Annotated in this window: 60 protein-coding genes and 8 pseudogenes (1 of these 68 cut by a window edge); 50 read left to right on the top strand and 18 right to left on the bottom strand. The window is 61.7% G+C overall.

The genetic code is table 11. The annotated features are described in order from the left end of the window. Window positions 1-194 precede the first annotated feature (194 nt). The 21 genes and pseudogenes from CXY73_RS08050 (at window position 195) to CXY73_RS21935 (ending at window position 17,677) form a co-directional block, all read left to right on the top strand. Window positions 195-1,127, top strand: a complete 933-nt coding sequence (locus tag CXY73_RS08050) for a cyclase family protein (protein ID WP_104137048.1) — start codon at window positions 195-197, stop codon at window positions 1,125-1,127. 33 nt (window positions 1,128-1,160) lie between these two features. Beyond that, the gene (locus tag CXY73_RS08055; protein ID WP_104177404.1) at window positions 1,161-2,387 is read left to right on the top strand and encodes an ABC transporter substrate-binding protein; all 1,227 of its coding nucleotides are present in this window, start codon (window positions 1,161-1,163) and stop codon (window positions 2,385-2,387) included. A 2-nt stretch (window positions 2,388-2,389) separates the two neighbouring features. Further along, window positions 2,390-3,271 carry a branched-chain amino acid ABC transporter permease gene (locus CXY73_RS08060; protein ID WP_158254068.1) on the top strand — a complete coding sequence of 294 codons (882 nt, stop codon included), beginning with the start codon at window positions 2,390-2,392 and terminating at the stop codon, window positions 3,269-3,271. Between the two features lie 143 nt (window positions 3,272-3,414). Beyond that, the gene (locus tag CXY73_RS08065) at window positions 3,415-4,293 is read left to right on the top strand and encodes a branched-chain amino acid ABC transporter permease (protein ID WP_233198223.1); all 879 of its coding nucleotides are present in this window, start codon (window positions 3,415-3,417) and stop codon (window positions 4,291-4,293) included. Beyond that, window positions 4,290-5,048: an ABC transporter ATP-binding protein gene (locus CXY73_RS08070; protein ID WP_104177407.1), complete on the top strand. Its 759-nt coding sequence runs from the start codon at window positions 4,290-4,292 to the stop codon at window positions 5,046-5,048. Before CXY73_RS08065 ends, CXY73_RS08070 begins: the two co-directional genes overlap by 4 nt. Continuing rightward, window positions 5,045-5,761, top strand: coding sequence for an ABC transporter ATP-binding protein (locus tag CXY73_RS08075; protein WP_104177408.1), 717 nt, complete (start codon window positions 5,045-5,047; stop codon window positions 5,759-5,761). Before CXY73_RS08070 ends, CXY73_RS08075 begins: the two co-directional genes overlap by 4 nt. Before the next feature lie 8 nt (window positions 5,762-5,769). Further along, window positions 5,770-6,360: a TetR/AcrR family transcriptional regulator gene (locus tag CXY73_RS08080; RefSeq protein WP_104137025.1), complete on the top strand. Its 591-nt coding sequence runs from the start codon at window positions 5,770-5,772 to the stop codon at window positions 6,358-6,360. Between the two features lie 56 nt (window positions 6,361-6,416). After that, entirely contained in the window at window positions 6,417-7,541 is a 1,125-nt protein-coding gene (locus CXY73_RS08085; protein ID WP_104177409.1) for an acyl-CoA dehydrogenase family protein, read from the top strand. A gap of 2 nt (window positions 7,542-7,543) precedes the next feature. After that, the gene (locus CXY73_RS08090; protein WP_104177410.1) at window positions 7,544-8,377 is read left to right on the top strand and encodes an acyl-CoA dehydrogenase family protein; all 834 of its coding nucleotides are present in this window, start codon (window positions 7,544-7,546) and stop codon (window positions 8,375-8,377) included. Then, window positions 8,374-9,156, top strand: coding sequence for an enoyl-CoA hydratase/isomerase family protein (locus CXY73_RS08095; protein ID WP_104177411.1), 783 nt, complete (start codon window positions 8,374-8,376; stop codon window positions 9,154-9,156). The genes CXY73_RS08090 and CXY73_RS08095 overlap by 4 nt, the downstream gene beginning before the upstream one ends. Beyond that, window positions 9,041-9,970, top strand: coding sequence for an enoyl-CoA hydratase-related protein (locus CXY73_RS08100; RefSeq protein WP_158254070.1), 930 nt, complete (start codon window positions 9,041-9,043; stop codon window positions 9,968-9,970). The genes CXY73_RS08095 and CXY73_RS08100 overlap by 116 nt, the downstream gene beginning before the upstream one ends. Further along, complete coding sequence (locus CXY73_RS23210; protein WP_158254071.1) at window positions 9,967-10,575, top strand: class I adenylate-forming enzyme family protein; 609 nt, start codon at window positions 9,967-9,969, stop codon at window positions 10,573-10,575. Before CXY73_RS08100 ends, CXY73_RS23210 begins: the two co-directional genes overlap by 4 nt. Then, entirely contained in the window at window positions 10,572-11,423 is an 852-nt protein-coding gene (locus CXY73_RS23215; RefSeq protein WP_104177414.1) for a class I adenylate-forming enzyme family protein, read from the top strand. Before CXY73_RS23210 ends, CXY73_RS23215 begins: the two co-directional genes overlap by 4 nt. 1 nt (window position 11,424) lies before the next feature. Beyond that, a complete protein-coding gene (locus CXY73_RS08115; RefSeq protein WP_104137007.1) occupies window positions 11,425-11,877 on the top strand; it encodes a MaoC family dehydratase in 453 nt (150 codons plus the stop codon). 58 nt (window positions 11,878-11,935) lie between these two features. Then, complete coding sequence (gene fabG, locus CXY73_RS08120) at window positions 11,936-12,679, top strand: 3-oxoacyl-ACP reductase FabG (RefSeq protein WP_104177415.1); 744 nt, start codon at window positions 11,936-11,938, stop codon at window positions 12,677-12,679. A gap of 11 nt (window positions 12,680-12,690) precedes the next feature. Further along, a complete protein-coding gene (locus tag CXY73_RS08125; RefSeq protein ID WP_158253115.1) occupies window positions 12,691-13,566 on the top strand; it encodes an acyl-CoA thioesterase II in 876 nt (291 codons plus the stop codon). Next, the gene (locus CXY73_RS08130; protein WP_104136999.1) at window positions 13,563-14,339 is read left to right on the top strand and encodes an enoyl-CoA hydratase-related protein; all 777 of its coding nucleotides are present in this window, start codon (window positions 13,563-13,565) and stop codon (window positions 14,337-14,339) included. The genes CXY73_RS08125 and CXY73_RS08130 overlap by 4 nt, the downstream gene beginning before the upstream one ends. 118 nt (window positions 14,340-14,457) lie before the next feature. Beyond that, the gene (locus CXY73_RS08135) at window positions 14,458-15,057 is read left to right on the top strand and encodes a TetR/AcrR family transcriptional regulator (protein WP_158253114.1); all 600 of its coding nucleotides are present in this window, start codon (window positions 14,458-14,460) and stop codon (window positions 15,055-15,057) included. Between the two features lie 598 nt (window positions 15,058-15,655). Further along, window positions 15,656-16,297: an isochorismatase family protein gene (locus tag CXY73_RS08140; RefSeq protein WP_233198211.1), complete on the top strand. Its 642-nt coding sequence runs from the start codon at window positions 15,656-15,658 to the stop codon at window positions 16,295-16,297. Window positions 16,298-16,347: 50 nt separating this feature from the next. After that, window positions 16,348-17,013, top strand: a pseudogene (locus tag CXY73_RS08145) (flavodoxin family protein). A gap of 61 nt (window positions 17,014-17,074) precedes the next feature. Next, window positions 17,075-17,677, top strand: a complete 603-nt coding sequence (locus CXY73_RS21935) for a DUF1684 domain-containing protein (RefSeq protein WP_199184325.1) — start codon at window positions 17,075-17,077, stop codon at window positions 17,675-17,677. A 100-nt stretch (window positions 17,678-17,777) separates the two neighbouring features. On the opposite strand, the gene CXY73_RS08155 is transcribed toward CXY73_RS21935, so the two are convergent. From CXY73_RS08155 to CXY73_RS08165, 3 genes are all read right to left on the bottom strand, one after another. Then, on the bottom strand, window positions 17,778-18,107 hold the full coding sequence (locus CXY73_RS08155) for a DUF427 domain-containing protein (RefSeq protein ID WP_104177417.1): 330 nt from the start codon (window positions 18,105-18,107) through the stop codon (window positions 17,778-17,780). Window positions 18,108-18,250: 143 nt separating this feature from the next. Beyond that, window positions 18,251-18,544, bottom strand: a complete 294-nt coding sequence (locus tag CXY73_RS08160) for a putative quinol monooxygenase (RefSeq protein ID WP_104136990.1) — start codon at window positions 18,542-18,544, stop codon at window positions 18,251-18,253. A 34-nt stretch (window positions 18,545-18,578) separates the two neighbouring features. After that, complete coding sequence (locus tag CXY73_RS08165; protein ID WP_104136987.1) at window positions 18,579-18,935, bottom strand: DsrE family protein; 357 nt, start codon at window positions 18,933-18,935, stop codon at window positions 18,579-18,581. Window positions 18,936-19,006: 71 nt separating this feature from the next. Here CXY73_RS08165 and CXY73_RS08170 point away from each other — a divergent pair, with 71 nt between their 5' ends. Next, window positions 19,007-19,567 carry a TetR/AcrR family transcriptional regulator gene (locus CXY73_RS08170; RefSeq protein ID WP_104177418.1) on the top strand — a complete coding sequence of 187 codons (561 nt, stop codon included), beginning with the start codon at window positions 19,007-19,009 and terminating at the stop codon, window positions 19,565-19,567. Between the two features lie 160 nt (window positions 19,568-19,727). On the opposite strand, the gene CXY73_RS22285 is transcribed toward CXY73_RS08170, so the two are convergent. The 3 genes from CXY73_RS22285 to CXY73_RS08185 all read right to left on the bottom strand — a co-directional run bounded on the left by CXY73_RS22285 (window position 19,728) and on the right by CXY73_RS08185 (window position 22,759). After that, window positions 19,728-20,927 carry a hypothetical protein gene (locus CXY73_RS22285; protein WP_199185310.1) on the bottom strand — a complete coding sequence of 400 codons (1,200 nt, stop codon included), beginning with the start codon at window positions 20,925-20,927 and terminating at the stop codon, window positions 19,728-19,730. 174 nt (window positions 20,928-21,101) lie between these two features. Beyond that, window positions 21,102-22,463 carry an NAD(P)/FAD-dependent oxidoreductase gene (locus tag CXY73_RS08180; protein ID WP_104136982.1) on the bottom strand — a complete coding sequence of 454 codons (1,362 nt, stop codon included), beginning with the start codon at window positions 22,461-22,463 and terminating at the stop codon, window positions 21,102-21,104. Further along, window positions 22,460-22,759: a thioredoxin family protein gene (locus CXY73_RS08185; protein WP_104136979.1), complete on the bottom strand. Its 300-nt coding sequence runs from the start codon at window positions 22,757-22,759 to the stop codon at window positions 22,460-22,462. The genes CXY73_RS08180 and CXY73_RS08185 overlap by 4 nt, the downstream gene beginning before the upstream one ends. 54 nt (window positions 22,760-22,813) lie before the next feature. On the opposite strand from CXY73_RS08185, the gene CXY73_RS08190 reads away from it, so the two are divergent. After that, a complete protein-coding gene (locus CXY73_RS08190; protein WP_104177419.1) occupies window positions 22,814-23,218 on the top strand; it encodes a MerR family transcriptional regulator in 405 nt (134 codons plus the stop codon). Window positions 23,219-23,254: 36 nt separating this feature from the next. On the opposite strand, the pseudogene CXY73_RS08195 reads toward CXY73_RS08190, so the two are convergent. From CXY73_RS08195 to CXY73_RS08215, 4 genes and pseudogenes are all read right to left on the bottom strand, one after another. Continuing rightward, window positions 23,255-24,307, bottom strand: a pseudogene (locus CXY73_RS08195) (ABC transporter ATP-binding protein). Beyond that, a complete protein-coding gene (locus tag CXY73_RS23525) occupies window positions 24,304-24,486 on the bottom strand; it encodes a hypothetical protein (RefSeq protein WP_369831228.1) in 183 nt (60 codons plus the stop codon). The pseudogene CXY73_RS08195 and the gene CXY73_RS23525 overlap by 4 nt, the downstream one beginning before the upstream one ends. Before the next feature lie 410 nt (window positions 24,487-24,896). Continuing rightward, window positions 24,897-25,655: pseudogene (locus CXY73_RS23530) on the bottom strand (ABC transporter permease subunit); the annotation flags it as partial. Beyond that, a complete protein-coding gene (locus CXY73_RS08215; protein WP_199185312.1) occupies window positions 25,618-26,898 on the bottom strand; it encodes an ABC transporter substrate-binding protein in 1,281 nt (426 codons plus the stop codon). The gene CXY73_RS08215 and the pseudogene CXY73_RS23530, both read right to left, overlap by 38 nt. A 213-nt stretch (window positions 26,899-27,111) precedes the next feature. On the opposite strand from CXY73_RS08215, the gene CXY73_RS08220 reads away from it, so the two are divergent. After that, window positions 27,112-27,780, top strand: a complete 669-nt coding sequence (locus CXY73_RS08220; RefSeq protein ID WP_104177422.1) for a TVP38/TMEM64 family protein — start codon at window positions 27,112-27,114, stop codon at window positions 27,778-27,780. Continuing rightward, window positions 27,773-28,396, top strand: coding sequence for a CDP-alcohol phosphatidyltransferase family protein (locus CXY73_RS08225; protein WP_104177423.1), 624 nt, complete (start codon window positions 27,773-27,775; stop codon window positions 28,394-28,396). Before CXY73_RS08220 ends, CXY73_RS08225 begins: the two co-directional genes overlap by 8 nt. Before the next feature lie 34 nt (window positions 28,397-28,430). Here the strand turns inward: CXY73_RS08225 and CXY73_RS08230 are convergent, their stop codons facing one another. Further along, entirely contained in the window at window positions 28,431-29,864 is a 1,434-nt protein-coding gene (locus CXY73_RS08230; RefSeq protein ID WP_104177424.1) for an NAD(P)/FAD-dependent oxidoreductase, read from the bottom strand. An 88-nt stretch (window positions 29,865-29,952) separates the two neighbouring features. Here CXY73_RS08230 and CXY73_RS08235 point away from each other — a divergent pair, with 88 nt between their 5' ends. The 8 genes and pseudogenes from CXY73_RS08235 to CXY73_RS23540 all read left to right on the top strand — a co-directional run. After that, window positions 29,953-30,588 carry a class I SAM-dependent methyltransferase gene (locus CXY73_RS08235; RefSeq protein ID WP_104177425.1) on the top strand — a complete coding sequence of 212 codons (636 nt, stop codon included), beginning with the start codon at window positions 29,953-29,955 and terminating at the stop codon, window positions 30,586-30,588. A 99-nt stretch (window positions 30,589-30,687) separates the two neighbouring features. Next, complete coding sequence (locus CXY73_RS08240; RefSeq protein WP_104134614.1) at window positions 30,688-30,990, top strand: DUF427 domain-containing protein; 303 nt, start codon at window positions 30,688-30,690, stop codon at window positions 30,988-30,990. Window positions 30,991-31,166: 176 nt separating this feature from the next. Continuing rightward, a complete protein-coding gene (locus tag CXY73_RS08245; protein ID WP_233198212.1) occupies window positions 31,167-31,628 on the top strand; it encodes a hypothetical protein in 462 nt (153 codons plus the stop codon). Next, the gene (locus CXY73_RS22695; protein WP_233198213.1) at window positions 31,621-31,824 is read left to right on the top strand and encodes a hypothetical protein; all 204 of its coding nucleotides are present in this window, start codon (window positions 31,621-31,623) and stop codon (window positions 31,822-31,824) included. Before CXY73_RS08245 ends, CXY73_RS22695 begins: the two co-directional genes overlap by 8 nt. A gap of 12 nt (window positions 31,825-31,836) precedes the next feature. After that, window positions 31,837-32,061, top strand: a pseudogene (locus CXY73_RS23220) (Crp/Fnr family transcriptional regulator); the annotation flags it as partial. 114 nt (window positions 32,062-32,175) lie between these two features. Further along, window positions 32,176-32,409 carry a helix-turn-helix domain-containing protein gene (locus tag CXY73_RS23225; RefSeq protein ID WP_255411373.1) on the top strand — a complete coding sequence of 78 codons (234 nt, stop codon included), beginning with the start codon at window positions 32,176-32,178 and terminating at the stop codon, window positions 32,407-32,409. A 168-nt stretch (window positions 32,410-32,577) separates the two neighbouring features. Continuing rightward, window positions 32,578-32,706 (top strand): annotated as a pseudogene (locus CXY73_RS23535) (hypothetical protein); the annotation flags it as partial. Window positions 32,707-32,886: 180 nt separating this feature from the next. Then, a pseudogene (locus CXY73_RS23540) lies at window positions 32,887-33,087 on the top strand (carboxymuconolactone decarboxylase family protein); the annotation flags it as partial. Between the two features lie 20 nt (window positions 33,088-33,107). Here the strand turns inward: CXY73_RS23540 and CXY73_RS08260 are convergent. From CXY73_RS08260 to CXY73_RS08275, 4 genes and pseudogenes are all read right to left on the bottom strand, one after another. Continuing rightward, window positions 33,108-33,688, bottom strand: a pseudogene (locus CXY73_RS08260) (hypothetical protein). Between the two features lie 8 nt (window positions 33,689-33,696). Next, complete coding sequence (locus CXY73_RS08265) at window positions 33,697-33,897, bottom strand: hypothetical protein (protein ID WP_104134612.1); 201 nt, start codon at window positions 33,895-33,897, stop codon at window positions 33,697-33,699. A gap of 212 nt (window positions 33,898-34,109) precedes the next feature. Further along, complete coding sequence (locus tag CXY73_RS08270) at window positions 34,110-34,349, bottom strand: hypothetical protein (RefSeq protein ID WP_104134611.1); 240 nt, start codon at window positions 34,347-34,349, stop codon at window positions 34,110-34,112. A gap of 4 nt (window positions 34,350-34,353) precedes the next feature. Further along, on the bottom strand, window positions 34,354-34,947 hold the full coding sequence (locus CXY73_RS08275) for a DNA-processing protein DprA (RefSeq protein WP_104177426.1): 594 nt from the start codon (window positions 34,945-34,947) through the stop codon (window positions 34,354-34,356). Between the two features lie 353 nt (window positions 34,948-35,300). Between CXY73_RS08275 and CXY73_RS08280 the strand changes: the two genes are divergently transcribed. Next, window positions 35,301-36,323 (top strand): arsenic resistance protein, encoded by a 1,023-nt coding sequence (locus CXY73_RS08280; protein ID WP_104134609.1) that lies wholly within the window; start codon window positions 35,301-35,303, stop codon window positions 36,321-36,323. Between the two features lie 450 nt (window positions 36,324-36,773). Here CXY73_RS08280 and CXY73_RS22700 read toward each other — a convergent pair. Both CXY73_RS22700 and CXY73_RS08295 read right to left on the bottom strand, forming a co-directional pair. Further along, a pseudogene (locus CXY73_RS22700) lies at window positions 36,774-37,876 on the bottom strand (hypothetical protein). After that, on the bottom strand, window positions 37,780-38,103 hold the full coding sequence (locus tag CXY73_RS08295; RefSeq protein ID WP_104177428.1) for a hypothetical protein: 324 nt from the start codon (window positions 38,101-38,103) through the stop codon (window positions 37,780-37,782). Before CXY73_RS08295 ends, CXY73_RS22700 begins: the two are co-directional and overlap by 97 nt. Before the next feature lie 237 nt (window positions 38,104-38,340). Between CXY73_RS08295 and CXY73_RS08300 the strand changes: the two genes are divergently transcribed. Together CXY73_RS08300 and CXY73_RS08305 are read left to right on the top strand one after the other, a co-directional pair. Next, window positions 38,341-38,694, top strand: coding sequence for a helix-turn-helix transcriptional regulator (locus tag CXY73_RS08300; RefSeq protein ID WP_104134606.1), 354 nt, complete (start codon window positions 38,341-38,343; stop codon window positions 38,692-38,694). Beyond that, window positions 38,691-39,377 (top strand): cation transporter, encoded by a 687-nt coding sequence (locus tag CXY73_RS08305; protein ID WP_104177429.1) that lies wholly within the window; start codon window positions 38,691-38,693, stop codon window positions 39,375-39,377. The genes CXY73_RS08300 and CXY73_RS08305 overlap by 4 nt, the downstream gene beginning before the upstream one ends. Window positions 39,378-40,009: 632 nt before the next feature. Here the strand turns inward: CXY73_RS08305 and CXY73_RS08310 are convergent. Beyond that, entirely contained in the window at window positions 40,010-40,225 is a 216-nt protein-coding gene (locus CXY73_RS08310; RefSeq protein ID WP_104177430.1) for a DUF2945 domain-containing protein, read from the bottom strand. Window positions 40,226-40,429: 204 nt separating this feature from the next. On the opposite strand from CXY73_RS08310, the gene CXY73_RS08315 reads away from it, so the two are divergent. The 14 genes from CXY73_RS08315 to CXY73_RS08380 all read left to right on the top strand — a co-directional run. Further along, window positions 40,430-40,777: a DUF3140 domain-containing protein gene (locus CXY73_RS08315; RefSeq protein ID WP_104134604.1), complete on the top strand. Its 348-nt coding sequence runs from the start codon at window positions 40,430-40,432 to the stop codon at window positions 40,775-40,777. Between the two features lie 49 nt (window positions 40,778-40,826). Further along, complete coding sequence (locus CXY73_RS08320) at window positions 40,827-41,093, top strand: hypothetical protein (protein WP_104177431.1); 267 nt, start codon at window positions 40,827-40,829, stop codon at window positions 41,091-41,093. A 202-nt stretch (window positions 41,094-41,295) separates the two neighbouring features. Then, window positions 41,296-41,532 (top strand): hypothetical protein, encoded by a 237-nt coding sequence (locus CXY73_RS21505; protein ID WP_146071691.1) that lies wholly within the window; start codon window positions 41,296-41,298, stop codon window positions 41,530-41,532. 669 nt (window positions 41,533-42,201) lie between these two features. Further along, window positions 42,202-43,272: a substrate-binding domain-containing protein gene (locus CXY73_RS08330; protein WP_233198215.1), complete on the top strand. Its 1,071-nt coding sequence runs from the start codon at window positions 42,202-42,204 to the stop codon at window positions 43,270-43,272. 79 nt (window positions 43,273-43,351) lie between these two features. After that, on the top strand, window positions 43,352-44,962 hold the full coding sequence (locus tag CXY73_RS08335; RefSeq protein ID WP_104134602.1) for a sugar ABC transporter ATP-binding protein: 1,611 nt from the start codon (window positions 43,352-43,354) through the stop codon (window positions 44,960-44,962). 117 nt (window positions 44,963-45,079) lie between these two features. Beyond that, the gene (locus CXY73_RS08340; RefSeq protein ID WP_233198217.1) at window positions 45,080-46,003 is read left to right on the top strand and encodes an ABC transporter permease; all 924 of its coding nucleotides are present in this window, start codon (window positions 45,080-45,082) and stop codon (window positions 46,001-46,003) included. Continuing rightward, a complete protein-coding gene (locus tag CXY73_RS08345; RefSeq protein WP_104177434.1) occupies window positions 46,000-47,442 on the top strand; it encodes an iron-containing alcohol dehydrogenase in 1,443 nt (480 codons plus the stop codon). Before CXY73_RS08340 ends, CXY73_RS08345 begins: the two co-directional genes overlap by 4 nt. Continuing rightward, entirely contained in the window at window positions 47,439-48,944 is a 1,506-nt protein-coding gene (locus CXY73_RS08350; RefSeq protein WP_104177435.1) for an FGGY-family carbohydrate kinase, read from the top strand. The genes CXY73_RS08345 and CXY73_RS08350 overlap by 4 nt, the downstream gene beginning before the upstream one ends. Continuing rightward, a complete protein-coding gene (locus CXY73_RS08355; RefSeq protein ID WP_233198218.1) occupies window positions 48,941-49,870 on the top strand; it encodes an HAD-IIA family hydrolase in 930 nt (309 codons plus the stop codon). The genes CXY73_RS08350 and CXY73_RS08355 overlap by 4 nt, the downstream gene beginning before the upstream one ends. 74 nt (window positions 49,871-49,944) lie before the next feature. Further along, window positions 49,945-50,928 (top strand): thiamine pyrophosphate-dependent dehydrogenase E1 component subunit alpha, encoded by a 984-nt coding sequence (locus CXY73_RS08360; protein WP_199184216.1) that lies wholly within the window; start codon window positions 49,945-49,947, stop codon window positions 50,926-50,928. Continuing rightward, window positions 50,925-51,953 (top strand): alpha-ketoacid dehydrogenase subunit beta, encoded by a 1,029-nt coding sequence (locus CXY73_RS08365; RefSeq protein WP_104134598.1) that lies wholly within the window; start codon window positions 50,925-50,927, stop codon window positions 51,951-51,953. Before CXY73_RS08360 ends, CXY73_RS08365 begins: the two co-directional genes overlap by 4 nt. 18 nt (window positions 51,954-51,971) lie before the next feature. Beyond that, window positions 51,972-52,214: a biotin/lipoyl-containing protein gene (locus CXY73_RS08370; RefSeq protein ID WP_092341282.1), complete on the top strand. Its 243-nt coding sequence runs from the start codon at window positions 51,972-51,974 to the stop codon at window positions 52,212-52,214. Window positions 52,215-52,252: 38 nt separating this feature from the next. Next, complete coding sequence (gene glpD, locus CXY73_RS08375; RefSeq protein WP_104134597.1) at window positions 52,253-53,980, top strand: glycerol-3-phosphate dehydrogenase; 1,728 nt, start codon at window positions 52,253-52,255, stop codon at window positions 53,978-53,980. Continuing rightward, a protein-coding gene (locus tag CXY73_RS08380; protein WP_104177436.1) for a glycerol kinase GlpK crosses the window boundary here: on the top strand, window positions 53,977-55,009 show its 5' portion. 527 nt of this gene lie beyond the right edge of the window; only the first 1,033 of its 1,560 coding nucleotides appear in the window; it begins with the start codon at window positions 53,977-53,979; the stop codon falls past the right edge of the window. The genes glpD and CXY73_RS08380 overlap by 4 nt, the downstream gene beginning before the upstream one ends.

Below are 55,009 nucleotides of genomic sequence, written 5' to 3' on the forward strand. Positions count from 1 at the left end.
GGGGCAACAATCATGCCGGACCCGACAGGCCAACTCCCTCAGATACTCACACCATCCGAGGTTACAAACAAGGTAACGGGGTAAGACGTGACTGACGAGAGGTGATGGAGTCCCGTCCACTTTGAACAACCAACTATTTCTGTCCCCAGTATTGACTAACGAACGGTTGTCAGTCAATACTGTGGATCGTGAACATGAATAAAGTCGTTCCTCAATATGACGAGCTGCCGCTCATCCCAAAATTGGGTTTGCCGCATTCGTGGGCGTTTTTTGGGCCCGGTGATCAGTTCGGTACCCTGAACTTTCTCACCCCAGAAATCGTTGCGAATGCCGCGCACGCGGTAGTCTCGGGCGTTGTGGTGCCGCTCAGTCTGCCGGCAGATCAACCGAACCCCCCTCTCTTCGGACGAGAGCCGATGAACCACGTGCAGTTCGACGCCGATCGCAACACCCGAGACGACCGCGTCGACAACTATTTCCCACAAGGATCCAGTCAGTGGGACGGCTTTTATCACGTACGTGCTCGCGAATTTGGATATTTCGGGGGAGTCGAAGCGCAGGAGGACCCAGCCGAAACATGGCTCGGCATAGATACCTGGGCGGAACGCGGCATCGTTGGCCGTGGCGTTCTCCTCGACGTTGAGGCCTATCTGATTGCCGCGGGTGCGTCGGAGATTCCGGTCGACGAGCAATTCATTATCGATGCGTCCCTGCTGCAAGAGGTCGTTGCTGCGCAAGGCGTTCGGATTAAGCAGGGTGACATCTTGGTCATCCGAACAGGCTGGCCCGCAAAGTACTCGCGCCGGGGACCGGGTGCAGTTCCTGTAACGCAGATTCCCGGGCTTCACGCCGGCGAAGCTACGGCGCGACTTCTCTGGAACTGGCATGTTGCGGCCGTCGTGACGGATCTGCCCGCCGTAGAGCCGGTTCCCGGCGATCCCGCGATCGGATCACTTCACCGGAGACTTCTGCCGCTACTCGGAATCCCAATTGCGGAGTTGTTCGATCTCGAAGCACTCTCCGTCGAGTGCGCACAGGCGCAACGGTTCAATTTTCTTTTCACGGCAGCACCACTCAACCTCCACGGTGCCGCCGGTTCACCTGGAAACGCGCTCGCGATTTTCTAACCGGTTCACCATCACCAAGCGAAGGAAAATTCAATGAAGAATTTTGCACAACGTACGGCTGCACTGGCACTTGTCTTCAGCACGGTTGGCGTTCTGGCGGCTTGCTCTCAGACCCCCGCCGGAAGCGAAAGTACCGAGCCGATCTCGATCGGCGTGGTCGGGCCGCAAACCGGTCCGCTCGCCGAAATCGGTGAAAACCAGGTCGCCGGCGCCGAGGTGGCCATCGAACAGATAAATGCCGCTGGCGGAATCCTCGGTCGACAGGTGAAGCTTGCCAACGCGGACGAGCAGACGACCCCGGAGACATCGACGGCAGCGGTTCGCAATCTCTCCAACAGCGGCGTGAACCTCATCGTCGGCATGCTCTCCAGCGCTGGTTGTCTCGCGCTGGCACCGCAGCTCGCCAGCATGGATGTCGCACTCGTCGGGACGGGGTGCACGAACGATGGGCTCACCGGGCAAAACGGAGAAGCCGCGCCATATCCAAACTTTTTTCGCACGTCGAACAATGACTCAGCGCTGATCGGTCCACTCGCGCAAACCATTGCCGAGAAATTTCCTGAAGCGACTGACTACTCGGCCTTCGGATATGACTACGTCACCGGCACAACTCAGTGGTCGCTGTTCCAGGGTGACCTTCAGGACGACGGCGTGGACCTAAATGTGCAGAGCGAGACATTCGTTCCCATCGGCGAGCAAAACTTCGGACTGCAGGTACAGCAACTTGTTAATGGCGCAACTGACCCGGAGAAAAGCGCGCTCTACCTCGGCACATTCAGCTCGGGCACGGGCAGCTTCCTGCAACAGGCAGCCTCCTACGACCTCTCCTCGAAGTTCGCCGTCATCGTGAACCCCGGGGGCTATTACCCAATTGCACGCACGCTAAACGGCCTGGCGCCGAATGTGTGGAACTCCTACGACTACAACTACGCAGCCTTTGATAATGACGAGAACACTCAGTTTGTCGACGATTTCAAGGCGAAGACCGGCAAAATGCCTGTTGACTGGAGCTACGACGCATACGTCGGCGTTCTTGCGATGAAAGCAGCGATTGAAAAGGCTGGAACAACTGACACCGCCGCAATTCTCGAAGCCCTCGCCGGGCTGAAGTTCAATACTCCCGGCGGAGAGCTGACCATGGACGCAACGACCCACCAGGCGAACCCTCCCGTTGTCATAACCAACACCGTTGGTGACACCTCCGCGGAGGAAGGCGTCAAGGTGCTGGAAACGGTTGTCGTCCCTCGAGACGAGGACTGAACTTGACTCTGTTATCGACGCTAATCAGCGGCGTCGCCTATGGAGTACCGCTCTTTCTTGTGGCGAGTGGGCTAACTCTGATCTATGGAGTTATTGGAGTACTCAACTTCGCTCACGGCTCTTTTTTCGTCGTCGGTGCACTGTTGGTAACCACAATCATCGGGTCCACGGTACCTACGGTACCCACGTTCATCATTGCCGTCCTCGCGGGAGCGGCCGTCGTCGCTGCAGTGGGAATGTTGACGGAAACCACAGTGGTGCGCCATCTGTATCGACGAGATCACATCACTATGTTGCTCGCCACCTTCGCGATCCTATTGATTGTGGAGGGGGCGGCAGAGGGGATCTGGGGCAATTCATCTCGCGCGATCAACAAGCCCGAAATTTTGTCGGGCAGTACACAGATCCTGGGCACGACAATTCCGCTTTACGACATCTTGCTGGTCTTTGTCGGTGCGGTAGTCGCGATCGGGCTTTTCCTACTCATCAATAAGAGCACCTTCGGGCGGTCAGTTCGGGCGATCGCTCAGGACCAGGTGATGGGTGAGGCTGTGGGGCTCAACACCAAACGAGTCATGCTGCTCGTGTTTGGCCTGGGTTCCGCCCTGGCCGGGCTCGCCGGCGCGTTGATCGCGCCGAATGTCTCCGTTTCGCCCAGTCTCGGGCATGCGTTTATTTTGCAAAGCTTCGCCATCGTCATAATTGGCGGTCTTGGATCGGTGACCGGTTCCCTCGTGGCGGCACTCCTAGTTGGTGTCTCCGAGGCTTTCGCGGTCGCCTACGCTACCTACCTAACCGGATTCACGTTCTACATCCTGGTGGCCGTCATTCTGCTGGTGCGGCCTCGTGGACTTCTCGGCAGCGCCAAGTTGGGGAGGGCCTGATGAGTGTATCCGTGCGCAATCCAGCGCCCCCCATCAACGCAGGTCCGCCTTTCGTAACGGCGTCGTCGCGTTCGCGGTTCGATCTTCGGCCTATCTACGAGCCGCTCATCTTCCTATTAGTGACAACTGCGGCATATTTCGTGATGCCACCAAACATGCAGTACGTGCTGGGTATCGCCGTGATCTACGCACTGCTCGCTACAAGCCTCGGCGTGTTGTTTGGCTGGACCGGCATATATACCTTCGGTCACGCGGCCTTTTTCGGGATCGGAGCCTACGCCACGGCACTCCTAAAGGAACAGGCTTGGGGACCACTCGCATTCCTCGGGATGTCTGCCTTGATCGCGGTGATCGCGGCTGTGCTGATCGGCTTGATCGGGCAGCGCCTCGCCAAGGTGGAATTCGCCATGCTTACGATGATCGTTGGCCAGATCGCCTATCTTCTCACCTTCCGTGTACCGGTTTTGCAAGGCGACAACGGAATTTACAGTATCCCACGCGGTGACGTCTTCGGCATCGACCTCACGCCTCCCGTCTCGTTCTGGTGGTATTCAATCATCGTCGTCGCGATCGTCATGGGTGTACTTCGCCGCATTCACCTGTCACCATTCGGGGAAAGCCTCAACGCTATTCGTGACGACGCGGTCAAAGCCGCAGCCATCGGAATCCCCGTGAAGTCGCTCCGGCTCGCGGCCTTCGCACTGGCTGGCGGAGTGGCAGGACTAGCCGGCGGGCTATTCGCCCAACAGGGATCCATCGTCACACCCAGCACCCTGTCGTTCACTTTCAGCGGCCAGATCATCATCATGGCGTTGCTCGGGGGAATGATGGGTTTCTGGGGACCGGCATTGGGTGCCATCCTTTTTCAATTCATAAACGCGCTAGTATTCGGCAATTCCACACACGGAACCCTCGTACTCGGCATCATTTTGCTCGCTGTTGTGATGCTGTTTCCCAGTGGCGTGCTTGGAGTCTTCGCGCGACTGCGCGACCTCCTGATGAGATCACGGAGTAGACAATGAACGTTCTTGAGTTGCATAACGTTCATAAGAACTACGGCGGTCCTCCCGTCGTGCAAGACGTGTCGCTGTCGATCGCTGCAGGTCAAACCGTGGCCATTATCGGTCCCAACGGTGCGGGTAAGACCACGCTCTTTGGTGTGATGGCGGGAGAACACCGAGCAACCAAGGGGTCAATATCGCTCTTCGGGAAAGACGCCACCCGGGCGGGAGCGCAAAGACTATCCCACCTTGGCGTCGCACGGACATTTCCAGTTGCGCGATACTTTCTCGCAAAGACCGTAGAGCAAAACTTGGTGATCGCCCGTGATGCCCATCAATCCAAATATCGAAATCCGGTGTCGCGCACGCCTCGCTCCGACGAGGGTATTCGCACAGCTCTAAGGGCGGTCGGCCTGGACGAGCTTCGCCACCAGCCGTCCAACACGCTCTCGCACGGGGACCGCAAGAGCCTTGAAATTGCCATGGCGCTCACACAAAATCCGGCCGTTCTACTGCTTGACGAACCAACAGCAGGTATGGGGGCAGAAGATATTCCACGAACCATCCGCCTACTCAAAGGACTCCGGGAGTCTCGACCCGACCTGACGATTATCATCACCGCGCACGATATGGAGGTTGTCTTTGCCTTGGCCGATCGGGTCGTGCTCATGGCTAACGGGCGCGTCGCTCTCGAAGGGAACCCATCGGCTATTCGAGATGACCCTCTGACGCGCGAAATCTACCTAGGCAATTCCTACGAAGGGGACAAACAATGACTGAGCTGGTCGTGACCTCTCTTTCAGCGTCGTACGGACTCGCCGTGGCACTGACAGACGTATCGATCACCCTTCGAAAGGGCGAGACTGTTGGTCTTCTCGGCAGAAATGGAGCAGGTAAGACCACTCTATTGAAGGCGATCATCAACAGCACCGAGCTGAGTTCGACCGGCGAGGTAACGGCGGGAGGAAAATCCATCCGCAAAGCATCGACCTTTAAGGTCGCGCGAAGTGGGGTCGCGTGGGTCCCGGACAACCGCCGAATCGTCGCGGCGCTCAGCGTGGCCGAAAACCTCGATCTGGCCAAATCCAAACGGGCGTCGAAGGATCAGCTCGACCGTGTTCTGGCAAATATTCCACTCGTCGAGACGTTGCTTAAACGCCGCGGGTTTGAACTCAGCGGTGGTGAACAACAGGCCGTCACTATTGCCCGGGCACTGATGGGTGCACCCGATTTTCTCCTGCTCGATGAACCCACAGAAGGGCTCGCCCCGCTGATCGTCGAACAATTGCAAGCGTCGATAGCCCGGCTGCCCGACTTGTTCGACTTGGGCGTTCTGATTACTGAGCAAAACTTTTGCTTTGTAACTGAACTCGCCGACCGCGTTTACATACTGGAAACCGGCCAGGCGGTTTGGAACGGAACGTCTGATGAACTCATCGGTAGACCCGACCTTATCGACAGACACCTTTCCGTTGGAGAAAAGTTGTGAGTACTCCTATGAACGACACAGAAAGCCGCATCTTCGAATCGGCCCGAGTCCTTTTCAATGAGTGGGGCTACACGGCGATGACCCTACGACAGATTGCAAAAAACGTCGGGATCGAGGTGCAAAGCATCTACAACTACACATCGTCGAAGCAGGCACTCGTTGAAAAGCTCGTGCGAGCCGGAACTGCGGAACTGCACAGTTCAGTTGTCGCCGCGGTTGCTTCGGCGGCACCAACACCACCTGCACGGCTGAAAGCGGCAATGCAGGCACACGTCCTGCATTACCTGAGCTCAAGGAGTGTCGTTGTCTTCTTTCGCGACAGCCTCGTTCATTTCGACAGTGATACGCGCACCTCCCTGCTCCTGATGCTCAAAGCATACGAACACGTCTTCAAAGACATCCTCCGAGAAGGAATTGCCTCTGGGGAGTTTCGTGAATTGGATGTCACTCCAACCACCTATGCGATCCTCGGCATGGGCGACTCCGTGACCAACTGGTGGCGCGCAGACGGCCGCCTCGGTGCCACTGAGGTCGGCGAACTCTATGGCGCACTTGCCGTACAGATGGTGTCGCGCACCCCGCCGGTGCTGACCGCCTAGCGCAGCCAGTCACCTACCCCAGCCTTGTATCCAGAATCTAAGGAGCACGACAGCGCATGACTATCACACGATTCGACGACCCGGCCGCAGCGAAATTTCGAGAGGACGTCAGTACTTGGGTTCACGAAGCCCTGCCAACGAAATGGCGCACCGACCGGGCCGCTCTCACCCCGGATGAAGTGCAGCAAGCTCAGCGTGAGTGGGACGCGGCCCTCCACGAGGGGGGATATGCCGGACTGGCCTGGCCCGCCGAATACGGCGGACGCGGCTTCGGTCCAATTGAAGAGCTCATCTACTACGAAGAATCCTCTCGAGCGAATGCCCCCGATGGATTCGGGAGGATCGGGCGGGTGCTCGCGGGCCCCACGATTATCGTTGCCGGTACCGAAGCACAAAAAGTCAAATATTTACCGCGCATTCTCGACGCCAGCGAAATCTGGTGCCAAGGCTTTTCCGAACCTGGTGCAGGATCTGACCTGGCTTCGGTGCGCACAACGGCTCGAAAAGTCGACGGCGGCTACCTGGTTAATGGTCAGAAGACTTGGACCAGCTTTGCCCAATACGCGAAGCGCTGTCTGATGCTCGCCAGGAGCTCGACCGAGCTAGGACGCCACCACAACCTCAGCTTTCTCCTCCTAGACATGGAGCAGGATGGCGTTGATGTGCGCCCAATCCGCCAGATCAGCGGGGAGGAAGAATTCAGTGAGGTGTTCTTTACCGACGTGTTCGTGGCCGATGAAGATCTCGTTGGCCCCGAACACGAGGGGTGGGGCATAGCCATGACCGTGCTGAGCAATGAACGGGGTACAACGGAGGCCGCGACGCGGCTCGTAGAGGCGACGGCCCAAATTGACCTGCTGAACCGCTGCTGCGCTCGTCATGAGGGACTTGACGCCCCCCGGCTTCGTGACCGGTGCGAGTTGCTGCGATGGCAAATTCTCCGGACTACTGAGGAGAAGGCCGCAGAGCTCGATTGGTTCACCGCGGGATCGATTCTTAAAGTGCAATGGAGCGAACTCATCCAAGACTCGACGCGATTGGGCGTGGACAGCGGATGCCCGGAACACCGAGACTACTGGCGCCACCACTATCTCGCCTCAAAGGCAATGTCGATCTACTCCGGAACCAACGAGATTCAACGCAACATCATCACCGACCGTGTTCTGAAAGTATCGAGGTAACCATGTCGACAATAGTTCAAGAAATTGGCACCATGGCCGCTTCAAGCGTCCGTGAAATCCTGGACAGTGGGCGAGGATCACCCGCCGAACCCAATGCACACCTCTGGTCGATTCTCTCTGATGGCGGCTGGGGATCCATCTCTAGCGATCCCGAGAATAAAGTGGAATTGCGCGACATTCTCGAAGTTGCTCGCGTGTCGGGTCGGTTCCCATATTCGACCCCGATCGTTTCAACCCTGTTGGCTGGCCGATGGTTTAAACTCGACGAGGGCCAGCTTGAGTCTGGCATCGTCCTCGCATTGCGCCGCGGCGCTCAGGTCGTCGCCCCGTACTATTCCGAAGGTGTCATTGTCGTAGACGGAAACGGTGGCATTATCGCGTCATCGCCAACCGCTGTCGAAGCCTTCTCCCTCGTCTCGCCCATCGCCCTACTGCCGGTCGGCACGATGGCATTGTCTGATGAATACCTCAGCGAGCTCCGCGCCGCTTTTCTGGCCGTCGCGGTGGGATGCGCCGACGCCGTCCTCGACGCATCCATCGCCTGGTCCACCACTCGGGAACAGTTTGGGCAACCGATTAAGGGATTCCAAGCTGTGAGGCACCACCTCGCCAACGCACACATCGCCCGCGAGCAGGCCTGGACTGCAGCCATCGCCGCGGCCCACGAACCCGAGCGTTCGGCAGCTTGGGCGCGCCAAGGATTCGCCCTCGCCCGAACTTCCATCGAACTCGGAATTCAGGTGCACGGTGGTGTGGGCTTCACCTGGGAAGTGGGACTGCATCACTACCTCAATCAGATCATCGAGTTGCGGTCCGTTCTCGGTGAAGACCAGTGACGACACTCGACGTCGATCGCCCTGCCGCGGGCGTCCTCCGTCTCCGGCTGAATGGAGCCGACACGCTTAACGCCCTCGATGATGAGGTGAAGGGCCAAATGGTAGATGCCCTCCGTGCAGCGGCCGTGGATCGCACAACACGCGTCGTGCTGATTACTGGAACAGGACGCGCCTTCTGCGCTGGCGGTGACGTGCGCGGAATGGGCACGCGAAGCCCTACCGAGACAAACGATGTGCTCACATTCGGCAGACAAATCACCGAGGGAATTGCTCATCTCCAAAAGCCCGTTGTGGCCGCAGTAAACGGACTCGCATCCGGAGCAGGATTCAACCTTGCGCTCGTCTCAGACATTATCCTGGCGGCTCCCACGACTTGGTTCCAGCAATCATTTGTGCGGATGGGTCTCGCCCCCGATATGGGCGGAACATATCTGCTCGGCCAGGCAATTGGGCCGCATCGCGCCAAGGCGGCCCTGATGACCGGTCTCCGGTTCTCGGCCAGTGATGGCGTTGAACTCGGCTTCGTGGCCGAGGTGCTCAGCGGCAACTTCGACGACGAAGCCGTCAGTTACTGCAGCGCATTGGCACGCAAGGCCCCGATTGCGCTGGGGCTCACCAAGCTGCTTGCAAAGCGTGCGCACGAGGGCACGCTCGCCGATGCCCTTGACCGAGAGTCGCTGGCACAAGCCGTGCTCGCGGCCACTACCGACCACAAAAGCGCCGTGGACGTCTTTCTCAACAAAGGCGACCTCGACACAATCGAATTCAAAGGCGAATGACGTGACACAACTAGTGACAACAACAGTCGACGGACGTATCGCACACGTGATGCTCGATCGGCCGAAAAAGCTGAACGCCATGAATGATCAGCTGCTTGAAGAATTTTCGGCAACGATCGCAGCTCTCGGGGCAGACAATGCAGTGTCGGTGATCGTGGTCTCCGGCGCTGGAAACAACTTCAGTGTTGGCTTTGATGCTGACCCGGGTAACGGGTACTCCGAAGCCGCAGCTGGGCTCAGCCCTTACGCCGACTGGGCATCGCTACGTCGTAACATCGAACGGTGGCTGGTGGTATGGGATATTCCGAAACCGGTTATCTCAGCTATCGAGGGATATTGCATGGGCGGAGCCACGATGCTCGCCGTGTGCACAGACATCACGGTGGTCAGCGAGGATGCCACGCTCGGTTGGCCGGCCATCCCACTCGGAGGGGGACTGTTGAGCCCGACCACAGCGTGGCTCATCGGCCCGAAAAAGGCCAAAGAGCTCTCGTTCATTGCCGGTAGCAGCCTGACGGGATCAGAAGCTGCAGCCCTGGGCTGGGCCAATCACGCCGTGCCAGCCGGCACTGCACTCGAAAAGGCCGACGCACTGGCGGCAAAGATTGCAAAGATGCCGCTCGACTTGTTGCGCCTCAAAAAACTCGCATTGAACCGCTTTCTCGACCAGCAAGGATTTCGAGAATCAGTTCTGATGGGCGCTGAATGGGATGCAATCGCTCACACCTCCCCGGCGACGCACGTGATGACCGACAAAGTGAAAGAACTTGGTCTGAAAGGTGCCATTGGCTGGTTCAACCAGGACCCATCATGAATCGGGCCATTCCTCTCTTCGACTGGGCATTTTCCCAGGGCGACAAGCCAGCCATCATCACGGATGACAACTCCTACACTTTCGCCGAACTCCGTGATGCCATACTGAGCGCCGCGGCGGCGCTCGTCAACCAGATTTCCACGGGAACGCGTGTCGGCCTGTACATCGACAGCACCCCCAATTTTGTCATCTACCAGTACGCAACGTTTTATTTGGGAGGAGTGGTCGTTCCCCTGAATCGAGCTATGCACCAGAACGAAGTCCTCGACTCGATCACCCATCTCGGAATAACGGTGCTGGTCAGTGACACGCCCATTGAGGTGAGCGCCGCCGCGGCAAGCAGTTACGTTATCGACGGAGAATTCCACAATCTCCATCTCAGCGCGAACGTTCCGGACATGGCAACGCTCGACATTGACGAACCGGCACTGCTACTGCAGACGTCGGGATCAACCGGACGGCCCAAGGGCGTGCAACTGACCATTCGAAACCTGATCGCCAACTACGACCCAACGTACCGGTGGGTCGGAGTCGGCAACCACGACGTCATACTTCTGACCCTTCCAATCTTCAACACGTACGCCCTCAACCAAGGGTCAACATGATGGCCATGACCGGGGCGACGGTGCGCCTCTTACGACGCTTCTCTCCGGAAAATATGCGCCGCGCCTTCGCTGACTCACAGCCCACCTTTCTGCCACTAGTACCGACAATGCTCACGCGTCTCTACAAAGAGGGTGTCGTGTATGACCGCCCGATCACGGTTGGAATCGGTGCTGCGGCCAGTCCCGCGCAGATCGCCTTCGATGCGTGGGAAGTTTTTCCCCAGGCATTCGTCTTCTTCGGTTACGGCCTTACCGAGGGCACGGCCATCGCCTCGCAGAATCGGGTCGGCACAAAACACTCCAACAATGGAGACTTCCTCTCGGCTGGGCGGATAGTGCCGGGTGTTTCGGTGAGACTCGCCCCTTCCGACCAACTGGACGGGCGAGGTGAGATTTTGATTGGTGGTGAATCCGTGTTCTCCGCCTACGTCGGAACCACGGAAGAACGTCCTGTCGTGGACGGATGGCTACACACCGGTGACATCGGAGCGTTCGATGGCGACCGCCTGAGAATCGTCGATCGCAAGCGCGAACTGATCATTCGCGGCGGGCAGAACATCTATCCGGGAGAAATCGAGCGTCTTCTGTCGTCTCACGAGGCCGTCCTGGAGGTCGCTGTGGTCGGTGCCCCAGAGGCGGACCTCGGCGAAGTCCCGGTGGCATTTGTTGTGCTGCGCAACGGCCACTCTCCACACTCGCAGGACCTCATCGAGTGGATGCGCCCCCAAACGGCCGCGTTCAAAATCCCGGCCGCCCTCCACATCGTGGAAGTGATGCCGAAGACACCCACGGGCAAGATTCGCAAGCTCGACCTACGTGAGATAGTCGCAGCAGGAATACACAACTAGCGTGCGGCAGCTTACGGGAGTCTCTGAAATCGAAGCCGCTCTCGGAGAAGAATTGGGCCTGGGGTCATGGCACGACATCTACCAATCGGAGATCGATGCCTTCGCGGCAGTGACCCATGACCACCAGTGGATCCATGTCGATGCTGCACGGGCACTTACAGGACCCTACGGCAGCACAATCGCCCATGGATATTTGACTCTGTCGCTGATTCCGCTGTTGGTCAGCGATGCCTACGTGTTCGCGGGTTTTACGATGAAGGTGAACTACGGACTAGAACGCGTGCGGTTCCCCGCACCGGTCCGCGCAGGATCTCGTATTCGCGCGCGCGCTGCACTCACTTCGGTGGAACTCACGCCCGAAGGACTCCGCGTCATTGTGCGCAATACCGTCGAGATCGAAGGCTCTTCGGCACCGGGATGCGTCGCCGACACGGTGTCACTCCTGATCAGCTGAGCCCCGAATTTGCTCGTACCCGTCGCACGCACAGGCAGAAATGAAAGGAAGTACAAGGATGCCACTTCTTGATGGTCGAACCGCGGTAATCACAGGGGCAGCGCAAGGGCTCGGATATGCGATCGCACACGCTTTCCTCGCCGAGGGGGCCAACGTCGTGCTCGGCGACATCGACGGTGCCGCTGCTGCCGCCGCCGCCGCGCGACTCGGCGGCGATGAGCGAACCCTGGGTGTGGAATGCAACGTCGTATCCGAAGTACACATGGACCGGCTGCTTGCCGCAGCGACGTCAGCTTTTGGAAGCGTCGACATCATGGTGAACAACGCGGGCATCACCCGTGACCTGACGATGCGCAAGATGAGCCTGGACGACTTTTCTCTCGTGATCGATGTGCACTTGAAGGGGACGTGGCTCGGCACGCGGGCGGCAGCATCCGTTATGCGAGAGCAGGGAACCGGTGGGTCGATCATCAACATGTCGTCGATCTCGGGAAAAGTCGGCAACCCCGGTCAAACGAATTACAGTGCGGCGAAGGCGGGGATTATTGGGCTGACCAAGGCTGCCGCGAAAGAGGTGGGTTTCGCCGGCGTGCGTGTCAATGCTCTGCAGCCCGGCATCATCGAGACCGCGATGACGCAGAAGCTGACTGACGAGGTGAGGAGCGCACGCCTGGCGGACGTCCCTTTGGGACGATTCGGCACCCCTGAAGAAGTTGCGCAGGTCGCGCTGTTTCTCGCCAGCGACATGTCGAGTTACCTGACCGGGATCTCGATCGAAATCGCTGGTGGGCGTAACATCTGATGGGGTCAATGGTGACTGACACTGCGGCCGTCGTGAATCTGTATGAGATGGTTCGAGTTGCCAGGGTGGAGGGGGGAGATCGGTTCGTTGGAGATCTTGTCTCCGGTCCGTTTGGGCGCATCTTCGGCGGCCAACTCATCGGGCAGGCTGTAACTGCAGCGACGGCAACGACAACACTGTATTCCGAGCGGCACGCTCATTCGCTTCACGCCTACTTTCTCCGCAAGGGCGATGCCTCCCGCCCAGTGACCTATGAGGTTGACAGCGTCAGGGACGGGCGGTCGTTCTCAGTGCGGTCGGTTCGTGCGTTTCAGGATGATCGAGTGCTCCTAACCGCGACCATGTCGTTTCACGAGGCCCACGCCGGACTCACCCATCAAGTCGACCGCGGCGGCTACCCCGACCCGGACTCGCTGCCACCGGATAAGCGACTGCTTGACGTGCCGACCGACTCTCCGCATCCCGGGCATCGATCCGCGGTAGAAATCCGGCGAATCCCTCCGGCGTTGTACCCCACAGCACAGGGGAGCCCGCCCGGGCAAGCCGTCTGGATCCGATCGCGAACGCAAATGGGTGCGCATTCGCACAGCCTCGTTCCGGCAGTACTCGCGCTGTCCACCGATTTCACGGTCCTGGAGTCCATCGTCTACGGTCATGGACTTACCTTCGCGACCCCGGGCCTGTCTATTGCCAGTCTCGACCATGCCGTGTGGTGGCATGCGCACGGGAACATGGAAGACTGGCTGCTCTACATCCAGTCAAGTCCGTGGGCAGGCGGAGAGCGCGGTCTCGTCACGGGAAGAATCTACGATCGCGGCGGGAAATTGCTTGCATCCGTCGCACAGGAGGGTCTGATTCGACTCGAGACGACGCGGGCAGCAAAATGACTGTAGTCCTCACTGAACGCCGCGGCAGCCTACTCGTCATGACGCTCAATCGCCCACAGGTTCTGAACGCCGTCAACTCGGACGTAGCCCGAGAATTGGGTGGCGCGCTGCAGTATCTCGAGGAATCAAGTGACCTGCGTGTGGGCATCATCACAGGTGCCGGGCGTGCATTCTGCGCGGGGCTCGACATGAAGGCGGTCGGTGCGGGCGAATCCATTGCGGCTACGCGCCATCCGGAATGGGGATTTGCGGGTCTGACATCGCGCACTATGGAGAAGCCGCTCGTCGCGGCCGTCAACGGTGATGCCGTCGGGGGAGGATTCGAGATTGCACTCGCGTGCGATGTCGTCCTCGCCTCCTCCACTGCTCGGTTCGGGCTGCCTGAGGTATCGCGGGGGCTCTTCGCAGCTGGCGGTGGAGTGTACCGATTGGCGCAACAACTGCCGGAAAAGGTTGCAATGGAGCTACTCCTCACCGGTCGCCTGGCCGATGCCAGCGAGATGCACTCCCGAGGACTGGTGCACTCCGTTGTCACAGCCGGCAATGTACTGACCGCTGCATTCGCGATGGCGGAGCGTATTGCCGGCAACGGGCCGCTCGCCGTTCGGGCGACAAAGCGTTTGGCGAGGGCGGCACGGATCTTGACACCGACTCATGCAAATGCCATTGCTCTAGCCGATGCAGAAGCAGCCGTCGTATTTGAAACTTGGGATGCTCAGGAGGGGATAAATGCATTCGTCCAGGGCAGGCCTCCCGTATTTAGAGGGCGCTGAGGAGGTCTGCGGGCAAGCGTCATCAGCAACTTGTTCTGCGCAGCGTGCAGCGTCTAGTCTCGGTGGACCGCGACGTTATCGCGAACCCGCTACGCCAAAAAAACAGATGAGTGCTGAAGTGACAAAGTTTGACCATAAAGGTGAGCGATACGCCCGCGACGCAGAAATCATGGCGATCGTGATTGAGGTCATGTCCGAACGTGGATATGCAGGAACGTCGATGCAAGAGATCGCCACCCGTTTGGGCATTCTGAAGGGCAGCCTGTATCACTACTTCAGCTCTAAAGAAGAACTCCTCATGCGCATCCTGAACGAATCGCATGAGCAAGTCTTGGCCATCGACAAACGTATTTCACAGCAAGGGCTATCGCCTCTCGACGAGCTACTGGAATATCTGCGCGAATCCAGCCTGTGGTACCTCGCAAACGTCCAACGGGCCAATATATTCTTCACGGACCGACGCCACCTGACGGGCAAACGACTCGAGCGGGCTAACCAACTGGGCCGAGAGTTCGAAATTCACATCCAAAATCTCATTCAAAAGGGACAGGACGATGGTCAAATCCGCGCGGATCAAGACGTGCGACTAATCGCTCGGTTCGTGATGGGCACGGTCAATAACGTTCGTTTCTGGCCCAATCGATCATCACCAGGCCCGGACGCCGTACAAATTTCAGAGACGCTGGTGGCCCTGACTCGGAGCGCCATCAGCGCCTGATCGAGTTACATCGTCCAGCACGTCCGCAATCGGCGTTTGATCCCCTGCAAATGCACGTATCGCTTTAGACCGCCTAAGCATGCACCGTGGGGATTTTTCCCGTAACCAGAAACCCCGCAATGTGACCAGAATCTACCGGTATATCTTCGTACAGCGCGTGCACTATCGTGCATGACATCCGCGGAATTCCGCGGGATTCTGCCCCTCGAAGAGTGGCGCCAGACTCGAACCGGACCACCGTATCGACGCATGGGTCGTCATGTGAGATACCTGGCGAGTAGCGCTTGATGGTTTGTGATCTCGCACTACATCTCCCCAGTTCCTCACGAACGACTTTCCTAGGGAGTGGCGGCGGTGGCCCCGTCCGTAGTCGATCCCGTGACCTTTCGAGTCGACGACTGTCTGCACAAAGTCAAGACGTCGGTGATGCGGGCCTCATCGAACGGTTGCGGGGCCCTGACTTCGACGTTGTGTGTTCTGAATTACTGACTTCGCCAAATCGCTGCGCGTACGCTTTGAGGCTACCGGTGTGTGGCCGCACACCGGTGAACCGTAATTAGGAGGCACCATGCTTTTCGCTACGTCCACCACAGCACTCGTGCTGACGGATCCGCAGAACGATTTTCTCAGCCCCGATGGTGTCACTTGGGAACTGGTCGGGGAGAGCGTCAAGAAAAACAAGACCGTTGAGCACATAGAGCAGTTGCTCGTGAGCGCCAAAACGTCCGGCTATCAAGTGTTCGTCTCGCCCCACTACTATTTCCCTCACGATCATTTATGGGAATTCGGTGGAACCTTAGAAAAGATGATGCACGAAATCGGCATGTTCGATCGGCCCGGTCCTTTGGACCTGGACGGGTTCGTGGGCTCGGGTGCTGACTGGCTGGAACGCTTCAAGCCTTTCCTTGATGACGGAAAGACGGTCGTGTGCAGCCCGCACAAGGTCTACGGGCCGGAGCAGAACGACTTGGTGCTCCAACTGCGAAAACGCGGAATCAGCAAGGTTTTGCTCGCCGGTATGTCGGCGAACTTGTGCGTCGAGAGCCACCTGCGTGAACTTCTGGAACAGGGATTTGACGTGGCCGTCGTTGCCGACGCGACCGCCGCTGCGCAGCACCCTGAACTCGGCGACGGGTATGCGGCGGCCCTGACGAACTTCAACTACATCGCTGGGATGGTGCTTTCGACCGAAGAGGCCGTGAGCATGCTCGGGTCCTCCGCGTCCTTGGGAGAACTGTGAGTGGCGAAATCTCCGCCTACGGCGATCTGAGAGCGCTCTTCATTAACTGCATGCTGAAGAGGAGCCCGGACCTCAGCCACACCCAGGGGCTGATGGACAAGAGCATCGCGCTCATGCGGTCCCAGGGCGTGGCCGTGGACACCGTCCGATTCATCGACCACGACATCGTCACCGGCGTGTACCCGGACATGCGTGAACACGGGTAGATCGACGACACCTGGCCCGACGAGGTGTGGCCACTCGTTGATGCCGCTGACATTCTCGTCATCGACGGACCGCTCTGGCTCGGCGATAATTCGTCGATCACTCGGCAGCTCATCGAGCGCCTCTACGCCATGAGCGGGCTCTTCAACGAGAAGGGTCAATACGTGTCTATTACGGGATGGCCGCCGGCGCACTCCTCACGGACAATGAGGATGGCGTCAAGCACGCGGCCATGTCCATCCTCTACAGCCTCCAGCACATTGGCTACAGCATCCCCCCTGGCCGCTGACGATGGCTGGATCGGTGGGGTTGGACCGGGGCCGAGCTACCTCGATCCCGGATCAGGCGGACCCGAAAACGACTTCACCAACCGCAATACCACGTTCATGACCTGGAACCTGCTGCACACGGCCCGAATGCTCAAGGACGCGGGAGGCATCCCCGCCAACGGAAATCTCCGGCAGGCCTGGAACGACGGAGAACGTTTCGGCTTCGACGCCAACCCGGAATAGCGCTGATCACACACTTGACGCCTCACTGACGGATGGTGCAATGAAGGGACGGATGTCGGCTGTGACTGAATTCCGCACCACTACAGGACTCCTGGTCCCCGCAATCACGACCGAGCAGATGCGGGAGGTCGACCGCGTCGCGATCAACGAGGTAGGGCCCAACCTCTACCAGATGATGGAGAACGCGGCCGGGTTGTCAGGGTTGCGGGTCACGGCGTCCGCCGCAGACGGGATCGTCGTCGATGGTGAACTCGTCGACGGCGACGCGGTCGTGACCGGCATGGACTCCGTGAGCCCGTCCCGCCTCCGTTTCAGCGACACCGTGACGGGAACCGTCATCGCGAGCGAGGAGGGCGAATATGCCCTGCGGGTCTGGGATGCCGACTCGGAGGGTATCCGTGACTTCGGCGCCATCGAGGTCTTCCCTTATGACCCGACCTGGGTCGTGGAGGCGAACTTCACTCCGCGCGTCGGCATGGAAGAGGTCAGCATCGCTCACCTCGAGGAGCGCGGGAAGACTCGGGAGAAGACCGTGCCGGGAGAGGTCAGCTTCACCCGCCACGGTGAGGAGCATCGTCTCGTGGCGTTCGAGGACGGCCCGAGCATATTGATCGTCTTCGCCGATACCGCGACCGCCTCGAGCGACGCGCGTCGGGTGGTGTGAGAGTGAGCACGGGTTCCGCCTGCGGCGCCCAGTGCTCCCGGTTGCGGAGCATCCGCTTGCTGGGTCGGTCGCTGCGTCATGTTCGGTTCATGATCCGGTGTCACAGAGCTACGAACGGATTCTCCCGGGGAGCGCCGTCTGCTTGCACCTGCACGACCCGCACGCCGTTCCCGAACGCGACGTGGCCGCGAATGTTCTCGGCCGCCGGCGTCGGGTGGGGGTAGTACCAGGCGGCATTGGCGTTCTTCGGCCCGTCGACCGACAGCGTGTAATACTTCGCGGTACCTTTCCACGGGCACTGGGATGTCAGGGATGCATCGGCGAAGTACGCGGAGTTCAACGATTCCGGCGGGAAGTAGTGATTGCCCTCAACCCGGACGGTCTCCTCCGACTCCGCCAGCACGACGTTATTCCAGACTGCTTGGTACATGGGCTGCTCCCTGCTCGTAGGGTGCGGGCTGGACCCGCAGCTGCACCAACCGTAGGCGAGCTGCAGGCGCGGTAACGTAATCTGGGACACACAACGGCGCAGAACCGAGGTTCTGCCCTCAGCTCTGCGCCGTATGGTCTGATTTAGATGTCGCTGGCGATCTCGAACTGCGAGACCTGGGGGGCGCTGGCGAGGAGTGAGCCGAGTTCGGTCGCACCCGCGCCGGCGCGCCAGGCACGGTATGCCGCGTCGGCTTCGGCAGAGGCCCACCGTTCCAGCAGAATCAGGTGAGAGGGATCTTCGGCATCGACCAGGACGTCGACACCCAGGCATCCGTCAAATGCTCGGGTGCCGGTGAGGATGTCTCTCAGCATATCCGGTGCATTGGTGGGGGCCTCTGCTTTCAGGTGAAGGTCGAGAAGGACGGTGAGTGCCATGGGTGCTCCGATCAGGTGGGGTTTGGTGTGCCGTTTAGAAGCTCAGGATCTGGTAGCCCTGAACGACCAGGCTGCGTGTGCTCGCTTCGCCCTTGTAGTCCGTGAGCAGCGGCCATCCACCGGTCTTGATCGAGTCGGAGACGCCGTGGGAGGTGACGCAGAAACCGCAGGCACCCAGGATGTTGTCCTGAAGCGCGACGGCGAGGGGGTTCATCTTGTGTTTGGGGTCCGAGATGGCGGCCAGGGATTCGACGCCGGAGCCGTCGAAGACCACGACGACTTCGTCGCCGGCCTGCTTGAATTCGAGGGCGGTCTTGAGACCGCGGTAGACGCGTGAGGTGTCGGAGCCGATGGGCTCGTAGATGACGACGGCAATTTTGAGTTCAGACATAAACATGTACCTCCTAGGTAGACCGATCTGACCACTGCTTACTATACCGATCTGTCTGGTATTGTCCAATCATGGAATCCACGACCCAAACCCTGGCGCCGGAGCCCAGTGCCAGGGAGCGTCTGCTGGCGTCCGCGAGTCGCCTGTTCCACGAACGCGGCATCAACGCGACGGGAATCGACCTCGTCGTTCGCGATGCGGGTGTAGCGAAGGCCAGCCTGTACAACAATTTCGCGAGCAAGGAAGCGCTCGTCGTGGCTTATCTGGAACAGGAACTCGATGGCTGGGTGCAGCACTCGCGCTCCCTCGATGATCCGTTCAGCGCGCGCCAGGAGCGGGTAGCTGCCCTGTTGGCAGCGCTGGCGCTCTCGGTCGAAGCTCACACCTTTCACGGCTGCCTGTTCACCAACGCGGTGATCGAGCTTCCTGAATGCGTCAATGTGCGCCGGGTAGCGGAACGCTACCGTGAGGTCGTTCGCGGCCACCTCGCTGCCTTTGCCGGAAAGGACCCGACCTCCACCCTGGCGTCTCGCCTCTTTTTGCTCTACGACGCGGCCATTACGGCGGCGAAGGTGGGCCGCGACGCTGGCCTGGTGCGCCAAGCCAGCACCATGGCACAAGAATTCGTATAGAAGACGCACACGAGGAAGAGAATCAATGAAGATTACAACTGCGCTGCGGGCGTTCGAACTGGATACCCGCCCGGTTTACCCTCTCTCCCGGGTAGCGCTCGACAAACGCTGGAAGGAACTGCCCGAGCACGCGAAGACGCCCAACCAACTCCTTGGCCGATCAGCGATCGGCTGTGAGGGTACCCACGGAGTCTTCCTCAAATGCGACCCGACCTGCTCGCCGTGTTACCACGCAGCGGATGCCAACAAGGTGCGCATCGACGGCAACCACACCGTCGCCCGGGTCACCGAGCAGATGGAGTACCTCCGTCGTATCCGCGGCCCCCGCGCGCACGCACAGCTCATCGGCGACGAGGTCAGCCTGCTGCCCGCGGCCGACCATGCGGCGGCACTGCTGGCCATGCGCGGGAACGGCCGGGAACCGATGTCGATGACCCACGGAGATTTCGACTACCAGTACCTGCTCGACGTCGTGCTGGACGAGCAAGGCAATGCCCGATTCACGAAGGTCTCGTTCGCCGCGCACTTCGATTCTCTGATGCGTGGCCGACGCGGCGCGGTGCGGCCGCGTACGGAGGTGGAGCTGAATCCATTCCGCGAAAAATTCGCCCGGATGTTCATCGATCTCAAACGAGACCACGGGGTGAGCTCCTACCTTGCGCGCAACATGACGGTCACACCGTCCAACGTGGACCAGGTTAGCTCGGTCACCCGCGATGTGCTGGAGATGCCCTACGACATGATGTCGTTCCAGCCAGCGGCGTTCATTGGGGATGACCGTCGCTGGAAGGAAGACTTTGACGACGTCACCGTCGACACGGTCTGGGAGCGCATCGAGGAGGGGGCCGGGCAGAAGTTGCCTTGGCAGGCCACTCAATTCGGTGACCCGCGCTGCAATCGAACCACGGTCGGCCTGCGGGCCGGGGGCGTGTTCGCGCCGCTGCTCGACCCCGCTGAGCCCAAGGACCTCGCCGCCCGGGACCGTTTCCTCGACCACTTCGGCGGCATGATCTTCGGCGACGTACCCGTGCGCATCCTCACCGTCAAGATCATCCGCGCCCTCGCCGTCCACCCCGGCGACGTTCCTCCGTTGGTGGGGCTGCTGTGGCGGGTAATCGGCCGGGCCGGCGGTGTCCGCGGCATTCTGCGGGCTGCCCGGGCCAAGAGGCTCGGCTTCAAGACCTTCGTGGTGCACAGCTTCATGGACGCGTCCGACGTGGCGCCGGCCTGGGAGCTGATGCAGAGCGGCATCACCGGAACGGATGCGAAAACCATCGAAACGCAGGAACGCCTCGGCGCCTGCATGTACGCGATGAGCCACCCGGGCGATGACCGGCTGGTGCCGGCCTGCGTGCAGCACTCGGTGCTCGACCCGATCGAGAACATCGGCCTGCGGAAGCTGCTACCCCTGATCGGCGCGGCGCGGCACGGAGCGTCGTGGCCCGGCCGAGCGGCCTCACCAAGGTGCGGCAGACGCGGGCTCGCACAACAACACAGGCGTGACCGCGTCGCCGGTGTTCACGGGCACTTTGGGTCAGAGCATGGAGCCGAGGTCGGATCCGACCGAGGGGTAGGTTGCGGTCACCGATTTCAACTGTCGAGTGGTCAGGCCGAGCTTGATGGCGAGGCCGAAGGTGTTGATCAGTTCCGCGTAGCCTGGGCCGAGCAGGTGTGCTCCGAGGATCTGATCGGTAGCCGTATCGATGATGACCTTCGTTGCCGCGGTTCTCTCGCCGACTCGGTAATTGGCGTACCAACCGCTGGTGTCGTTGTAGCGGACTGTCACGTCGCGGCCGTCGCGGTGCGCTTCGTGCTCGAGCATGCCGACGCGGTTCAGCTCCGGGATCGTGAAGACGGTAGTGGGCACGCCGGTGTAGTCGGGCACGGTTGTGGTGCCCTTAAGCATGTTGGATGCTGCCACCTTGCCCTCGAACACTGCCACGGGGGTGAGGCGCGCTCCGCGGGTGTCGGCCGCGTCGCCGGCGGCGAAGACCGACGGATTACTCCGGCTTTGCAGGTGCCCAAAAACGTCGATACCTCGCGGGCCCCAGGCAATGTCCGCAGCAGCAAGATTCAGGCCGTCGAGGTCGGGGACCCGGCCGGCACCGTGCACCACCAGGTCGGTATCGATCATCATCGTGACGCCGGACTGCTCCACCGCCACCTGGAGCCCCGCTGCCGTGCGTGTTACGCCGATGACCGAGCTGGTGCGGCGTACACGGATCCCTGCTTGCTCACTCCGGCGCACGACCAGGTCGACGAGGTCGGGGTCGAACGCGCGCAGCGGGCGGTCGCCGTGATCGATGATGACGCAGTCCACACCCGCTCGGGCCGCGATGTGCGCGAACTCGAAAGAGACGAACCCGCCGCCGACGAACACGATCCGTCCGGGCAGCGCATCGAGGTTGAGAAAGTCGGTGCTGTCGATCAGGTGTTCGTGGCCGGGGAATGTGAGCGGGCGCGGCCGAGCGCCGGTGGCGATCAGGAACCGCTTCGCCTGGTGCTGTACCCCGTCGAGCTCGAGCTGATGGGGTCCCGTGAATCGGGCGGTGCCGTGAAAGGTTGTCACGCCGTTTCGCACGAGTTCGTCTTCCATGCCGCGGGGCACACCATCGGTGAAGCCCCGCTTGTGGCGCATGAGTGCCGGCCAGTCCAGCGTGAGCTCGTTCTTGCTGATGCCCTTGCCCTGCATCAGGTGAGCATCATCGATTACTTCCGCGCCACGGCGGAGGATCTTCTTCGGATCGCACCCGCGCAGCGCACACGTGCCCCCGTAGGGCAGGGCATCGACGATGCCCGTACGCCACCCCTGTGCGGCGCACCGGTTGGCAGCCGTGGTGCCGGCCATTCCGGCGCCGATGACGAACAGGTCGTATTCCTCGCTCGTGCCGCTCATGCTGCGCTGATCGCTTCGCGCAGTTGTGCCAGCGTCGGGGCGCCGGCGAACCCGGAGGGGGTGGCATAAATGCGGCAGGCGAGTCCCACCGCGGCCGATGGGTCCGGAAAGAGGTCCCGTCCGTCGACCAGGATGCTCGGCGACCCCCGGAATCCGATCGCCTCCGCGTCCTCCGGGCTCTCGACCAGCTGCCGGCTCACGATGACGCCGGGGCGTTCTGCTGCGATCACCGCGAGCCGCTCGGCCGCGATCGTCCAGTTCGGGCAACCGTCGAAGTACTGCAATGAAATATCCATGCCTTCACGGTAAGCATTGCACCGCGCTGCAAGGTCAAGTGGTGAAATGGAAGTATGCAAATTAGGGACCTCGCTATTGCGAGCGGCGTGACCGCCCAAACCATTCGGTTCTACGAACGCCGCGGCCTGTTGTCCCGCGCCGCGCGTGATCGGAACGGCTACCGCCAGTACGACGAAGCGGCGCTTTCTCGCCTGAAGTTCATCCGTTCCGCCCAGACGACCGCCCTGACGCTGGCCGAAATTGGCAGCATCATCACCGTCCGGCAAGCGGGTCATGTGCCTTGTGACCACGTCTCAACTCTCCTCGCCACCAAGCTTGAGGACGTGCACCGGCGGCAAGAAGAACTCGTGCTCCTTGAGACGGAGCTGCACCACCTCCTCAGCGCCAGCAAGGACCTCAACCCGGCCGACTGCGATGTCGGCAGTGTCTGCCACATCATCGCCCACGGTCAGTCCTAGGCAGCCCAGGCAGCGGATTCACTCGGGCCCCTTACTTCACACGGGCACGACAGAGACCGCGGAGAGAGGTAAAGCGAGCGCTACGCGGCATCCGTCGCGCACCGCGTCACCCGGCGGCAGCGCGGCCTGCAGCACGAGTGCGTCGTCGAATGTAACGCTGACCATCCGCCGGGGCCCGAATCGGCGCACCCGAGTGACGCGCCCGATCACCCCGGTCGATGGCGCCGTCTCCTCGGTGCACGGGGAGACCTTGATCGCCTCATGGCAGATCACGAGCACTCCGGGACCGTCGGGCGTGCCCGGCGAGATAGGGACGCGACCGAGCGGCGACACATGGACGCTTCCCTGCACGGTGCCCGTGATTTCGTCGAGTCCGCCCATCAACCGGGACACGCGAATAGAGGCCGGGCGGTTGTAGAGGCGGTCCACGGAGTCGTGCTGGAGCAGCTCGCCGCCCTGGACGACGGCGATCCGGTCGGCGACCGCAGCGGCCTCGTCACGGTCGTGGGTGACCAGGATGATCGTGGGGGATAGCGCGCGACGGATGTCCTCGAGCAGCTGGTGCATGTCCTCCCGCAGCGCCGGATCGAGGGTGCTGAACGGCTCATCCAGCAGCAGCACGCCGGGTGCCGCGGCGAGGGCGCGGGCAATGGCCACGCGCTGCTCCTGTCCGCCCGACAGCGCCTGCACCGACCGGGCGCCGAAGTCGCCCAGCTGCACCAGGTCGAGGTAGTGCCCGGCGTGGCGCCGGGATTCGGCGCGGGTTGCACCCTTCACCCTCCGGGAGAAGGCGACATTGTCGAGCACGTTCAGGTGCGGGAACAGCAGCGGGCGTTAGAAGACCAGGCCGATTCCACGTTTCTCCGCGGGGACCCCGGCGACATCGGCCCCGTTGACGAGCACACTGCCGGCGCTGACCTGCTCCAGCCCGGCGATCAACCGCAGGATGGTGCTCTTGCCGGACCCACTCGGACCGAGGATCGCCGTGCACGAGCCGGCAGGGACGTCGAGGGTGACCCCGATCAGAGCCGGGGTCTGGGCGGCTCCGAAGGACTTGGACACCTCGCGGAGGGACACATCGGCACTCATTCTGGTTCTCCAACATCGGGGGTGGGCAGGTTGGTCGTGCAGTGGGGCCGGGGGCCCGCGAATCCGACCAGGGTGAGCAGGGCCAGGGGCGGGACGATGGCCGACAGCGACAGGATCGCGACCGCCGCATCGTTGTCGAGGCCCGCGGCCAGCGCCTCGGTCACGAGCGGCAACGTCACGATCTCGCCCCCGCCGACCACGACCGTGACCACGTAGTCGCTCCAGCCGACGAGGAAGGCGAGGAACGCCGCGCGGGCCAGGGCCGGTGCGACCAGAGGCACGTGCACCCGCCAAAGAACGCTCCAGCGGGAGGCCCCCAGCGTACGGGCCTCTTCCTCGTAACGGATGTCGTGGGCGGCATACGCGACCCGCATCGTGAAGGTCGTGTACGGGATATCGCCATCACGACCAGGACCAGCACCAGGCCGGCCTCCGGGGGGGGTGCCCCTATGTTTTTGTCAAGCAGCGAGTTGGTGTTCAGTTTCGTAGAGGGTGCCGTCTCGCAGCATGGCGAATAGAACATCACACCGGCGTCGAGCGAGTGCGATGAGGGCNGGGGCTCCGGGTACGTGCGCCCGAGAAGCCAGGCCACCTCGTAGGAGCCCAGTGTGTACACGAACACGATCGTCGACGAGATGGCCAAGGCAGGCAGGGCCAGCGGCAACATCACGAAGCGAAACCTCGGCCAGCGTCCCGCGCCCAGCATCGCTGCCGTCTCATCGAAGCGGGCGACGCGGGTGATCAGTGTTCCGGCGACAACCAGTCCGATGAAGGCCGATTCCTTCCACGCGTACTCGGCGACCACGGCTATCCACCAGGGGTCGCCGACCAGGGCCGGCCAGAGCTCTGCCGGCACGCCGAGCACCCGGGTGAGCAGGCCGGAGTCGGCCAGAAGCATTCCCACGGCAGCGGCCCCGATCAGGTGCGGGATGGTCACCGTGGCGGCGCTGGTCGCCGCCACGATGCGGCCGCACCACTGACCGTCGACGATTAGAAGCGCCGTTGCCATTCCCACGAGCGCGGCGATCACGGTTGAGGCCAGCGCGATGGCCAGGGAGAGTCCGAGTGCACGGATCAGCTCGTTGGCCTGACCGGTGTAGGCATCGAGGCTGAGCCGCACGGGTCCGACCAGCGGCGTGAGCCCCAGGCTCTGCAGCGCGGCCGCGCCGACCCCGCCGACGACCACGAACACGGCCGGGACCATAGCAGGCAACACCAGGAAGGCGCTGCGCATCCGTGCCCTGCGCTTCGACGTCGCTTCCCTGCTCGGCGTGCCGCGTGTGGTCGGTGTCATCGGACTGACTCGGCGGCTATTTGCCGGCGAGCACGGAGGTGAGCCAGCCCTCATCGAGCAGGGGCACCCAGGCCGCCGCCAGCTCGGGGTTGGCGTTCCTCGAGAGCACGTCGTACGGCGGCACCACGGGGGAGGACGGCAATGAGTCGAACTTCGCCCGGTCCTCCTCTGGGGTGAGGGCGTCCCGGTCGAGCACCGTGAACTGGCCCCACGTCGTCGGGTTCGCCTTCGCCAGCTGCTGCTCCACCGACAGGGCGACGTTGGTGACGACCATGGCGCCGGCTGACGATGCTGCGTTAGCGGGGATACTGAGGAAACTGGCGTTAACCACGGTCCCCTCCTCCAGCGTGAGCACCCGGGTCCCCGGCGGGAAGGTGCCGTCCTCGACGAGGTCGGTCAGGGTGGCCGGGCCGTAGGTCATGGTCAGGTCGATCTGACGGTCGGCGAAGAGCTTGCCCAGTTCCTGTTCGTTCGCCGGGTAGGTGCTGCCCTGCCGCCAGAGCGACGGTGCCAGATCGCTCAGCCGGTCGAACAGGGCCGGCGTCAACGCGTCGTAGGCGGCCTGATCGAACACGACGGGAACGTTCTCGTACCCGCCGGAGACGCTGTAGAGAACCTCGCGGGTGAAAACGGATCCGGTGAAGTCCGGCGGCGCCGGGTAGGTGAAACGACCCGGATACGCCCGGGACCACTCGAGGACGCCCTCCAGCGTGGTCGGCGGGTCCACTATGACGTCGGAGTTGTAGACGAAGGTGAACTGGGCTTTGCACCACGGGGCCTCGCAGCCGTCCACGGGGGTACCGAAATCGTTGGTGAGGAGCGGGTCGTCAGCTCTGGTCAGAGCCAGGTTGGGCATCAGGCCCGTCCAGTCGCATAGCCACGCCCCGGCTTCCTTCCCCGTGCGAAAATTGTCGCCGTTCACCCACACCAGATCGACCGTGCCGTCGTCGGTACTCCCGGCCTGCCGCTCGGAGAGAACCCGGTTGAGCGCGTCCCTCGTGTCGGTCACTGGCACCCGCTCCAGGGTGACGCCCTCGGCGGCCACGGCCGGGGCGAGCACCTCGTCGATGTAGGCGTTAGCCTGCGTGTCACCGCCGTACATCCACAGTCTGACGGTCTGGCCCTGGGCCGCACTGACGACGTCGGCCCAGCTGCCGAACGTGCTGCGGGTACCCTCGGGGGCGGGAGCGGCGCACGCGCTTAGCGTGAGGGCCGCGGCAGTGCCGAGGCCCACGAGCATGCCGGCTCGGGCTCGGCGGGAACCCCGACGGCGGCGCGGGGTCAGGGCGAGATGCATCGGTTTGTCTCCATTCGAGCGGAACAGGATCGGGCAGTGACCGGTTGAATCACGAAGAGCGACCGATGCTGCTCGACTCGGGTAAGCCGCGGAAGAAAGCATCTATTCCACCGGGAGGACCAGTTAAGCAGCCACAGGGAAGACCCCGGGAGTACTCCGGCCTCCGTTTCGGCCTCACTGACGGGCCGCCGGAGAGCACTGTGGCGCCTCGTCGTGCTCGCAATCTTCATCGTTGCGGTGATCGTGGTAGGAATCGTGGTGCCGGTGCCCAGCGTCGATCAGATTCGGGCCGCCGCCGCCAGCGCCGGAACCGTGGGGGTCCTCTTCTTCGTCCTGGGCTATGCGGCCCTCACCCTCACGCCCATGCCGAAGAACGTGCTCAGCATGGCCGCCGGGCTGACCTGGGGGTTCGCTGGCGGAGCGCTTCTCGTCTACCTTGGCGCCCTGCTCGGGGCGACGCTCGCCTTCGTGATCGGGCGCTCGCTCGGCCGCGACGCGGTCGAACGGTTCACGGGCGCCCGGGTGGCCCGCGTCGACGCACTGCTCCGTCGTCAGGGACTCGCCACGGTCATCGGCGCCCGGCTCATTCCCGTGCTGCCGTTCACTGTCATCAACTACACCGCCGGCCTGACCGCGGTACGACGCGGCGACTACGCGATCGGCACGGCCCTGGGAATCATCCCGGGCACCCTGGCCTATGTCGCCATCGGGGCCTACGGCTTCGAATTGGGCTGGCCGTTCTGGCTCGCCGTTGGCGTTCTCGGCGGCCTGACAGTGATCGGGCTGTTCTTCGCCAACCGGGCACGTCGCACCACCCGGGCGGCCGACGAGGTACCGCAGGCCGGGACTTCTGCTGTTCCCGGGGACGAAGCGGATGTTTGACACCTCCCTGCGCCGGGCGCTCGCCGCGCTGGCGTTCGACCGTGCCTGGATCACGCCCGACCGGCTGACCATCGCCGGTCTGGTCCTGGGCCTCGGCAGCGCGGCGACGGCGGCCGCCCAGCTATGGTGGGTCTCGCTCGCGCTCTGGTTGGTCTCCCGCGTCTTCGACGGCTTCGACGGCTCCCTGGCCCGGTTGCGACGGGAACGCGCTGACGCCGCGGACGGCGAGACCGGCCACAGCGAAGCCGGCGGTTTCCTCGACATCGTCGCCGATTTCACCGTCGACGGCTTCACCGTCTTCGGGGTCGGTGTAGGGGCCACCGCGGGATTCGACGCCCCGTGGTGGCCGTTCGTGCTCGTCCTTGTCGGGTATTACCTCAACGGCGGCGCGTTTCTAGCGTTCTCCTCGATCGCCGAACGCACCAACCGCCAGATCGATGACGGGCGCTCTCTGTCGTTTCTCGGCCGCATCGCTGCGGGCACGGAGACTATCATCGTGCACAGCCTGTGGCTGATCTTCCCGTTCGTCGCCTGGCAGATAGCGGTGGTCTGGGCCGTTTTCGTGGGCATCAGCGCGGTACAGCGGATGTTCGCCGGCTATCGGGCGCTACGCTGACGCCCAGCCTCGCTCTCGAGCTCACTCCTGACGATCAGCGCAGACGAGCGCTCCGCAGCCGCCGTAGAGTGCGGGTCGCCGTGAGAACGAGGCCGGAGCCCAGTCGGTGGCGCACATCGGCCACGGCCACATTCCAGAGACCGTCGTTGTAGGTGGGGTAGGCGTGGGTGGTGCCGGCTATATCACTCGTGGTGAGCCGGTTCTTCACCGCCAGAGAGATCTCGCCGAGGGTCTCCCCGGCTCGGGGACCGACCACGGTGCCGCCGAGCACCCGACCGCGCTTGTCGACGACCAGCTGCGTGTAACCATCCGTTTGTGCCTCCGTCACGGCTCGGTCGACGTGCTGGTGGTCGCGGGTGACGATGCGGTAGCCCCGGGTTGCGGCATCCTGGGTTTGCAGGCCGACGGCGCCCACCTCGGGGTGGGTGAACGTGACCCGGGGGATCGCCGCAGTGTCGAAGCTGCGGGTCAGGCCGAGGATCGCGTTGGTCGCGGCGACGCTGGCGTTTACCCCGGCGGTGTGGGTGAACTGCGGCAGCCCGGTCACGTCTCCGGCAGCCCAGATGCGCGGGTTGGAGGTGCGCAGCCGAGAGCTGACCAGGACGTTGCCGTAGGAATCGAGTCGCACCCCCACCCGCTGCAGGTCTAGTCCGGTCGTGTTCGAGCGGCGGCCCAGAGCCGCGAGCACTCGGTCGAACGCAAGGGTACTTCCGTCGCTGAGGGTGAGCGTGCCCGAGCGGCGGTCGGCCGAGGAAACCCCGGTCACCGTGGAAGTTGTGCGCACGTCGACGCCGTCCGCGAGGAGCGCGGCCTGGATGATGGTGCTGGCCCGTTCGTCTTCCTTGGACAGGATGCGTGGCCCGCGGTGAACGAGCGTCACGGCCGAGCCGAGCCGGGCCATCGCCTGGGCGATCTCACAGCCGATCGCGCCGCCGCCGAGCACCACGAGCCGCTCGGGGAGGGTACGCAGGTCCCAGAATGTTTCGCTGGTCAGTAGATCGACCGCGTCGGTTCCGGGGATGACCGGCAGGGCAGGTGTGGCGCCGGTGGCGATCAGGGCCTGCCGAAACCGGAGTTCGCGGCCGTTAACGTCGACGGTGTCGGGGCCGGTGAAGCGTGCCCGGCCGAGCACCACCTCGATGTTGTCCCGCTCGAGCGACTCCGCGGAATCAACCGGGGCGATTTCGTGCATCGCGTCGTGTACGTGCGCCATAACCTGGGCGAAGTCGACGACGACGTGGCTCGCGCTCACTCCGAGGCGAGCTGAGGATCGAGCCGTCGTGGCGGCATCCGCGGCAGCGATCAAGGACTTGGAGGGCACGCAGCCGGTCCACAGGCAATCCCCGCCGAGACGGTTGTCTTCGATCAGGAGCGCGCTCGATCCGAAGCTGGCCGCGGTGCGGCTGGCGACGAGGCCGGCCGTCCCGCCCCCGATGACGACCAGGTCCCATTCGTTCGTTTCGCTCATGACTGCGAGCGTAGACGGTAACCGGGTGCGTCGAAGGACGCCGAGGCTGATTAGGCTGACCGGAACGAAAGGCTAGGTCTGCACCATAATGAACGTCTACGAGGCCGCGGCCAAGTTCTACGACGCGCTCTCCGGAGAACGCTGCGTCTACCGAGCCGGCCGAGAATTGGGTGTGGCGCTGCTGGCGCTGCGTGCCGGCGACACGGTGTTGGACCTCGGCTGCGGCACCGGGCTGAACCTGGCCCTGCTCGTCGACGCCGCCGGGCCCTCGGGCACCGTCATCGGGCTCGACCGCAGCCCGGAAATGCTCGAGATAGCCCGCCGCCGCGTGGAAGCCAACGGGTGGACATCCGTTCGCCTGATCAAAGCGGATGCCACCACCTTCAACCCGAGTGTCGTCGCGAAGGAGCTGCCGGCAGCGTCGGGCGGGCACGTCGACGCTGTTTTCTCGAGCTACGCGATGAGCGTCTTCGACGACTGGCACCCGGCCTGGGACCGGATGCGGGCGTTACTTTCGCCCGGGGGCCGCGCCGGCATCGTCGACATGCAGCTGCCCGTGGGCCGCGCCCGCGTGTTCTCGCCGCTCGTGCGGCTGGCCGCAGCGGTCGGCGGTGCCGACCTGGCGGCGTGGCCGTGGACCGTTCTGGAGCGTGAGGGCGTGCAGGTGCAGCACGAATCCGTGCGGGGCGGCCACATCCAGGTAGTGGCGGCCACGATCCCGTAAACGACGAATTGGGGATTATCTGTTCCAGATCGCAGAACTCCGCGCAGGGAAGATCTACAGTTCGTGGATAGATATTTCGCGGACGAAAGGTTTACTCCCATGAAGGCAGTACTCAACGGCACGGTGCTCGCCGAAGCACCCCAGGACCAGCTCATCAAAATCGAAGGCAACTGGTATTTCCCGCCCCAAAGCGTCAACTCCGACCTGCTGGTCACCAGCGCGACACCGTATACCTGCGCGTGGAAGGGCGACTGCCAGTATTTCGGTGTGAAGGACGGTGGAAGCGTGTTGCAGGACCGCGCCTTCAGCTACCCCACTCCCTATCCGGAGTCCTTCGCTCGGGTCGGCCGGGACTACAGCAACTACGTCGCGTTCTGGAAGGACGTCCAGGTCACCGAATAACACCGGTTCGTTGTGTCAGGCAGGCCGCATTCCCTCCAGCAGGGGTGCGGCATGTTCGGACACGAGGCTGAAAAAAACACGGGGGTTGTGTGTCCCAGATCGCAGAACTCGAGGCGGCCAGGCGCTTAGCTTTCTGGCTAGAGGTACATTTCGCTAGGGAAAAAAGGTTTACTTCAATGTCCGCTTCCAACACTGGCGCACAACATCCCCGCACCGTCGCTGCCCCGTTGGGCCGGCGCATCCTGGCCGGCGTGGTTGGCGGGCTGGCCGGCGGCGTGGTCTTCGGCATGATGATGGCACTGATGGGCATGCTGCCCGTCATTGCATCGATGGTCGGGTCTTCGTCCGCCTGGGTCGGCTTCGCGATGCACCTGATGATCTCGATCGTGATCGGCCTGGGTCTGACCGTGCTATTCGGCAACTGGCTGCTTACCGGGTCCGGCCGCGGCGTCCTCGTCGGGCTGGTCTACGGTGCCATCTGGTGGGTTCTCGGACCTCTGGTGATGATGCCCCTGATGCTGGGTATGCCGATGTTCAGCGTCGACATGACCAGCGTCCTCTCCCTGATGGGGCACCTGATCTACGGGACTATTCTAGGACTCACGGCCGTTGGTGTGCTCAAAGGTCGGCATGAATGAAAGCTGCGGAGTCGACCTGATCGCCACTCCATCCGGGGACCGGCGCCCGTGGGCACCGCACGTACGAGAGGCTAACCCGTTGATGCTTGGACCCGCAGAACCGTTCAGCTGCCTCACCGAGGTTGACCTGTTTGCGGACCTGAGTACGGCCGAAATCGCGGCCATGGACCTCATGGCGCCGGCCCGGATGTTTTAGGCTGGCGACCTCGTCTTCTCGCAGAGCCAGCCGATTACCACCCTGTTCATCGTCAAGGTGGGTCGGGTTCGTGTCTTCCAGGTCACCGAGGACGGCAAGGCGTTGACCATGGCCATCGTCGAACCCGGAGCTGTATTTGGGGAGATGCTGCTGGTCGGCCAGCGGATGTACGACAACTATGCCGAAGCCATCGAAGACTCGGCGATCTGCCAGCTCAGCGTTGCCGAGGTCGAACGGTTCCTCCTGTCCGACCCGCGCATTGCCGTTCGAATCTCCCGACTGCTGGGCGAACAGGTCGTCCGGCTCGAGAAGCGCCTGACCGACCTTGCCTTGCGCCCCCTGGTGGCCCGGGTGGCGAGCACTCTGGTCAAACTCGCGGCGGCAGCGCCCCCACCCCGGTTCGGCCACGCAGCGGTCGTCACACTCACCCCTGAACAACTCGCCGGCCTGCTCGGCGCGACCCGGGAGGCGACCAGCAAGACCATGGCCGAGTTAGCCGTCCGCAACCTGATCCGGCAAGGCCGGGGACGCATCATCATCCAGGACACCGCAGCCTTACAGACCATCGCCAGGAGGACGACATGATCACCGCCAGTTACCATGGCACTGTCCTCGCGCGCTCAGCGAAACCGATCTACCTGGAGGGCAACCACTACTTCCCCCCGGGAGTCGGTCACGGCCCCGGCGATCGAGAAGAGTTGGCTGCGCACCCTCTGTTATTGGAAGGGGATCGCCCGTTAGTATCGCGTCACAGCCGACGAGCAGCTCCTGACCAACGCAGCGTGGTCCTACCCCTTGCCCTCCCCGCTGGCGTGGCGGATCAAGGCCATGGTTGCGTTTGACCTGGCCAGCGGCATCCGCATCGACGACGAACACACCTGAGCCACACCGCGAAGAACCAGGCGCGCCCGCTCAAAATTTCTCGACACACAAATAACGACACAAGGAGTCGCTATGCCCCGCAGTCCCGCCTACACAGTCGCCAACGCCCCCGAAAACTCGCGCGAGATCGCCGTCAAGCTGGAAAAGAAGGTCGGTAAGCTGCTTAACATCCACGCCGGAATGGCTCGCGCTCCCGCCGTGATCGGCGCCCACAACGGCATCTCCGAGACCATCGCCGCGCACGGAACCTTCGACGCCCGCAGCCGAGAGACCATTGCCCTGGCCGTGGGCAACGAAAATGGGTGCGATTACTGCCAGGCGGCGCACACCCTGTCTGGGCGTCAGGCCGGACAGTCCATGGAGCAGAGCACAGCCATCCGGGCCGGCGCCGTCGACTTTGATCAGAAGTTGTCCGCGTTGACCCAGTTGGTGCGGGAAGCGGCTGTACACACCGGCACCGTCACCGACGACACCTGGCAGGAAGCGAACTGCACAAAGCCCTCGTCACGATCACCGATGACGACGTCTTCCACCGTGTCGGCAGGCAATTCACCTGGCCAGCAGTCTGCCGAGTGGGCCGGTCGCGTTCCAGTCGGGTCCTTGAGACTGCCACCCAGTCGCGGAGGTGCTGGCGGGCATCCGCGAAGTCACGGTGCCAGCCGAGCGGGGCTGAGCCGAGCTGGTCGGGATCGTAGGCGCCGAGCCAGTGCAGGTGCAGCGCGCTGAGTTCCCAGACGAGTTCGGGGTGCCGGTGCCAGAACGGTGGAACGACGGATTCCGGCAGCCCGTAGGTGCGTCGCAGCCAGTTCACCCAGCGGTTGAGTTGGATCCATTCGGTCTCGGCGTTGTCGGCGCTGAGCAGGTTCCAGTTGATCGGATTCGGTGGCTCCGCCACGAGTGGCCCGTCGAGATCGTCCAACGAATTCTCTCGGAACGTGTCATCGTGATCGCGGTATGCACACTCGACTCGGGACTGTGACATCGCCGACCTCACAGCCCGAGAACGGATGCACCGGCGCGGGTGGGCCCCGCCTCATGCGTTGCCGGGGTGTCGTGCTCGGCGCCCACCGGTGCGTGGCGTGCACGGTCGACTTCGTAATTAGTGTGGGCGAGGTCGTGGCCGATCTTTTTTGGCACGAACTGTTTTCGTTCGATTGTCTCGCCGTTGTGCTCGATCTGGTATGGGTGCACGTAGCCCTCGGTACTGAAGCTGTCGCCCTTGGCGGCCGAAGATGCGCCGCCCGCTTCATGATGGCCGAATGCGACGCGGCACGGATGACCTCAGCCCGGGTCGCGATACCGGCGATGCGGTCGGGGTCAACCTTGGGTGCTAAGCCTCGAAACATGCGCTACAACCAGAATGCTGCAGTGGATGCCAGGCTCTCCAGCACGATCGCCGTCACTCAGTATGCAAAAGGGTTCAAACCCGGTGCCTGCAGCACCATCGACGGGTTTCCTGGATCGAGAAGCACGGCGAGCCCAGACTCCGGACCGCCGGCCGGTTGCGCAATCCTGGTCGCCCAGGCCGCGACGGTACCCGCAGCGCGAAGCAGCAGGGCCCACACTGCCGCACACATCAGAAGTCCGATTCCGAGGTTGGACAGCTCGTCGCCGAGCGCGGCCGGCGGTCGTTGGGTGCTCATCCGCTTAGAATTTCAGGTCCGGACCGGTGCGGCTGAACCGTCTCGTGACCGAGTATGCGAACGTCCGATCTCCGGAGAAGCAAGCCGTGGAATTCAGGAGGTCGGTCACGTCCTGCGCATCTGCGACGAGGCTTGCGATCCCCTCCTGAATGAGGCGATGGCAGCCGGCGCTCGCCGGGCTCGTCACCGGTCCGGGTACGGCGGCGACAGGTCGACCCAAGGCGTGGGCCTGCCCGGCGACGTTCAGTGAGCCGGATCGATGGCCTGCCTCGACGACGACCGTCGCGCCGGACAGGGCCGCGAGCATCCGGTTTCGTTGGAGGAAGCGCCACCGAGTGGGAGCGGAGCCCGGCGGGAATTCGCTGACGAGCAGGCCGCCGCTCTGTTCGATGCGTTCGAAGAGTTGCTCGTGGCCGGTTGGGTAGAGGCGGTCAAGGCCGGTGGCGAGCACGGCGATCGTCGAACCGGGGAAGGACATGATGGCTGCTCGGTGTGCTGATTCGTCGATGCCGTAGGCGCCGCCGGAGATGATCGTTCGGCCTTGGGAGGCGAGTTCTGAGGCGCGCTCGTGCCGAGTTGCTGCAGTTCGCCGGGCCAATCGATGTCATCTGGTGTCAGCATCCGCAGGTCGTGACGCTCCATGTCGGCCACGATCCGGTCGATCTGACCGGGGTTGATGCGCGGGGCCAGCCGTCGTCGCCACAGCTCGCCTTCGGCGGGGTCGATGCCGTTGGGTAGTCGCACGCCCGAGGTGATCAGCTGCACGGTCTCCGTCGAGTCGAGCCGAGCCGAGCCGAGCCGAGCGGCCAAGGCTCCCGTGACGGTGTCGCCGGGCTCGGACAGCGCTGCGAGTGTCATCCTCGCTTCTCGCTGCGCATTCATGGCCAGGCCTCCTCGATACTGAATACAAGGTGCGCCTGCGATCCCGACCAAGCCTGACAGGATGGGAGTGTGCGAACGGGCGTTGAGTGGATGGAGCGGCAGCAGGTGCCGCTATACCTTGCCGCGCTCGCGGCCGGCGTCGGGATCGGCCTTCTGGCTCCCGAACTTGCGCACCCGGCGGAGATCGCGATCAACCCCGTTCTCGGCCTTCTGCTCTACGCGACGTTTCTGGGGGTACCGTTCGCGAAGATCGGGCGAGCATTTCGCGATTGGCGGTTTCTAACCACAATCCTTGTGGTCAACTTCGTGGCTGTCCCGGTCGTCGTGTTCCTGCTATCTCGGATCGTCGCCCACGACCAGGTGGTGCTGATCGGGGTGCTGTTCGTGCTGCTGACTCCGTGCGTGGATTACGTCATCGTGTTCACCGGCATCGCCGGCGGCGCCAAGGACCGCCTCCTCGCCGCCGCCCCGCTGCTCATGCTCGCCCAGATGCTGCTACTCCCGCTCTATCTGTGGTTGTTCGTCGGGGCTGAATTTGTACAGTCCGTCGACCTTGCACCGTTCGTCGACGCGTTCCTGCTCTTGATCGCCCTACCCTTCACAGCGGCCGGGTTGACGCAGCTCGCCGCCGCCCAGACCCGTGTCGGGCGGATCGTGCAGGACGTCGTGCTGGGGGCGATGGTACCGCTAATGATGCTCACCCTCGCCGTCGTGGTGGCGTCGCAGATCACCGGCGTCGGGCAAAAGCTGGCCGCGCTGCTCCTTGCTATCCCCGTCTACGTACTGTTCGCTGCCGCAATGGTGCCGATCGGAGCCGTCGCCGGCCGAATGGCACGCATCGACGTGCCGGGACGGCGGGCGATCGTGTTCAGCGGCGTCACCCGAAACTCTCTCGTCGTCCTGCCGCTCGTTCTGGCCTTGCCGGTCGCGTTCGACTTTGCCCCACTCGTCGTCGTCACTCAGACTTTGGTTGAGCTAATGATCATGGTTGTCTTCGTTCGCCTGATCCCACGCCTCATCCGCACCCAAGCGACAAAATTTTCCGGCACGAAGATGCTGTTCAACTTACGACCCCCTGTACGCGAGCCGTGATTTGTCGTATCAGCTCAGAATCGCGAGCGTCCGACAGTAAACGCGCCGTCATGTCGAAGGCCGCGAACGTGTGTGGGGGAGTAGCTGACGATTTTGACGTTGCTGAGCTTGTTGAAGATGAGAATTGATGCATTTCTGAAGTGACGCGACTGCCGCCACTGGCTATTGCGAACTGAAAGGTCTAACAGATGAATGGAACTGTCCCGCGCCCGCTCAGGCTCGTCCTATGGATACTCGGAGGGATGTTAGCCGTGATGGCTATATTTAGCCTCATTTCAGCGTGGCAGTCCCAAGCGGATGACTGGTGGGTGGGCGTCGGTCTCGCCATCTCCGGCGGCGTGTGCCTCACAATCGCGGCCACGAGTCACCGAACTGAGTCACGCTCCAATAAGTCGAATTAGCCTGGGTTTGCCGCGCTGCTCGGTGTAGCATCCGGAACAAGTGGCGCAGCTATTGCCCTGCCGTCATCCGCGGCGTCCTATCAAAAGTCACCAGCTCGTCGGGGTGCAGTTGATGCTGCACGACAAAGCTGCGATCTTCGATGTGCCAAAGATCCTGACCGGTACCGAGTGCTGGCAGCAATTTCTGCTCGGTTCGGCTGAGTCCGAGCGCACTCGCGGTGGATCCGAGTTGGTCCGGTTCTTACCGGTAGACGATGCACGTTTCGGCGTTCGCCAGCAGCGACGAGGCGAGTGCGCGCAGGGCCGACGAGCCGCTCGACTTCGGTCAGGCGGTCCTCGTCATCCTCGGAGTTGGGGGAGAGCATGCAATCGACCACCATGGGCAGGATGGGCACTTCGGCGCTGCGAACGGCATCGGCCAGGGCGAGGTCGATCGCCGTGTGCTCGAGCGGACTGAGGGATCGATCGCGCGCGGTTTCGGTAAGGGAGCCGATCAGATCGCGTCGCCGGGCAGCCAGCTGCGCCGACCATTCGGTGTCCGAAACGGATGCTGCCCGGTGGCCTTCGTCGAGGGGATTGAGCCGGTTGCGCAGTCCGTGGCCGAGAACGATCGCCTAGCCGCCGACGGCCTCGGCCACGGCAGTGTGCTCGCCCTTCGGATCGCCCGGAACATACACACGCCGCCCAAAGGGGAGCGAGCGGGCGTAGAGAGACTTCGCCAACGTGGACCTACTGGAGCCGACGATTCCGACCAGCACGATGTTCGGAGCGGTGATCAGGCCTCGTTGGTAGAGCATCCACGAGTCGTAGATGAAGGATTCACCGGATTAGAGGTCTTGCTCGACGAAGACGCCGGCCGAGCCGAGTCCGGCCCCGGCGAGAAACGGGTAGTGGCCTGACAGCACCGCTGTCGTGTCCTGGTGTTTGGGGAGTTTTAGTCTTTCCGGGCGTGCGCAGTTGTGCGGGCACAGCCTCGCCAACTTTGGGCAGGTAGGCGCCCGATCGTGCTTCATCCCGCTCGGCCGTATGCTTACGCTCGGTTACTGCGGTGTCTTTCACAGCGTGATCGTGCGCTCGGCCATGCGCGTTGTGCGCGGGGCGGCCCAGAGATCGTCGCAACGCGGCATCGGCCGCACCGACTCCACTACAGATTCAAGCGGTTGCCACCGCAACAGAGAAACGAACCGGTACGTCCCGCTGTAGGTCAGCGCGTACAGAAAGCCGTAGTGCTCGATGGTGTGGCCGGTCCTGCCGGCCGGGATGCGGTCGTAGGTGTACCCATTCTCGAGGGCAGCATCGATCGTCGCATCGTCGAAGTCCCGTGGCTGCGGGTGATCGAACGCAGCGGATGCTCCGCTTCGGTCGATCAGGCCGAGCACCGCGTCGGCCTCAGCTCCTTGTTGACGGTGTTGACCTCTTCCCCACGGACGGTCGCACGAGCGACGTCGCCTGCCAGATCTATCTGACGCCGAATGGCCTGGCCGAAATTCCGACCCAGCAATAAATCGAGGCTGCGCTCGCCGCTCATGGATAACGCGCTTATAAGGCTACGGAACCAGAAGATTAGCCGTAAACGACCGGTGGTAATTAGTCAGCGTTCGATGTAATGTCAGCGCATGCTGACTATTGTTTCTCGGGTGGACGTGATGAACCGGTTGGGCCGAGCAATGGCCGATCCCACCAGGTCGCGAATCTTGCTGTCCCTGCTCGATGGCCCGGGATATCCGGGTGCGTTGGCTCGGGAGCTGCACTTGTCGCGGTCGAACGTGTCTAACCATCTGTCCTGCCTGAGAGGCTGCGGAATCGTGGCCGCCGTTCCGGAAGGCCGCTCGACTCGCTATGAGATCGCGGATCCCCACGTGACGAAGGCGCTAGTCGCCCTAGTGAATGTCGTGCTCGCCGTCGACGACGGTCTCGGCTGCGTCGATGAGGCCTGCGACGTGCCACTGTGCTGCGTGACCGACGAATGAGCCTCTCCGCTGACGACCGAGTCGTTGAAATTCAGCTTGACCGAACGCAGATTCTCCGTCGCCGGATTCGGTGGATCGTCGCGGTGACTATTGCCTACAACGTCATCGAAGCGATCATTGCGATCGCGGCGGGAAGTGTGGCGTCCTCAGCAGCTCTCATCGGTTTTGGCCTCGACTCCATCGTTGAGGTCCTCTCCGCGGCCGCGGTGGCATGGCAGTTCGCAGCCCCCGATCCGGAGAAGCGGGAGAAGACCGCGCTGCGAGTCATTGCGTGGGCGTTCTTCACTCTCGCCGCGTACGTGACCGTCGATGCCGGGCTGTCCTTATTCGGTGTTCAAGAAGCGGAACACAGCACGGTCGGCATTGTGCTGGCCGCGGTCAGTCTTCTAGTGATGCCCTTTCTGAGCTTCGCCGAACGTCGCGCCGGTCGGGAGTTGGGCTCAGCCTCGGCGGTCGCCGACTCGAAGCAAACTCTGATCTGCTCCTATCTCTCCGCAGCCTTGCTAATCGGGCTGCTGCTGAATACCCTTTTCGGTTGGGCGTGGGCGGACTCGGTCGCAGCCCTCGTGATCGTGGTCTTCGCCGTCAGGGAAGGCCTCGAGGCGTGGCGGGGCGACGCCTGCAAAGTACCCGTGTCTGCTCTGACTGGGGAACGCCAGGTCGAGCACGAAGACTGCAGCTAAACCACTCACACGCTCCGACACAACGGCAGGGCCGCCGCCGTGAACGCCTACGCCTGCTGACCCATGAGGCGCCGCGTTTCACAGGATGCTTGGATGGCGACCTGCTCGATCGACGCCACAGCACGATCGAGGTCATCGACAGTGGGCGCGGTCACACACACTAGACCGGTGGTGCGCCGCACGCAGCGCCCCGGTCAGGACGGTCATTTCCTGGCGGAGCACCGTCGCTGCGCCACCGACTTTTGGGCCGAACTTGGCTGCGGCGATGGCGACTAACGCGGCGGCGATTCCCGCGGTGGAGCAGAAAACGTAGGGATCGGTGGCGCAGCTCGCGGCGGCGTTCGAGACCTTGGCGGCGACCGCACATCACGACCGGTGGGTGGCGCTGGTACGCACGCAGGGTCTCTCGTCGGGTCAGGCTGACACGGTCATCTACCCGGATGCCTTCGGGCCGTTGACCGCGCAGCTGCGGCGAGCCGAGGCCCACTTTGTTGACGTTGCGAGCGAGCGCCGTACTCGACCACGCGCTCCTCGTTGGGGAGCCCGGCCCAGCCTCGCCACCCTTCATGCAGTGCCAACTGAAGGTACCGGCAGTGAGATAGAAGTGCCTGTTTGTTCGATTACCAGTTGTTCTATCGTGGTGACAGCTTGCGCAGGGCACTTGCCTTGTGCGCGGCTTCCGCATCCGTCTTCTCGGACTTCACGATATATTTTGGGTCATCTTTCGAGGCGTGAAACGTTGTGCCCGCGAAGTCAAAGTCGCTCGTCTTCTTGTCGACGACTTCCCCCTGTGTTCGCCCCTGAGCTGTTGCCCAAATCACCCGGTCGCCTTTGCTGAAATCTGTCATGTTCGCAGCCTACGGACGGCTGTGTCCAGGTACTAGTGGGGAGTCAACTATCAACCCGCCGACAGTTCGTCCGATGCGCGGGTATCGGATGTGCACGGGCCCAAGAATGCTCCTTTTACTGAGGCCTTTCGTGAATTTTCAGATCACGCTACTGAGCCAACACGCACTCTTGTCAATGTGAATCATCACCAGGATGATTGAGTTATGGCAGCTAAAGCGAACGATGTCGATGCGATCTGGGACGACTGGAAAAGCGCGGTCACGATGACCGCCAGTGAGATCTCGTCGTGGCTCGACACAGACCAATCCAAGGAGGTCGGACAGAAAGACGATGGTAGCGGGGAATCCATCGGGCATCGGTCCGGACGCAGGATCGTGACGATTCTTGGAACGAAGAAGGGCGATCTGACCGTGTCCGATATCGAACATATGCACAAGGTGGTCGGCTACGTGAAGCGACACACGGCACAGAAACCGGATTCGGATGTCGAGCACTCGCGCTGGCGCTACTCCCTGATGAATTGGGGAAATGATCCGCTGAAGAAAGTTTAGCGCCCCGCTACCGCGGGACCTTGGTCTCTCCACCGACCTGGCCCAGTCGGTGGGCGTTCCCGCCGAACTCAGCAGCCTGGTGGAACAGCTCTACCACCGCACCCGTGCCCAATACGGTGACGGCGCCGGGCAGGTGAGCCTGGCGCGACTCTACGAGGATCTCAGCGGCATCAACCTGCGCCTGAATGATTCGACCCCGTCGAGCCTCGCCGATGTGGTCGCGGCCGAAGTGCCAGCGACAGCCTCGATCGCCGCATCTGTTGCAGCATCCGTTGCCGTTGCGTCATCGGTCAATTCCGATCAGGCCTCCGCATGAGCGTCCGAATTGGTTTATACGGTGCCGAACGAACAATCATCGACGCCTTCCGAACACGAGACATGAACGGCCCCGAACAGGCAAACGAAGCACTCAAGCGCTGGCTGTGCCGGCCAGGATTTTAGTCATCGGAGTTGCTCAGCATGGCGAAGAGCTTCCCCAAAACGCTCCCGGCAATTCGCTCGGCGTTGGAGATTCTGCTGTGACCGCCGGCGTATCCTCGACCTCCCTGCCGATCCAGAGGCTGGCACGCGCGCAAGGTCGGAACGTCGATGAACTGGCGCGCCTCTACCCGTTGGAGAGCATGCTCACTCGAATCGCGGCTTCTCCCTTTGCCGGAGCCTTCGTCCTCAAAGGTGGCGTCCTCCTCGAGGTTTTCGCCCTCCGCCGGCCCGCGAAGGATATCCACTTCGAAGCGACGGCGTCAGGAATAACGTGACCGACGTCAGCTTCGACGATCCCCAATTGGCACAATCAGTCCGTTTCAACACGGGGTACTAGGTACGCCATGGCTACCAACTTCAGCATTATTTGTTCTTGGTTCAAGTCCAGCTGCCCCAGCTGTAAAACTCTCGGTCAAGTCGAGTTTTTTGCTACCATGACCGGTCTTAGAGCGGGTTTTGGTCATATTTTCTGAACTGTCGTGCAGATATTTGAAGTCCTTCGGTCCCCCCTCACACGCATCGAACGAGCATCCTACCCAGTGACTTCGGTCGAGATAGACGGAGACGTGGGGCGATATCGCCCGAAACGAATCTTACGATCATCGTCGGCTGCGACTAAAAGCAGCGGTATGCCGGCGTCGCTATGGCGGACAAAGTCTGCCTTGCGAAGCAGGCGGTGGCTTGGTTCTGCATGTAGGGACCGACACTGGTTGCCCTTTCTGCCGCTGTGGTCTCGTTCATTGCCGGCCTATCGGAATCGGGTTCGTGGATTAGATCGACGCGGATGCGGCGGTGGTGGTGGCGGTGACGCAGAGAGGGGCTGGCTATTGGTGCCAGCCGATCACAGTGAAAGCGATGGTTCGGGATTGTCGCAGCAGACCGGGCCGCGTCAATGGAGGTTCTTGACACCCTTCCACGGTCGTGCGAAACTCGTACTGAATGGAATGAACGATCGCCATTTGAATAAATATGCATTCCTGCAAAAGTCTGTTTCAAAGGAGAAACTCATGCACAGCATCAAATTTCGACCGACAGTTATGGTGGCTTCGGCAGCCGCGTTGTCGGTCGCCTTGCTCTTCACCGGCTGCAGTGCGACTGTCGCCCCGGCCGACGTCGCAGGAGACGGCAGCGGTAATGGAAAAACGATTGGGATCGCAGTCGCGGATCAAAAATCACTTTTCTATGTCGCAGCCGTAGACGGGATGGAGCAGGCTGCCGATGAGGCCGGCTATAAACTCGTCACCCTCTCTGCCAATAACAATTCCGGTCAGCAGGTCAATCAGGTTCAGGATTTGATCACCCAGCAAGTCGACGTCATCATTTTCATCGCTCAGGATGCGACGTCAGCAGCAGCCGGCGTCAAGCTGGCCAATGACGCAGGTATTCCGATAATTGCTGTCGACCAGAAGCCAGAGTCTGGCAACGGCAAACTTGCCACCTACATTGCGACCGACAGTGTCGCCGCCGCCGAGAAGCTGTGCACCTGGATGTTTGACCAGTTCGGCGGATCCGGCGACATAGCGATCCTTCAAGGCCCGCTCGGCTCTACCGCGGAGTTGCAGCGCAGCGAAGGCTGCGCGAACGCACTGGTCAATTACCCCGACGTTAACGTTGTCGCTCAGGAATCAGCCGGTTGGGACGAGACTAAGGCATTCACCGCCGCGCAGAATATCCTGACCGCAAATCCTAATTTGAAGGCAATCTTTGGCGAAAGCGACGCTATGGCTCTGGGCGCAGCCAAGGCTGCGCAGCAGGAGGGCCGTACGGGTCTGATCTTCGTGGGTATCGACGGTTTCCCGACGATGTTCACGGCGGTCGCCGACGGACTCACCCAGGCCACGATGGCGCAGCAGCCGTACCTTATGGGGCAAATGTCGGTGCAGGACGCGGTGAAGATTGCCGAGGGCAACGGAGCCGACATTCCCGAACTGCAGTACCAGGACACGGTGCTCGTCACGGGCGAGAACGTCGCGGACAACGATCCCGCGAAGTTCTACGGTCCCGACTTCAAGTAATCGAACAGACCGCCGGTGGGAGACGTGGTAACCGCGTTAGACCCTCTCCCACCGGTTCTATTCCGATCACCATGAATGGATGACAGTGGTACAAACACTTGCACAAACAACTTACGACGGCCCGGCGAGCGTAGATTCTGCGGGTCTCATCTGCGTGGGGCTTTCCAAAAGTTACTGGGGGATTCCAGTGCTCAAGGGCGTTGACATTACGCTCCGGCCCGGAAGCGTCATTGGACTCATCGGCGAGAACGGGGCCGGAAAGTCGACAACGTCGTCGATTATCGCGGGCATAGTTGAGGCCAATGGCGGCTCGATGACCATTGACGGCGTTCCTTACGAACCAGCTCGGCCTTCAGACGCATTAAAGAATGGCGTCGCGCTTATTCATCAAGAGATTCGTATGGTTCCGGAGCTGTCGGTGGCGGAAAACATCTTTATTGGGCGCCTACCTCGTCGCCGCGGAGTGATCGATCGCAATCGCATTAACGACGAAGCGAGGGAATACCTCGAGCTCGTCGGTTCTGAGACTGACCCTCGCCGTCTCGTTGTAGGACTTTCCATCGCGGCGCAGCAGGAAATCGAGATCGCACGCGCCCTCTCCCGCGAACCGAAATACATCATTTTCGATGAGCCCTCGGCCTCACTGGGGCAGTCCGAAACTCAGCACGTTTTCGCCCAAATCGCAGCGTTGAGACAACGTGGCGTAGGAATCGTGTACATCTCCCATCGCCTCGAAGAGATCAAAGAAGTCGCGGACATGATCGTGTGCCTCAGGGACGGCGCGTTGGTGGGAAATTGGCCAGCCGATGAGATTTCGAAAGACGAAATGGTCAAGGCAATGGTTGGCCGCGACTTCGTCTTTTCCCACCGGGCACCAAAGCCCGCTACCGACGAGATCGCTCTCTCTGTCACAGGATTAAGCAAGACCGGAGTATTTGCGGGCATTGACTTCGAGGTTCGTCGCGGTGAAATTTTTGGTTTCGCTGGTCTTGTGGGAGCTGGCCGCACCGAGGTCGTTCGAACTATCGCCGGAGCAGACCAGGCCGACGCTGGAGAGATCACGGTGCACGGAGAGATCGTCCAGATCAGAAACCCACGGTCGGGCATTGACGCTGGGATCGCGATGGTTCCCGAGGATCGGAAGGGCCAGGGACTCAACCTAGACCGCACCGGTGCCGAAAACATCACCCTTCCGTGGGAGAAAGAGCTGAGCTTCGCCGGAATTATCACCAAGAAGAAGGTGACGGCCACCGCGAACAAGCTGCGAGATTTCCTTGACATTCGGGGACGCCTAGACATTCCCGTTGGCTCTCTCTCCGGAGGAAATCAGCAGAAAGTGCTGCTGGCGAAGTGGCTCGTGAACGAGCCCAAAATCCTCATCCTGGACGAGCCCACCAGGGGGGTCGACGTCGGAGCGAAAATGACAATCTACGAGACCATCAGAGCTCTCGCCGAAACCGGAGTCGGCGTCATCGTCGTTTCGTCAGAACTCGAAGAAGTGCTCGGCCTGTCGCACCGCGTGCTCGTGATGTCTGGTGGCCTCCAGCGCGCGATTCTCGACCGCGCGGACGCGACACCGGAAGCAGTTATGGCCCTGGCACTCAGCAACGTGCCGAAAGAATCCCCACTCGAGTCGCCGATTGATGGCGAAGAAGAGTTCCAAACGCCGATCAGCACTCAGGAGAACTGAACCATGGCCATAGTCGAGCACTACGTTACCCCGTCTCGGCCAGACTCTAAGCCTGCGCACAGTGATATCCCGCCGTGGTCTGCTGCGTCTGGCAACACGAGTCGAGTCCGACAGATAATGAGTCAGATTCCGGGTCCCCTGATCGGCCTGATCGTGATATTCGTCGCTCTTTCATTTCTGTCCCCGTACTTCCTGACGCCTCGCAATCTGCTCAACATCCTTAGCCAAGTCTCAGCCGTCGGCGTCATGTCGGTCGGAGCGCTACTGATCATCCTCCTAGGAGGAATAGACCTGTCTGTTGGCTCCGTACTGGCACTCAGCTCGATGTCCATGGCCGCGATCTACAAAATGGTCGGGTGGCCTTTTGAGGTCGCTCTCCTGGCTGGCCTGGCTGTGGGCGCTCTCGTCGGCCTCCTCAACGGCATCCTCACCGCCTATGGCAAACTGCAACCGTTCATCGCAACGCTGGCTACCATGTCGGCAGCGGCCGGGCTCGCGCTGTTCATCACGAATGGCAACCCAATAACGGGGTTCCCCGACTGGTTTATTGCGATCACAGCTACGAGCATTCTCGGCATTCCAATCGAGGGCGTCATTCTCGTCGCGATATTCGCCATTGCAGCATTCTGGCTCAAGTTCAGGCCGTCGGGCCGCGCGCTCTATGCGATCGGCGGAAACGAGGAAGTGGCCCGCCTGTCCGGACTTCCCGTGCGCCGCGCCAAAATTTTGGTGTACACGATCGCAGGAATACTAGCCGCAGTAGCCGGTCTCCTGGTCACATCACGACTGGACTCCGCTCAGCCCACCGCCGGCGCTGCTGACCTCTTGAACGTTATCGCCGTAGTGGTCATCGGCGGTGCCAGCCTCTCTGGCGGCTCCGGCAGCCTTCTTGGCACGTTCGTCGGCCTCCTGATCATTGGAGTCCTGAACAACGGAATGTCGTTGCTGAACGTCTCCGCTAACCTCCAGCCAGTGGTTATCGGCGCAGTTATCGCCGCCGCGGTACTCACTGACCGAAAGTCGAGTAGAAGACACACATGAATGCATTCGCCACAATCACCGATCCCACCGACCTCGACGCGATCCGCGCGGTCATCGCCGCAACACACGACGCGGTCGAACTGGTGCCGCTCGGCATCCGCTCACTGGTAATCTCGCCCGAAGCAAGCTTCGGCTTGGTCCCGGCGGTGGAAGGCTTAGTAGCCAGCGCACCGGAGGGGCTGCGTCGAGTCGTAGTGCTGGTCGACGAGACGACCATCCTGCGCGACGGCCGCGACCTCAAGCAGCAACTGTGCGAGCTTCTTGCTGAGACCTTCGCGGTTGTGACTGTCGTGCTCGGCCATGCGGGACAGCTACACGCCGACGAAGACGCGCTTGAAACTGCGACGGCCGCCATTGAAGGTTTCGACTGCGCCGTCGCGATCGGTGGCGGAACTATTTCGGACATTGGAAAGGTGGCCACCGACCGCCAAGGCGGAATCCCGCTCGTGATCGTGCAGACCGCAGCATCCGTCGACGGATTCACAGACAACGTCTCGGTGGTCTTGCGCAACGGGGTGAAGCGCACTATCCCGTCCCGGTGGCCCGATGTCGTGCTCGCCGACACGACGACGATCGCAGACGCACCCGTTGCCATGAACACTGCCGGTTTTGGTGAGGTGCTCTCGCTGTACACCGCTCCTGCCGACTGGGAACTCGCCAACCGCCTGGGCTTCGACGACAGTTTTCGGCTTACTCCGCGGGATTTCCTACTCGAGTTTGCTGGCGATCCCGCCACCTGGGCCGCGGGGCTCGCCGAGGGTGCTCCTGGAGCCGTGCTTGACCTCACCCGAATGCTCGCCGTGCGCGGAATGGGCACTGGAATTGCAGGTACCACGGCGTGCCTCTCCGGTGTTGAGCACGTCGTTTCGCACATGCTGGACATGTATGCAGCCGCTCACAGCCTGCCCATCGGCCTTCACGGGGCGCAGGTTGGGGTTGCGACTCAGGTTGCATCCGCGGCGTGGGACCTATTACGCCGCCGGGTCGCCGAGGGTGAGTTCGCCCTACGTTTCCCCGCAGTAGGCGATCTCGAACAGTACGTGAAGCGAGCGTTCGATGTGTGCGACGCGACCGGCCGTCGAGGTGAAGAATGCTGGTTGGATTACGTCCGCAAAATCAAAGCGTGGAACGCCGATCCCGAGCGTATGAAGAGACTCGTCGTCAGTGCGGTCTCAGATGGTGTCGCCATCGCCGCCACGGTCCCCGCGCCCGCGTCGCTTTCTGCAGGTCTGCTCGCTGCCGGCTCGCCGACCACGCCCGGCGACCTTGACGACTGGGTTACCCCGGAAATCTGGCGGTGGGCTGTCGCAAACTGTCTTTTCATGCGTGACCGCTTCACGGTTATCGACCTGCTCTTCCTCCTTGGTTGGTGGACGCCGGCCGACGTGGACGTGGTGATCGAACAAGCCTTTCAGGCGGAGAGTGAGCCGACGTCATGAGCGATGATCGCGTGGTCATCGCAGTGGACTGCTCGACCACCGGCGCGAAAGCGAGTGTCTGGAACACGGATGGCACCGAGGTTGCCAGTGGGCGGGCCGAGCTTGACTTGAGTATCCCCGCGCCGGGGCGCGGCGAACAAGATCCCCGCCAGTGGTGGACAGCTATGCAAAGCGCGGTGCGCAGTGCCATCGAAGGCCTCGACGTCAACCGTGTTGTATCCCTGACCGTAACCCACCAGCGCGAGAGTTTCGTGTGCCTCGACGATGACGGCGAAGCCGTGCGACCCGCGATGCTTTGGCTCGATTCCAGGGCCGGTGAGCAGGTGGACCAGTTTGGTTCGGCCGATGTGCACACCCGCACAGGGAAGCCGCCGAACACGACCGTTTCGTACTACAAATTGCTTTGGCTGGCCGAGCATGAACCGGATGTATTGCGTCGTACGGCGCACGTCGTCGAGGTGCATGGCTATCTGGTGCACCGCATGACCGGCCTCTGGGCAACCTCGACGGCAAGCATGGACCCCACCGGCCTCGTCGGCATTCGAACCGGCGATTACGATGCAGCCGTTCTGACTCACCTCCGTCTCGACCGCTCTCAACTGTCGGCCCTGCACTTTCCCGGAGAGGTGATTGGGGGCCTCACGATCGATGCCGCCGAGCTTCTTGGCCTGCTCCCTGGCACGCTCATCGTTGCGGGAGCCGGTGACGGACAGTGCGCCGGCCTCGGCGCGGGGGTCGCGGCGCCCGGGCGAGCGTATCTCAATATCGGTACAGGCCTCATCTCCGGAACGTATTCCTCTCACTACCAGCCCGACCGGGCGTATCGAGCGATGCTGGGTACGATTCCGGGCAGCTTCGCGTACGAGACGTTCGTGGGGGCAGGCACTTACATGATCTCCTGGTTTATCGATACGTTCACTCATTCCTCGGAGGAGTTTCGCGGCGGGGTCGAGGCGACCCTTGAGTCCGAAGCGTCGGTTGTACCCCGTGGCAGTGACGGCCTTTTTATAGTTCCTTACTGGAACGGAGCGCTCACACCGTACTGGGACCATGAGGCCCGCGGCATCATGGTGGGCCTTCAGGGCGTGCACCGTCGTGCGCACATCTACCGCGCAGTACTAGAGGGCGTTGCATTTGAACTGAGGGTGAGTCAAGACCAGGTTGAGCAGGCGACGGGGGACACCGTGGAAGAATTCGTGGCCATGGGCGGTGGGTCGCAGAGTCCGCTCTGGTGTCAGATTCTCGCGGATGTTTTGGGTCGGCCGGTCGTATTGTCCCGCCAGAGAGAAACAACTTGTCTGGGCGCTGGCATGCTCGCGGCCTTCGGGGCCGGGCTATTTCCCAGCATTCGCCACGCCGCCGAGGCGATGAGTGCCACCGATCTCCGATATGAACCGGACCAGACCGCGGCAGACGCCTACGAAGGCCTATACCACCGGTATGCGGCGATCTACCCCGCGTTCCGCTCCTTTTTCCATGACCGGATCGAAGTGATGGCGTGAGTGAATCGATCACGACCCGCGAAGAGTCCGGGCCGCCGACGGGGGACACTGCAGCGCGGGCACTACCAGAACGGGTCTACGACGCTTACCTGTTCGACCTGGACGGCACCATTTACCTGGGCGAGGAGTTACTTCCCGGAGCGTTCCAGCTCCTTGAACACCTCCGCCAGATGAAACGTCGGGTGGTGTTTCTCTCAAATAACCCAACGCTCGACCGGACAATGTATGTATCCAAGCTCACGAAACTCGGCATTCAGGTCACGCCAGAGGAGGTTGTCAACTCAGTGGTGAGCATGGTCGCCTGGCTCAGTCGCGAACACCCCGGCAAAATCGTTTACCCGATCGCTGAGCAACCGCTGATTACGGCCCTGCGGGATGCGGGCATCCCTACGTCGTCTAACCCCGACAAGATAGATATCGTCTTGGCGAGCTATGACCGAGGGTTTGACTATTCCAAGCTTCAAATAGCATTCGATTCCTTGTGGAAGCGGGATGCGATCCTGGTGGCTACCAACCTTGATCGCTATTGCCCGTTTCCTGGCGGTCGCGGTGAGCCAGATGCGGCGGCGATTGTGGCGGCGATCGAGGCGTGCACCGGTGCGGCCTGCGTCGCGAACGCCGGCAAGCCTAGCGTGATCATGCTCGAAACAGTGATGGCAGCTCTCGGGCTACGGCCGCAGCAATGCCTCATGACGGGCGATCGGCTCTACACGGACGTGAAAATGGCTGTGGATGCCGGGATGGACTCTGCGCTCGTGCTCACTGGAGACGCCGACCTTGACTCGGTGGCGAGCACTGCTGCAGCGGATCAGCCCACCTACATTCTTGACCGAGTGGACCATGTCATTCCGGCGGCTGTACGGCATCAACTCGGTTGGTCTGATGTCCCATCGGAATCGCTTGCAGTGGGGCTCAGAAATGCGTAGCATAGAGTTTCATAACGCGAATGAATATTCAGTCGTGAATGCAGACGAAGACGTCAAGAGAAAGGTGGTTCCCAATGGCCGAACTGGCACGCGATACCCTGCGTGAAATGCAGCTGCGAATGTTGAGAATCCGAGCGTTCGATGAGCGCGCATCCAAGATGGTGAAACGAGGCCACATTCCCGGCACCGTTCATACCAGCATCGGGCAAGAAGCCCAGGTCGTGGGCGCCACTATGGCCCTTGGCTCCGGTGATTACATGAGTGGAAACCACCGAAGCCACGGGCACCCCATCGGAAAAGGCTCACCGCTCGGCCCGCTCATGGCGGAACTCGTAGGTAAGGCGACGGGCGTCTGTAAAGGCAAGGGCGGCTCGCTGCACCTCGCTGACTTCGCGGTGGGAAGCCTCGGCGAGTCCGGCATCGTGGGGTCCTCGATCCCGATCGCCAATGGAGCAGCACTCTCGTCGAAGGTGTTGAACAACGGCAAAGTAGCGCTCGCCTTCTTCGGCGATGGAGCAGCAAATCAGGGTGTCCTCTACGAGTCGATGAACATGGCCGGCGTGTGGGAACTCCCGATGATCTTTCTGTGCGAAAACAACCAGTACGCGCTGAGCACCCCGGCACACACCGTGACATCGGGCATCATTTCCGAACGTGCCGCTGGCTTCGGGATGCCCGGAATCAGAGTTGAAGAAGGACAAGATGTTCTGGCTGTCTACGACGCGGTCTCCGCAGCAGTAGCACGGGCGCGCGCCGGGGACGGCCCCACACTGGTGGAGGTAATGACCTACCGGTACAACGAACACTCTGAAGGGCTGAGATTAGGCACGGATTACCGAAACGCCGATGAGCGCGAGGCCTGGTTGAAAAAAGATCCGATTATGCTCTTTCGCCACTATTTGGCATCGCAGGGATTTTCTGACGATGAGCTTGATGGTCTCCAAGCTACTGCGCTCGCCGAGGTCGACGCGGCTGTCGCATTCTCAGACGCGAGTCCCTACCCCGATCTTTCGGTCGCCTTCGACGACCTCTACAGCGACAAGGAGTCCGCAGCATGACTGTGATGAGCTATTTGGGTGCTATTGGCGCAGCCCAGCGCGAGGCCATGGACGCCGACGAGCGCGTCATCATCATCGGCGAAGACGTAGAAGCGAATGTCTATGGCACTACCGGCGGCGGGAAATCCCGCAGTGACAAGGGTGATTTTCTGCAGCGGTACGGCAGGAACCGCATTCGCAACACCCCGATCTCTGAGGAGGGCATTGTCGGCGCGGCCGCTGGTGCTGCGATGACCGGGTTGCGCCCGATAGTCGACCTCTCCTACTCGAGCTTCCTCTACATGGCTATGGACCAGTTCGTGAATCAGGTGGCGAAAAACCGGTACATGTTCGGCGGCCAGGCCTCGATGCCCGTGGTCTTCCGCTCTGCCATGTTCTATGGACTGAACACCGGCGCGCACCACTCGGACCGTCCATATCCGATGTTCATGAACGTCCCTGGACTAAAAATCATCGCCCCCGCCACACCCGCAGACGCAAAAGGGCTGCTCCGCTCCGCGGTCGATTCGGACGATCCAATTCTCAGCTTCGAGGCCTGCCTCCTGTGGAGCACGAAGGAGGACGTAGACGAGAACGAGTTTTGGATTCCACTTGGCGTGGCACGCACGGCGCGAGTAGGAACAGATGTCACCGTCGTAGCCATCTCAAGCTCAGTGCCGGAGGCTGTTGCTGCAGCGGAAGAACTCGCAAAGGAAGGCGTGTCCGTCGAGGTCATTGATCCACGAACGCTCGTTCCGCTCGACCGTGGTGCCATTTTACGGTCGGTGGCGAAGACGGGTCGCTTGGTCGTAGCCGAGCCGGCGCACCGCACCTGCGGTGCAGCGGCAGAGATCAGTGCGCTCGTCGCGGAAGAAATCTTTGATTCCCTGAAAGCCCCGATCATTCGTGTTACGGCACCGGATATGCAAATTCCCTTTAGCCCCTCGCTCGAAAAGCAGATGTACCCGACGAAGGCCACCATTGCGGCCGCCATCCGGCGCGTCGTCGACCTGCCGGCGCTTCAGCCGGTCGCAGCCGCAGTTTAATAACGAAAGAGGAATCAGATGGCGCGTATAGATGTATTGCTGCCCCAGTGGGGAATGGGAATGAGCGAAGGGGCAATCGTCGAGTGGCTCAAGAAGGTGGGCGATCACGTCGATGAAGACGAACCCCTGGCGGAGGTTGAGGCGGAGAAGGTTGAGGAAACCCTCGAGTCACCTGCCACGGGAACCCTGGTTGAGATCTTGGTTGAGGAAGGTGCCTCAGTCGAGGTCCGCACCATTCTCGCTGTGATCGAAACCGACTAAACGCGAGCCTCAACGAAAACAACGAAGCAGGAGGAGCCATGAGCGCATCTTTAGTGAACGCCGGGGACACCCGCGCACCCTATGACCTCGTCGTCGTGGGTGCCGGAATTAATGGACTCGGCATAGCGCGCGACGCTGCTGCGCGAGGCTTGCGAACCATTGTCATCGATCAGGAAGACATTTGCAGCGGTGTGTCCGCGTGGTCGGGGCGACTCATTCATGGTGGTCTCCGATACCTGGAGCATAAGGACTTCGCCCTGGTTCGCGAATCCCTGAAAGAGCGCGAGCGTCTCTTCACGCTCGCACCGCACCTCGTGAAGCCTGTACCGCTTCTCATGCCCTTCTACGCCCGCAACAAGCGGCCGTCGTGGTTGATTCGCCTCGGCATGATCGCCTACGACGTACTCTCGTGGGACAAGAAGCAACCCAATCACAGCATTCTGACGAAGCGCGCGGTGCTGTCCCGCTTCACCGGGATGGAGCCGGCCGGACTCACAGGTTCCGCAGTTTTTATCGACGGACAGGTTGAATACGCTGAGCGCCTTTGTGTCGAACTCGCGGTAGCAGCAAAGAGTGACGGGGCCGACATCGTCACCCACTCCCGAGTCGATGGGCTGCTGAAGTCCGACTCTCATGTGACCGGCGTCGAGTACACCGATTCCATCACGGGAGAACGTCATTCCGTGCACGGACGCGTGGTCATGAACGCCGCAGGCCCGTGGGTCGACCGCTTGCTGGCTGGCTTTGGGGGAGTCAATTCACCCCGATTCATCGGCGGCTCCAAAGGCAGCCATATTGTAGTAGCCCCGTTCCCCGGGGCGCCTCGCGACGTCGTGTACTACGAGTCGCAGGCGGATGGCCGTCTGGTCCTCGTCATACCGTGGATGAAGAGATATCTCATCGGGTGCACCGACAACCTCTACAACGAGGAACCGGACTCGGCTCGCGCGGAACAATCGGAGATTGACTACCTACTCAACGAGGTCAACACTCTCGTGCCAGGTGCGAAACTCAGCACCGACGATGTTCTTTACACGTACAGCGGAGTGCGACCATTGCCGTACGCACCGGGTGTGCCCGAATGGAAGATTCCGCGCAGTCACATCATCCACGACCACGCTGAAGACGGTGTCGAAGGCCTCTTCTCTGTTATCGGCGGCAAGCTCACGACGTTCCGACAGCTCTCTGAGGACGCCGTCGACTTGGCGCTTCGCAGCCTTGGGGCCAAGAAGATCAAAACAATTACTCTGACCAGTCCCCTTCCTGGTGCGCGAGTCGCAAACTACGATGCATTCTCGAAGGCGTTCATTGCGAACGGTGCTCTGCCAACGTCAGTGGCGAAGCGCCTCCTCGCTCTGTACGGAGTACGGGCAGCGAACATAGTGGCTCTCGTGAGTAACGATGCCAGTCTTGCTGAGATCGTCGACGAGAAGTCAGGGGCTCTGGCCGCTGAAGTGGTCTTCGCCATCAATGAAGAATTTGCCCGAACTCTCACGGACGTTATGGCCCGACGTCTTTTACTGGCGTTTGAACCGGATCACGGTATTCAGGGCGCCGAACGGATCGCGGAGATCATGGCGGCAAACAACGGCTGGGCTGAAGACCGTATCCAGAATGAGATCGACGGCTACGTCGAGTGGCTCGGCCACCTAGCAGTCCCCGGCCGACCCACAGCGCAAATTCCGGGTCGTGCGACATCCGATGCACGGGAAAGCGAGTTGACCGTCGACGACGTCGGTCTCCAGAGCGGCCGGGCAGACCTATGACAGGCCGCTATGTTCTCGCGCTCGACGAAGGATCGAGCAGCGCGAGGGCGGTACTCGTCGATACGGACGGGCGGATCGTCGCCGAGGCATCAAATTCGCTCACGCCCCTTTTTCCCAACCACGGCTGGGTCGAGCTTGACCCGGCCCAGCTGTGGACTGCGATGCGGGCAGCAATCGACGAGGTAATGGATCGGTCGGGGCTGACGGCGCGCGATATCGCAACGGTCGGGGTGACAACTCACCGGGAGACCTGTCTGATCTGGAACCGATCCAATTCCATCCCCGTACACAACGCGATCATGTGGTCTTCTCATCAGACCGATGAGATCGTGCAGCGCTGGTCAGACATGGGGCTCGACGCGGAGATCCGAACGCATACCGGCCTGCGAAACGACTCGTTTTTTTCAGCGCCAAAACTGGCCTGGTTCCTCGAAAATGTCCAAGGACTCAAAGCGCTGGCAGGCACGGGCGCCTACGCTGCCGGAACAGTCGACACCTGGCTTGTCTGGAACCTCACTGGCGGTCGAGAGCACGTCACCGATGCGACATCGGCGTCGCGGACGGCATTGCTCAACATTGACGATCTCGTGTGGGACGAGAGGCTCTGCGACGTATACGGAATCCCGCGGGAGCTACTCCCCGAGGTTCGCGCTTCCAATTCGCACTTCGGCTTCCTTGACCCCAGCATTTTGCCCGGCGGCGTCGGCCATTACATACCCATCCATGCGATCATCGCTGATCAACAAGCTGGGCTCTTTGGGCAGGGATGTTTCGACGAGGGATCAGTCAAGAACACGTTTGGAACCGCTGGCGTGCTCGTCGCAAATGTTGGCCGTAGCCCACTGCTCCTGACCGGAATGACTACCAGTGTGGCGATGAACATTCCTGGGCTCACTTCCTATGAGGTCGAAGGGGTGGTATTCCACAGTGGGCAGACGCTTCATTGGTTGCGAGACAAGATGCGGGCAGTCGGATCCGTTGCGGAGATGGAGCGAATCGCAGAACGTGTCACGGACACTCAGGGCGTCT

This window comes from Cryobacterium sp. Y50 (genome assembly GCF_002929805.1).
In the GTDB taxonomy this organism is placed as follows: domain Bacteria; phylum Actinomycetota; class Actinomycetes; order Actinomycetales; family Microbacteriaceae; genus Cryobacterium.

What these genes read in the sequence shown, in the direction of transcription:
- CXY73_RS08165 (WP_104136987.1), bottom strand. Translation starts at nt 18,935, where the DNA reads ATGTCTGAACTCAAAATTGCCGTCGTCATCTACGAGCCCATCGGCTCC.
- CXY73_RS08350 (WP_104177435.1), top strand. Translation starts at nt 47,439, where the DNA reads ATGAGCGATGATCGCGTGGTCATCGCAGTGGACTGCTCGACCACCGGC.
- CXY73_RS08090 (WP_104177410.1), top strand. Translation starts at nt 7,544, where the DNA reads ATGTCGACAATAGTTCAAGAAATTGGCACCATGGCCGCTTCAAGCGTC.
- CXY73_RS08160 (WP_104136990.1), bottom strand. Translation starts at nt 18,544, where the DNA reads ATGGCACTCACCGTCCTTCTCGACCTTCACCTGAAAGCAGAGGCCCCC.
- CXY73_RS08330 (WP_233198215.1), top strand. Translation starts at nt 42,202, where the DNA reads ATGAACGATCGCCATTTGAATAAATATGCATTCCTGCAAAAGTCTGTT.
- CXY73_RS08185 (WP_104136979.1), bottom strand. Translation starts at nt 22,759, where the DNA reads ATGGATATTTCATTGCAGTACTTCGACGGTTGCCCGAACTGGACGATC.
- fabG (WP_104177415.1), top strand. Translation starts at nt 11,936, where the DNA reads ATGCCACTTCTTGATGGTCGAACCGCGGTAATCACAGGGGCAGCGCAA.
- CXY73_RS08300 (WP_104134606.1), top strand. Translation starts at nt 38,341, where the DNA reads ATGCTGACTATTGTTTCTCGGGTGGACGTGATGAACCGGTTGGGCCGA.
- CXY73_RS08055 (WP_104177404.1), top strand. Translation starts at nt 1,161, where the DNA reads ATGAAGAATTTTGCACAACGTACGGCTGCACTGGCACTTGTCTTCAGC.
- CXY73_RS08340 (WP_233198217.1), top strand. Translation starts at nt 45,080, where the DNA reads ATGAGTCAGATTCCGGGTCCCCTGATCGGCCTGATCGTGATATTCGTC.
- CXY73_RS08365 (WP_104134598.1), top strand. Translation starts at nt 50,925, where the DNA reads ATGACTGTGATGAGCTATTTGGGTGCTATTGGCGCAGCCCAGCGCGAG.
- CXY73_RS08315 (WP_104134604.1), top strand. Translation starts at nt 40,430, where the DNA reads ATGGCAGCTAAAGCGAACGATGTCGATGCGATCTGGGACGACTGGAAA.
- CXY73_RS08245 (WP_233198212.1), top strand. Translation starts at nt 31,167, where the DNA reads ATGTCCGCTTCCAACACTGGCGCACAACATCCCCGCACCGTCGCTGCC.
- CXY73_RS08360 (WP_199184216.1), top strand. Translation starts at nt 49,945, where the DNA reads ATGGCCGAACTGGCACGCGATACCCTGCGTGAAATGCAGCTGCGAATG.
- CXY73_RS08075 (WP_104177408.1), top strand. Translation starts at nt 5,045, where the DNA reads ATGACTGAGCTGGTCGTGACCTCTCTTTCAGCGTCGTACGGACTCGCC.
- CXY73_RS08080 (WP_104137025.1), top strand. Translation starts at nt 5,770, where the DNA reads ATGAACGACACAGAAAGCCGCATCTTCGAATCGGCCCGAGTCCTTTTC.
- CXY73_RS08180 (WP_104136982.1), bottom strand. Translation starts at nt 22,463, where the DNA reads ATGAGCGGCACGAGCGAGGAATACGACCTGTTCGTCATCGGCGCCGGA.
- CXY73_RS08225 (WP_104177423.1), top strand. Translation starts at nt 27,773, where the DNA reads ATGTTTGACACCTCCCTGCGCCGGGCGCTCGCCGCGCTGGCGTTCGAC.
- CXY73_RS08170 (WP_104177418.1), top strand. Translation starts at nt 19,007, where the DNA reads ATGGAATCCACGACCCAAACCCTGGCGCCGGAGCCCAGTGCCAGGGAG.
- CXY73_RS08130 (WP_104136999.1), top strand. Translation starts at nt 13,563, where the DNA reads ATGACTGTAGTCCTCACTGAACGCCGCGGCAGCCTACTCGTCATGACG.
- CXY73_RS08335 (WP_104134602.1), top strand. Translation starts at nt 43,352, where the DNA reads ATGACAGTGGTACAAACACTTGCACAAACAACTTACGACGGCCCGGCG.
- CXY73_RS22695 (WP_233198213.1), top strand. Translation starts at nt 31,621, where the DNA reads ATGAATGAAAGCTGCGGAGTCGACCTGATCGCCACTCCATCCGGGGAC.
- CXY73_RS08065 (WP_233198223.1), top strand. Translation starts at nt 3,415, where the DNA reads ATGCCACCAAACATGCAGTACGTGCTGGGTATCGCCGTGATCTACGCA.
- CXY73_RS08070 (WP_104177407.1), top strand. Translation starts at nt 4,290, where the DNA reads ATGAACGTTCTTGAGTTGCATAACGTTCATAAGAACTACGGCGGTCCT.
- CXY73_RS08215 (WP_199185312.1), bottom strand. Translation starts at nt 26,898, where the DNA reads ATGCATCTCGCCCTGACCCCGCGCCGCCGTCGGGGTTCCCGCCGAGCC.
- CXY73_RS23210 (WP_158254071.1), top strand. Translation starts at nt 9,967, where the DNA reads ATGAATCGGGCCATTCCTCTCTTCGACTGGGCATTTTCCCAGGGCGAC.
- CXY73_RS08240 (WP_104134614.1), top strand. Translation starts at nt 30,688, where the DNA reads ATGAAGGCAGTACTCAACGGCACGGTGCTCGCCGAAGCACCCCAGGAC.
- CXY73_RS08305 (WP_104177429.1), top strand. Translation starts at nt 38,691, where the DNA reads ATGAGCCTCTCCGCTGACGACCGAGTCGTTGAAATTCAGCTTGACCGA.
- CXY73_RS08370 (WP_092341282.1), top strand. Translation starts at nt 51,972, where the DNA reads ATGGCGCGTATAGATGTATTGCTGCCCCAGTGGGGAATGGGAATGAGC.
- CXY73_RS08050 (WP_104137048.1), top strand. Translation starts at nt 195, where the DNA reads ATGAATAAAGTCGTTCCTCAATATGACGAGCTGCCGCTCATCCCAAAA.
- CXY73_RS08310 (WP_104177430.1), bottom strand. Translation starts at nt 40,225, where the DNA reads ATGACAGATTTCAGCAAAGGCGACCGGGTGATTTGGGCAACAGCTCAG.
- CXY73_RS08155 (WP_104177417.1), bottom strand. Translation starts at nt 18,107, where the DNA reads ATGTACCAAGCAGTCTGGAATAACGTCGTGCTGGCGGAGTCGGAGGAG.
- CXY73_RS23215 (WP_104177414.1), top strand. Translation starts at nt 10,572, where the DNA reads ATGATGGCCATGACCGGGGCGACGGTGCGCCTCTTACGACGCTTCTCT.
- CXY73_RS08345 (WP_104177434.1), top strand. Translation starts at nt 46,000, where the DNA reads ATGAATGCATTCGCCACAATCACCGATCCCACCGACCTCGACGCGATC.
- CXY73_RS08235 (WP_104177425.1), top strand. Translation starts at nt 29,953, where the DNA reads ATGAACGTCTACGAGGCCGCGGCCAAGTTCTACGACGCGCTCTCCGGA.
- glpD (WP_104134597.1), top strand. Translation starts at nt 52,253, where the DNA reads ATGAGCGCATCTTTAGTGAACGCCGGGGACACCCGCGCACCCTATGAC.
- CXY73_RS08085 (WP_104177409.1), top strand. Translation starts at nt 6,417, where the DNA reads ATGACTATCACACGATTCGACGACCCGGCCGCAGCGAAATTTCGAGAG.
- CXY73_RS08270 (WP_104134611.1), bottom strand. Translation starts at nt 34,349, where the DNA reads ATGAGCACCCAACGACCGCCGGCCGCGCTCGGCGACGAGCTGTCCAAC.
- CXY73_RS08230 (WP_104177424.1), bottom strand. Translation starts at nt 29,864, where the DNA reads ATGAGCGAAACGAACGAATGGGACCTGGTCGTCATCGGGGGCGGGACG.
- CXY73_RS08190 (WP_104177419.1), top strand. Translation starts at nt 22,814, where the DNA reads ATGCAAATTAGGGACCTCGCTATTGCGAGCGGCGTGACCGCCCAAACC.